The sequence below is a fragment of the Vibrio sp. 1CM23M genome (assembly GCF_023161755.1).
Classification (GTDB): Bacteria; Pseudomonadota; Gammaproteobacteria; order Enterobacterales; family Vibrionaceae; genus Vibrio; species Vibrio coralliirubri.
Genome location: NZ_JALNTR010000012.1, coordinates 1 through 54,576 on the forward strand (window position 1 = coordinate 1; position 54,576 = coordinate 54,576).

Here is a 54,576-nt window from a genome sequence, read left to right on the forward strand (position 1 = left end):
ATGGACGAAGGTCTACGTTTCGCAATCCGCGAAGGTGGCCGTACAGTTGGTGCTGGTGTTGTAGCTAAAATCTTTGCTTAATAGCATTTAGATTTTTGCACACTCTTCATTAGAAGAGCACGCATCTGAAAAGGGGAGCTTCGGCTTCCCTTTTGTTTTCTCGAAAGAAATATTACCTTCCATCTATCTTTTTCCCTCTCGATACAAAACCAATTTCCAATAAATTCCGATTATTTTTCCAACACTACTTGCATACTAAAGTGTGATCTGTATAATGCATCGCACTGGCTAACGCTGGTTGTGAACCAATGAGCACTGAGGAGTAGGTCTTACCTAGTAATGTATACTCAGCTTATGTTCGCGGTTAATAAAAATAGTAAACTTCTTGTTTGCTTCAAAAGTTAACTGACAATGCGTCCTAATTTTGGATGCTACGGTTTCACATAAATCAATCGGCATTCTCTCGTTTTATCGGGTTTGAGTGGCGATATTGTTTGTGTAATTTTTAATAATTGGAGCTCTGTCTCATGCAGAACCAACGTATTCGTATCCGCCTTAAAGCGTTTGATTACAAGCTAATCGATGCTTCAACTGCGGAAATCGTTGAAACAGCAAAACGTACTGGCGCACAGGTTCGTGGTCCTATTCCACTACCTACTCGTAAAGAGCGTTTCACTGTTCTTACCTCTCCACACGTCAACAAAGATGCACGTGACCAGTACGAAATTCGTACTCACAAGCGTTTGATCGACATCGTTGAGCCAACAGATAAAACTGTTGATGCTCTAATGCGTCTTGATCTTGCAGCTGGCGTTGATGTTCAAATCAGCCTAGGTTAAGGGAGATAAGAATAATGATTGGTCTAGTCGGACGTAAAGTGGGTATGACCCGCGTATTTACTGAAGAAGGCGTTTCTATCCCAGTAACTGTTGTTGAGGTTGAAGCGAACCGTATTTCTCAAGTTAAAACTCTTGAGACTGATGGCTACGCAGCAATCCAAGTAACTACTGGTGCTAAGAAAGCTAACCGTGTAACTAAACCTGAAGCTGGTCACTTCGCGAAAGCGGGTGTAGAAGCAGGTCGCGGTCTTTGGGAATTCCGTTTAGAAAACGGCGAAGAGTTTGAAGTTGGCGCTGAGCTAAACGTAGAACTTTTCAACGAAATTAAAAAAGTAGACGTTACTGGTACATCTAAAGGTAAAGGCTTCCAAGGCGCTATCAAGCGTTGGAACTTCTCTACTCAAGATATGACTCACGGTAACTCTTTGTCTCACCGCGCACCGGGTTCAATTGGCCAATGTCAAACTCCAGGCCGCGTGTTTAAAGGCAAGAAAATGGCAGGTCACATGGGTGCTGAGCGTGTAACGACTCAAAACCTAGAGATCGTACGTGTTGACGCTGAGCGCAATCTACTCCTTATTAAAGGTGCAGTACCGGGCTCAACAGGCGGAAACGTGATCGTAAAACCTGCTGTTAAAGCATAACGTCTAGGAGTAAGTAATGGAATTGATGGTTAAAGGTGCTGATGCACTAACTGTTTCCGAGACTACTTTCGGACGTGACTTCAACGAAGCTCTTGTACACCAAGTAGTTGTTGCATATGCAGCAGGTGCTCGTCAAGGTACTCGTGCTCAAAAGACTCGTTCTGAAGTATCTGGCGGTGGCGCTAAGCCATGGCGTCAAAAAGGTACTGGCCGCGCACGTGCTGGTACAATTCGTAGCCCAATCTGGCGTACAGGTGGTGTTACTTTTGCTGCGAAACCACAAGATCACAGCCAAAAAGTAAACAAAAAAATGTACCGCGGTGCTATGAAGAGCATTCTTTCTGAGCTAGTTCGTCAAGAGCGTTTAATCGTTGTTGATAACTTCTCTGTAGAAGCACCAAAAACAAAAGAACTTGTAGCTAAGCTTAAAGAGCTTGAGCTAAGCGACGTTCTGATTGTGACTGGCGAAGTAGATGAAAATCTATTCTTAGCTGCTCGTAACCTATACAAAGTAGATGCACGTGATGTTGCTGGTGTTGATCCAGTATCACTAATCGCTTTCGACAAGGTTCTAATGACTGCTGACGCAGTTAAGCAAGTTGAGGAGATGCTAGCATGATCACTGAAGAGCGTATCTTAAAAGTTCTACGTGCTCCGCACATCTCTGAAAAAGCAACTATGGCAGCTGAGAAAGCGAACACTATCGTTTTCAAAGTAGCTAAAGATGCAACTAAGAAAGAGATCAAAGCAGCTGTAGAAAAGCTATTTGAAGTTGAAGTTAAGTCTGTAAATACTCTTGTATTAAAGGGTAAGACCAAACGTCAAGGTATGCGTGAAGGCCGTCGTTCAGACGTTAAGAAAGCCTACGTTACTTTGAAAGAAGGTCAAGATCTTGACTTCGTTGGCGGCGCGGAATAACAGGAGTAGTAAAAATGGCTATTGTTAAATGTAAGCCGACTTCCCCTGGTCGTCGTCACGTCGTTAAAGTTGTTAACGCTGACCTACACAAGGGTAAGCCATACGCACCACTTCTAGAGAAAAACTCTAAGAACGGTGGTCGTAACAACAACGGTCGTATTACAGTACGTCACATCGGTGGTGGTCATAAGCACCATTACCGTCTGATTGACTTCAAACGTACTAAAGATGGCATCCCAGCGAAAGTTGAGCGTCTAGAATACGATCCAAACCGTAGTGCTAACATCGCTCTAGTTCTGTACGCAGACGGTGAGCGTCGTTACATCATTGCACCTAAAGGTGTTAACGCAGGCGACCAGATTCAATCTGGCGTAGATGCTGCAATCAAAGCAGGTAACACTCTGCCGATGCGCAACATCCCAGTAGGTTCTACTGTACACTGTGTTGAACTTAAGCCTGGTAAAGGTGCTCAACTAGCTCGTTCGGCTGGTGCTTATGCTCAAATCATCGCTCGCGATGGTGCATACGTAACTATCCGTCTACGTTCTGGTGAGATGCGCAAAGTTCTTTCTGAAGGTCGTGCAACGATCGGTGAAGTTGGTAACTCTGAGCATATGCTACGTGAACTTGGTAAAGCTGGTGCTTCACGCTGGCGCGGCGTACGTCCAACCGTACGTGGTGTAGTAATGAACCCGGTGGATCACCCACATGGTGGTGGTGAAGGCCGCACATCTGGTGGTCGTCACCCAGTTTCTCCTTGGGGCGTTCCTACTAAGGGCTTCAAGACTCGTAAGAACAAGCGCACTGACAAGTACATCGTACGTCGTCGCACTAAATAATTTATAAAGAGGAATCGCCATGCCACGTTCTCTCAAGAAAGGTCCTTTTATTGACCTACACTTGCTGAAGAAGGTAGAGAAAGCGGTGGAAAGCGGAGACAAAAAGCCTATTAAGACTTGGTCCCGTCGCTCAATGATCATCCCAACAATGATTGGTTTGACCATCGCTGTCCATAATGGTCGTCAGCACGTTCCAGTTTTCGTTACCGAAGAAATGATCGGTCACAAACTGGGCGAATTTGCACCAACTCGTACTTATCGCGGTCATGCTGCAGATAAGAAAGCTAAGAAGAAATAAGGAGTAGATGATGGAAGCTTTAGCTAAACATAACTTTGCTCGTATTTCTCCACAGAAAGCTCGCTTAGTTGCAGACCAAATTCGCGGTAAGTCGGTAGACCAAGCTCTAGAAATTCTAACTTTCAGCAACAAAAAAGCTGCTGTATTAGTTAAGAAGGTTCTTGAGTCAGCTATCGCTAACGCGGAACATAACGAAGGTGCAGATATCGACGATCTAAATGTCGCTAAAATCTTCGTAGATGAGGGCCCTATCATGAAGCGTATTATGCCTCGTGCTAAAGGTCGTGCGGATCGTATCTTGAAGCGTTCAAGCCACATCACTATTGTTGTAGCAGATCGCTAAAGACTAGGAGAGTAAGCAATGGGTCAGAAAGTACATCCTAATGGTATTCGTCTTGGCATCGTTAAGCCTTGGAATGCTACATGGTTTGCTAATACCAACGAATTCGCTGACAACCTAGACGGCGACTTCAAGGTACGTCAGTTCCTTACAAAGGAACTACAAAAAGCATCATTATCTCGTATCGTTATCGAGCGTCCAGCGAAGAGCATCCGTGTGACTATTCACACTGCTCGTCCTGGCGTTGTTATCGGTAAGAAAGGTGAAGACGTAGAGAAGCTACGCGCAGCTGTAGCTAAAATCGCAGGTGTACCAGCGCAAATTAACATCGCTGAAGTACGTAAGCCTGAGCTAGATGGTCAGCTTGTAGCTGATAGCATCGCGTCTCAACTAGAGCGTCGTGTTATGTTCCGTCGTGCAATGAAGCGTGCGGTACAAAATGCTATGCGTCTAGGCGCTAAAGGCATCAAAGTACAAGTAGGCGGCCGTCTTGGCGGTGCTGAAATCGCACGTTCTGAGTGGTACCGTGAAGGCCGTGTGCCTCTACACACTCTACGTGCAGACATTGATTACGCAACTTCTTCGGCTCACACTCAATACGGTGTGATCGGCATTAAAGTTTGGATCTTCAAAGGTGAGATTCTAGGCGGTATGCCAGCTGCTAACGCAGTAGAGCCAAAAGGCGATAAGCCTAAGAAGCAGCGTAAAGGCCGTAAGTAAGGAGTCGAACGATGCTACAACCAAAACGTACTAAGTTCCGCAAGGTTATGACTGGTCGTAACCGTGGTCTAGCTAAAGGTACTGAAGTAAGCTTCGGCGAATTCGGTCTTAAAGCTGTTGGCCGTGGTCGTCTGACTGCACGTCAAATCGAAGCGGCACGTCGTGCTATGACACGTCACATTAAGCGTCAAGGTCAAATCTGGATCCGTGTATTCCCAGACAAGCCGATTACTGAAAAGCCTCTTGAAGTTCGTCAAGGTAAAGGTAAAGGTTCAGTTGCGTACTGGGTTGCTCAAATCCAACCAGGCAAAGTTATGTACGAGATGAATGGCGTACCTGAAGAGTTGGCACGTGAAGCGTTCCGCCTAGCGGCACGTAAACTGCCTGTTAAAACTACTTTTGTAACTAAGCAGGTGATGTGATGAAAGCACAAGATCTACGCGAAAAGAACGTTGAAGAGCTTAACGCTGAGCTATTGAATTTGCTACGTGAACAGTTCAACTTGCGCATGCAAGCTGCAACTGGTCAACTACAGCAAACTCATACTCTAAAAGCTGTACGCCGTGACATCGCACGTGTGAAAACTGTTTTGACTGAAAAGGCAGGCGCATAATGAGCGAAACTAACCGCATCCAGCAAGGCCGTGTAGTAAGTGACAAGATGGACAAGTCTATCGTTGTTGCTATTGAGCGCACTGTAAAACACCCAATTTACGGTAAGTTCATCAAACGCACGACTAAAGTACACGCACACGACGAAGACAACACTTGTGGCCTAGGCGACAAAGTTGAAATCGCTGAGTGTCGTCCTCTGTCTAAGACTAAGTCTTGGACATTGGTTAAAGTTCTAGAAAAAGCGAAGATTTAATCTTTGTAATTCTATAACTTATAAGCGGCTCCAAATAATTTTTTGGAGCCGCTTGTTTTTTGTCTACCCAATTTAAAAAAAGGGTGGTACAATTCGCGTCCCTTTTAAAGAGGCAGCCCGACCCGAGAGGGTCTAGTTTTAATATTTAGCGGAGCACTAACAATGATCCAGATGCAAAGTACACTTGACGCAGCAGATAACTCTGGCGCGCGCAAGGTAATGTGTATTAAGGTTCTGGGTGGCTCTCACCGCCGTTATGCACATATCGGTGACGTCATCAAGGTTACAGTGAAGGAAGCGATTCCTCGCGGTAAAGTAAAGAAAGGTGATGTTCTGAAGGCGGTAGTAGTGCGCACCCGTAAAGGCGTTCGTCGCCCAGACGGTTCTGTCATTCGCTTCGACAGTAATGCTTGTGTATTGTTAAATGACACTACTGAGCAACCAGTCGGCACACGTATCTTTGGTCCTGTGACTCGTGAACTTCGTAACGCGAAATTCATGAAGATTGTATCACTAGCACCTGAAGTTCTGTAAGGAGCGGCAATATGGCAGCTAAAATCCGTCGTAATGACGAAGTAATCATTCTTGCTGGTAAAGATAAAGGCAAGAAAGGTAAAGTAACTAAGGTTCTGACAACTGGTAAAGTTATCGTTGAAGGCATCAACCTTGTTAAGAAACACCAAAAGCCGGTTCCGGCTCTAGGTCAACAAGGTGGCATCGTTGAACAAGAAGCAGCTATTGATGCTTCTAACGTTGCTGTTTTTAACGCGGCTACTGGTAAAGCAGACCGTATCGGTTTCCGTATCGAAGATGGCAAGAAAGTTCGTTTCTTCAAATCTAACGGCGAAACTGTTTCTAACTAATTAGAAGTAATTTGGAGTTCTACTATGGCGAAACTGCATGATTACTACAAGTCGTCTGTAGTCGCTGAGCTTACCAAAGAGTTCAGCTACACAAGCGTCATGCAAGTCCCTAGGATTGAGAAAATCACCCTAAACATGGGCGTTGGTGAAGCAATCAACGATAAGAAACTGCTAGAAAACGCAGCAGCTGATATGGCAACGATCTCTGGTCAAAAGCCTCTTATCACTAAAGCGCGTAAATCTGTAGCTGGTTTCAAAATTCGTGAAGGCTACCCAATTGGTTGTAAAGTAACCTTGCGTGGTGAGCGCATGTGGGAATTTTTAGAGCGTTTAATCTCTATCGCACTTCCACGTGTACGTGATTTCCGTGGTGTTAGCGCTAAGTCTTTTGACGGTCGCGGTAACTACAGCATGGGCGTTCGCGAGCAAATCATCTTTCCGGAAATCGACTACGATAAAGTCGATCGCGTCCGCGGTCTTGATATCACTATCACGACTTCTGCGGGTTCCGATGAGGAAGGCCGAGCTCTGCTGGCTGCCTTTAACTTCCCATTCCGTAAGTAAGGGTAGGGTTACTGTTATGGCTAAACAATCAATGAAAGCACGTGAAGCTAAACGTGCAAAACTAGTAGCTAAGTTCGCTGAAAAGCGTTCTGCGCTAAAAGTTATCATTAGCGATGTAAACGCATCTGAAGAAGATCGTTGGAATGCGGTTCTTAAACTGCAATCTCTTCCACGTGATTCAAGTGCATCACGTCAGCGCAACCGTTGCAACCAAACTGGTCGTCCACACGGTTACCTACGTAAATTCGGTCTAAGCCGCATTAAGGTTCGTGAAGCTTGCATGAAAGGCGAGATTCCGGGTCTTCGTAAGGCTAGCTGGTAATTGCCACTTAATCATTTGGAGTAAATCTTATGAGCATGCAAGATCCGATTTCGGATATGCTGACCCGAGTTCGTAACGGTCAGGCAGCAAACAAAGTTGCTGTAAAAATGCCTTCTTCAAAGCTTAAAGTTGCAATTGCTGCATTACTTAAAGCTGAAGGTTACATCGTAGACTTCGCTGTTAACAGCGAAGCAAAACCTGAGCTAGAAGTTACTCTTAAGTACTTCCAAGCTAAACCTGTAATCGAGCAAATCAAGCGTGTATCACGTCCTGGTCTAAGAGTTTATAAAAATAAAGACTCTTTACCTACAGTGATGGGTGGTCTTGGTATTGCAGTTGTTTCTACTTCCAAGGGTCTGATGTCTGACCGTGCTGCTCGTAAAGCAGGTCTTGGCGGTGAAATCATCTGTTACGTAGCTTAAGGAGTAGATTATGTCTCGTGTTGCTAAAGCACCTGTCGCTATTCCAGCTGGCGTAGAGGTGAAACTAAACGGCCAAGAAGTTACTGTAAAAGGTAGCAAAGGTGAGCTTACTCGCGTTCTTAACAGCGCCGTAGTTATTGCACAGGAAGAAACCAACCTAACTTTCGGTCCGAAAGAAGGTGTTACTAACGCATGGGCACAAGCTGGTACAGCTCGCGCTCTAGTTAATAACATGGTTGTGGGTGTTACTGAGGGCTTCACTAAGAAGCTAACTCTTAAGGGTGTTGGTTACCGTGCTGCTATGAAAGGCAACTCTGTAGCTCTAACACTTGGTTTTTCTCACCCAGTAGAGCACGCTCTACCTGAAGGTATTAAAGCTGAGTGCCCTAGCCAAACTGAGATCATCATTACTGGTTGCGATAAGCAAGTAGTAGGTCAAGTTGCGGCTGACATTCGTTCTTACCGTGCTCCTGAGCCTTACAAAGGCAAAGGTGTTCGTTACGCAGATGAAAATGTGCGTACTAAAGAAGCTAAGAAGAAGTAAGGTATCACTATGGATAAGAAAGCATCTCGCATCCGTCGTGCTACACGTGCACGTCGTAAGATTGCAGAACTTGGTGCAACTCGCCTGGTAGTACACCGTACTCCTCGCCATGTTTACGCACAAGTTATCGCGGCAAACGGCTCTGAGGTTATCGCAGCTGCTTCTACTGTAGAAAAAGCGATCCGTGAGCAAGTTAAGAACACTGGTAACGTTGATGCAGCTAAAGCAGTTGGTAAAGCTGTTGCTGAGCGCGCTCTTGAAAAAGGCGTAGCTTCAGTTGCATTCGATCGTTCTGGTTTCCAATACCACGGTCGAGTAGCGGCGCTAGCAGATTCTGCTCGCGAAGCTGGTCTGAAATTCTAAGGTAGGGTTGGAAGATGGCTAAAGAACAACAACAAGCTAATGATTTGCAAGAAAAGCTGATCGCAGTTAACCGTGTATCTAAGACGGTTAAAGGTGGTCGAATCATGAGCTTCACTGCACTAACAGTAGTTGGTGACGGTAATGGTCGTGTAGGTTTCGGTTACGGCAAAGCTCGTGAAGTACCTGCTGCGATTCAAAAAGCAATGGAAAAAGCGCGTCGTAACATGGTTACTGTTGCGCTTAACGAAGGCACTCTTCACCACCCGGTGAAAGGTCGTCATTCGGGCTCTAAAGTTTACATGCAGCCAGCTGCTGAAGGTACAGGTGTTATTGCCGGTGGTGCAATGCGTGCCGTACTTGAAGTTGCAGGCGTACATAACGTACTTTCTAAAGCATACGGTTCAACGAACCCTATCAACGTTGTTCGCGCAACGATTGGTGCTCTAGTAGACGTTAAGTCACCAGAAATGGTTGCTGCTAAACGTGGTCTAACTGTTGAATCTATTTCGGAGTAAGCACACGATGGCAACTATTAAAGTAACTCAAACTAAAAGCTCAATTGGTCGCCTACCTAAGCACAAAGCGTGTCTTAAAGGTCTAGGTCTTCGTCGCATCAACCATACAGTAGAACTTGAAGATACACCGTGCGTACGCGGTATGATCAACAAGGTTTACTACATGGTTAAGATTGAGGAGTAATCAGAATGCGTTTGAATACTCTATCACCGGCTGCTGGCTCTAAACCTTCTAAGAAGCGTGTAGGTCGTGGTATCGGTTCTGGCCTTGGTAAAACAGGTGGCCGCGGTCACAAAGGTCAAAAGTCACGTTCTGGCGGCTCTGTTCGTCCAGGTTTTGAAGGCGGTCAAATGCCTCTAAAACAACGTCTACCTAAATTCGGTTTCACTTCTCGTAAGAGCCTAGTGTCTGCTGAAGTTCGTCTAGCTGAGCTAGCGAAAGTAACAGGTGACGTAGTTGATCTTAACAGCCTTAAAGCTGCTAACGTTATCACTAAGAACATCGAGTTTGTTAAGATCGTTCTTTCTGGTGACCTAAGCAAAGCTGTGACTGTTAAAGGTCTACGCGTGACTAAAGGCGCTAAAGCTGCAATCGAAGCTGCAGGCGGTAAAATCGAGGAATAATCTCGAGGAACGAGGTACAGATGGCTAAGAAACCAGGACAAGATTTTCGTAGTGCTCAGAGCGGCTTAAGTGAACTAAAGTCGCGCTTATTATTCGTAATTGGTGCACTTTTAGTATTCCGAGCCGGCTCTTTTGTGCCGATCCCTGGTATTGACGCAGCTGTACTTGCCGATTTGTTCGATCAGCAAAAAGGTACCATCGTAGAAATGTTTAACATGTTCTCCGGTGGTGCTCTTGAGCGTGCATCTATATTAGCATTGGGTATCATGCCGTACATTTCGGCATCGATCGTAGTCCAATTGCTAACTGTAGTTCATCCAGCGTTAGCGGAACTCAAGAAAGAGGGTGAAGCAGGCCGTCGTAAGATAAGCCAATATACACGCTACGGCACGCTTGTACTTGCAACATTCCAAGCTATTGGTATCGCAACAGGCTTACCAAACATGGTCGACAATCTGGTTGTTATCAACCAAACCATGTTTACGCTTATTGCTACCGTGAGTTTAGTAACTGGTACCATGTTCTTAATGTGGTTAGGTGAACAAATCACTGAGCGAGGAATCGGTAATGGTATTTCCATTCTGATTTTTGCAGGTATTGTTGCTGGATTGCCTTCTGCAATCGGTCAAACAATCGAGCAAGCGCGTCAAGGTGAATTGCATGTGCTTCTTCTGCTGTTGATTGCTGTATTGTCTTTTGCTGTTATTTACTTCGTAGTTTTCATGGAACGTGGTCAACGTCGTATCGTCGTTAACTATGCGAAACGTCAACAAGGTCGTAAAGTTTTTGCAGCACAAAGCTCTCACTTGCCTCTTAAGATTAATATGGCAGGTGTTATTCCAGCGATTTTCGCATCAAGTATTATTTTGTTCCCAGGAACATTAGCGCAGTGGTTTGGTCAAAATGGTGAAAGCAGCGCGTTCGGTTGGTTAACTGACGTGTCATTAGCTCTTAGCCCAGGTCAACCTTTGTATGTAATGCTTTATGCAGCAGCTATAATCTTCTTCTGTTTCTTCTATACAGCGTTGGTGTTTAACCCACGTGAAACAGCTGATAACTTGAAGAAGTCTGGTGCATTCGTACCCGGTATCCGCCCAGGTGAGCAGACAGCGAAATATATCGATAAAGTGATGACTAGACTAACCCTTGCGGGCGCTCTATACATTACTTTTATATGTCTGATTCCTGAGTTCATGATGGTCGCGTGGAACGTTCGTTTCTACTTTGGCGGCACATCACTACTAATCGTAGTGGTAGTTATCATGGATTTCATGGCACAGGTACAGACTCATCTGATGTCACAACAGTATGATTCTGTGTTAAAGAAAGCGAATCTGAAGGGTTACGGCCGTTAATTCGGTGGTAACAATTTCGATTCCATTTACGGAGTTTAGCAATGAAAGTTCGTGCTTCCGTTAAAAAAATCTGCCGTAACTGTAAAGTTATCAAGCGTAACGGTGTCGTTCGCGTGATTTGCAGTGAGCCAAAGCATAAGCAACGCCAAGGCTAATTAGCAGAAATTTTTACTTGAAATACAAGGTAGAGTCGAGTATATTCCTCGGCCTACCTTTTGCGTGCAAAAGAAGTAGTATGCCGCAGCGTATCCATAACGGGCTTTGCTGCGGATAATTCTTTTATGAACCCCTTAGGAGTGAATAATGGCCCGTATAGCCGGCATTAACATTCCTGATCATAAGCATTCTGTAATTGCACTTACTGCAATCTACGGTATCGGTAAAACTCGCTCTCAAGCTATTCTAGCTGAAGTGGGTATTGCTGAAGATGCTAAGATCAGTGAACTAACTGAAGAGCAGATCGATCAACTGCGTGATGGTGTAGCTAAGTACACTGTAGAAGGTGATCTACGTCGTGAAGTATCGATGAACATCAAGCGTCTTATGGACCTTGGCTGTTACCGCGGTCTTCGTCATCGTCGCAGTCTACCACTACGTGGACAGCGTACTAAAACCAACGCTCGCACCCGTAAGGGTCCGCGCAAGCCGATCAAGAAATAGTCGGATAAGGTAGAGTACAATGGCAAAACAACCAACTCGCGCGCGTAAGCGCGTACGCAAGCAAGTAGCTGATGGCGTAGCGCACATTCATGCTTCTTTCAACAACACAATCGTAACTATCACTGACCGTCAAGGCAACGCTCTTGCATGGGCTACAGCAGGTGGTTCAGGTTTCCGTGGTTCTCGTAAATCTACTCCGTTCGCAGCACAAGTTGCAGCTGAGCGTTGTGGTGAAATGGCTAAAGAATATGGCCTAAAGAACTTGGAAGTTATGGTTAAGGGTCCAGGTCCAGGTCGCGAATCTACTGTTCGTGCACTGAACGCTGCTGGTTTCCGTATCACTAACATTGTTGATGCGACACCAATCCCTCATAACGGTTGTCGTCCACCTAAGAAACGTCGCGTTTAAGTTTCGTTTCTAGGAATATTGGAGAAAGATCATGGCAAGATATTTGGGTCCTAAGCTGAAGCTTAGCCGTCGCGAAGGTACTGACTTATTCCTTAAGTCTGGTGTCCGTGCGATCGATACCAAGTGTAAAATTGATAACGCACCAGGTGTACACGGCGCTCGTCGCGGTCGTCTATCTGAGTATGGCGTTCAGCTTCGTGAGAAGCAAAAAGTTCGTCGTATCTACGGCGTTCTAGAAAAACAATTCCGCAACTACTACAAAGAAGCTGCACGTCTTAAAGGCAACACAGGTGCAAACCTGCTTCAGCTTCTTGAAGGTCGTCTTGATAACGTAGTTTACCGTATGGGCTTTGGCGCTACTCGTGCTGAATCTCGTCAACTAGTTAGCCACAAGTCTATTCTAGTTAACGGTAAAGTTGTAAACGTTCCTTCTTTCAAAGTAGCGGCAAACGACGTTGTTTCTATCCGCGAGAAAGCTAAACAGCAATCTCGTATTAAAGCGGCTCTAGAAGTTGCTGAACAACGTGAAAAGCCAACTTGGATTGAAGTAGATGCTGGCAAAATGGAAGGTACATTCAAGCGTATGCCTGAGCGTTCTGACCTATCAGCTGACATCAATGAACACTTGATCGTCGAACTTTACTCTAAGTAAGGTTAAAAAAAGAGAGGACACAATGCAGGGTTCTGTAACAGAATTTCTTAAGCCGCGTCTTGTTGACATTGAACAGATCAATACGACACACGCGAAAGTAACTCTTGAGCCATTAGAGCGCGGTTTCGGCCACACTCTAGGTAATGCTCTTCGCCGCATTCTTCTATCTTCTATGCCGGGTTGTGCCGTAACAGAAGTTGAAATTGAAGGTGTGCTACACGAATACAGCACTAAAGAAGGCGTTCAGGAAGATATCCTGGAAATCCTTCTAAACCTTAAAGGTTTGGCTGTACGCGTTGCTGAAGGCAAAGATGAAGTGTTTATTACACTGAACAAATCAGGCTCAGGCCCTGTTGTTGCAGGTGACATCACCCACGATGGTGATGTAGAGATCGCTAACCCTGAGCACGTAATTTGTCACCTAACGGATGACAACGCTGAGATCGCTATGCGTATCAAAGTAGAACGTGGTCGTGGTTACGTTCCAGCTTCAGCTCGTATCCATACTGAAGAAGATGAGCGTCCTATCGGTCGTCTACTAGTTGACGCTACTTACAGCCCGGTTGATAAAATCGCTTACGCTGTAGAAGCGGCACGTGTAGAACAACGTACTGATTTAGACAAGCTTGTTATCGATATGGAAACGAACGGTACTCTAGAACCTGAGGAAGCAATCCGTCGTGCAGCTACTATTTTAGCTGAACAACTGGATGCGTTCGTAGATCTTCGTGATGTACGTGTACCTGAGGAGAAGGAAGAGAAGCCAGAATTCGATCCTATCCTACTACGTCCTGTAGACGATCTTGAACTAACAGTTCGCTCTGCTAACTGTTTGAAAGCAGAAGCGATTCACTACATCGGTGATCTTGTACAGCGCACTGAGGTTGAGCTACTTAAAACGCCAAACCTTGGTAAGAAATCTCTTACAGAGATTAAAGATGTGCTTGCTTCACGTGGTCTTTCTCTAGGCATGCGTCTAGAAAACTGGCCACCAGCGTCAATCGCTGAAGATTAATCGAAAAGTTAGAAGGATTAGGTCATGCGCCATCGTAAAAGTGGTCGTCAACTCAACCGCAACAGCAGTCATCGCAAAGCGATGTTCAGCAACATGGCTAGCTCTCTTGTTCGTCACGAAGTTATTAAAACTACCGTGCCTAAAGCAAAAGAACTACGTCGCGTAATTGAGCCATTGATTACCCTAGCTAAGACAGACAGTGTTGCTAACCGTCGTCTTGCATTTGCTCGCACTCGTGATAACGAAGTTGTGGCAAAACTATTTAATGAACTAGGCCCGCGTTTCGCGGCTCGCCAAGGTGGTTACACTCGCATTCTTAAATGTGGTTTCCGTACTGGTGATAAAGCTCCAATGGCTTACATTGAGCTTGTAGACCGCCCAGCTGCTGAAGAAGCTGCTGAGTAATCTATACTAGATTCTTAATACAAAAGCCGAGCATTAGCTCGGCTTTTTTGTGTCTGTAGAACAAGGAATAGACAATAGAAATTGCACCATGATGTTTGGCATTTTTTGCTTGTCTTGTCTGCGCCATTTTTCAAAAATATCTCGTATCTCGTATCTCGTATCTCGTATCTCGTATCTCGTATCTCGTATCTCGTATCTCGTATCTCGTATCTCGTATCTCAAATATCTTTTCTTCCACGCACAAAAAAGAGCACCGAAGTGCCCTTATCAAATTTTAAGCTAGCTATTAATACTAACGATTATTGCCATATAGCTGAAAGTGAATCCATCAGGCCGCTCGTTGCACCTTGTGACTGCAGTGCTTGAAGAATGATGGGTGCAAATGTTGTAACCATTGATGGATCCATACCTAATCCAGAAAACGCACTTTCAACGGCACCTTGTGAGCTTAGTAGCGATGATAGACCAGTAGACTCAAGGCTCGACATACCCGGAATAAGCGTTGCGAGTTCTTTGTTGTCGGCTGTGCCAAGTGAGTTTTGTGCAAGGGCTAACATTGAACCAATACCGCCAACTGCTTGGTCGCTGGTAACAGAAGCTTGGTCAGCTACCGTATCCACAAGCGGTGTTGTTTCGTTCTGCTGAGACCACATATTCACTGCTGCCATTAGTGCAGTTTGTGATAGTTGGGAATAGTTGGTATCTGATGATGAACTGGTTTGTTCAGAGTCGCTAGTGCTAGCGCAAGAGACAACAGCAAGGCTGCTTAAAACTGTGATTAGTACTTTCTTCATTATTCGTCCTTAAGTAATAAAGTAATTTACTCTTTCACTATAAACGAAAAACGGCGATGTAGTCACATCGCCGTTGGATTATTTCAATTTTATTTGCCAATAGTATTTTGTTTTACTAAAGGTTTTTAATAAAATTAAAGAATAGCTAGAAGTTCTACTTCAAATACTAGAGCAGCAAATGGTGGGATTGCAGCACCTGCGCCACGCTCACCGTATGCTAGATCTTGAGGGATGTATAGCTTCCACTTAGAGCCAACAGGCATCATTTGTAGAGCTTGTACCCAACCTTGAATTACGCCAGTTACAGGGAATTCAGCAGGTTGACCGCGAGATACAGAGCTGTCGAAAACAGTACCGTCAGTTAGTTCGCCGTGGTAGTGAACACGTACTTGCTTGTCTGCAGTTGGGATTTCGCCAGTACCTTCAGTTAGTACTTCGTACTGAAGACCAGACTCAAGAACCGTTACTTCTGAACGAAGAGCGTTGTCAGCTAGGAAAGCTTCGCCGTCAGCAGCAGCAGCTTTAGCTAGTTCTTGACGTGCAGCTTCACCGCGAGTGTGTAGCTCTTGTAGTGCGTTGTTGATTTCGTCAACTTCGATAGCTGGCATGTCGCCAACTAGAGCTGTTGCGATACCAGCAGCGATTGCGTCAACGTTTAGGCCTTCAAGACCAGAACCAGCAAGTTGTTGGCCCATTTGTAGACCGATACCGTAGCTAGCTTTTTGCTCTACAGTTTCAAATTTTACTTCAGACATGAAAAGTCACTCTTTTTGTCAGTACGAAAAGGGTAAGAATACCAGTATTAGCAGCGTGAAGAAACGGCTAGTCCCTGATCACTTGCGCTTTACCGTGCCCAAATCACAGCCATGTCAATTTTCTCGCTTTGGGCCTTGTTGTGACGGAAAGATCTATACTGTTGGTACTTTGGTTTTTATACTGTAGTTATTCAATGTATAGGACGCAGTGGTATGAATCGTCGTCAAAAGAAAAAACAGAAAGTTGACCACTTAGCAGAATTCAAGGATCGACTGAATAAGGTCAAAGAGAAATTGAGTTCGATCGATGTGAAGAAATTGAAAACCTCGACAGCGCAAACTTGGGGCTCATTGCCGAAGTTACACCAAAGACTGTTGATGGTGATTTCTCCGATCGTACTGATATTACTTTTTGTGCCGCTACCAGAACCTAAAGTAGACACAGCTCCAACAACATCGCGCGTTGAGCTTGAAATAAACACCGTCGGCTTAAGCGAACAGCAAAATGCCAAGAGCAGTTCATCAGAACCGAGTAACAAAAATTGGCAGGAGTACCTTGTTAAGCAAGGGGATACGTTAGCGCAGGTTTTTCGAAACAACGATTTGCCATTGTCTGACTTGAATGCGTTAGTGCGTATTGAAGGTGCAGATAAGCCACTCAGTCAGATTCGTAAAGGCCAACTGGTTCGTTTCAAACTTGCTGAAACTGGGCAGTTGGACATTCTTCAGCTAGAGAAAGGCGATACTTCGGTGATGTTCTTCCGCTTATCCGATGGTGGCTTTGGTCGCAGTAAGTAGATGAACAGTAAGCCTGAGTTAAAGCGCCTTGCCAGACACAGATAAACGATAGAAAAGAGCTAAGCATTAGCTCTTTTTTTTGGTCGCTTGAAAGGGGCGAGTGGCAAGATGATAAGCATGATTCCGATAAAGGTTAATGTATCCGGAATCTCATCGAACCATATTGCACCTATTAGCGCGACAAACACCAATCCTGAATACTCAGCCAAGGCAATTTGGCTAGAGTGTGCTTTTTGATAGGCAGCAACCGCAAGGCCGTTGTAGCTTAAGATTAGCGTCGCACTTAATGCTATGTATCCCAAATGCTCCACAGACACCGGCTGCCAGTATAAGAAGCACAGTACTAATGAGGCTGGAATAGAGAATAAGGTTGTCCACCACAGCGTAGTGACCACCGTTTGCTCACTAGGAAGCTTTCTTACGAGTACATTAAAGAGTGCGAGAGTGAGTGCTGTACCCAAAGCAAACAGTGCTGCCCAATGAAATTGTGATGGCCTTAAGACAATCAGTGCACCGATGAAACCTATGGTAGTGGCGATCACCTTCCCAAGTGCAGGCTGCTCTTTGAGTAGAAATATAGAAAGAGGCAACATCAATAGGGGAGCCACGTAAAACACAGCGTTGGCGGTTGCTAAAGATAAATGAGTGATTGCCACAACCATACACCCGCTACCAATTAATATTAGTTGGCCTCGTATGAAGGTGACTTTGGCTTGCTGTAAGCATCGTTGTTCTTTTTTTTGCTGTAGCCACAAAGGGGTGATGATGAGCAGAGATATCAACTGTCGGAAAAAAATATACTGTAAGGGCGGTACTTCGCCATTTAACAGCTTTACCGCTACGTCGGAAAGCGAGGCAAACAAGTTACCTGCAACCAACAATAGAATACCGGCAGTGATATTCGTCATTATTTTTCTAATCTCATGTCTACATGAGGAATATCATCTTCGAGGTACATATCCGAGATGGTCTTGAAGCCGTGGCTCGCATAGAAGTTTTCTAGATGTTGCTGCGCGCCAATATCAATGGCTGTATTAGGCCAAAGAGCCTCACAGCGAGCTAATGCTTCTACCAGCAATTTATGCCCCAAGCCATCACCTCTTGCTGATTGCTTGGTTGCTACTCGGCCGATGCTGGTGTTGTCGTAAGACGTACCTGGTGGTAATAAACGTGCACACGCTACTAACTCTTCATCAGAATAGCCAAGCAGGTGCTCAACATCTGCGAGTGTATCTTTTCCGTCGAGCTCTGGATAAGGACAAGTTTGCTCAACCACAAATACATCGACTCTTAATTTAAGTAGTTGATAAAGCTGTTGTGTTGAGAGTTTAGAAAACGGAATTGAGTGCCAAGTGATCATGTTTACATCCAGAGATTATCGATGCTCTGAATGTACTATGCGCGATGATTGTTGGCATTAACTATTGTTAATTCGACCTTTAATTCTGCTCAGGCTGATTGCGGTTATTCCTAGGTAGGCTGCAATTTGATTGTCGTTCAAGCGCTGCTCAAGGTCGGGATAGTGCTCGCAGAACAGCTGATAACGTTGCTCTGGTGTATAGAGCAGCATGAAGCGTTCTTTGTTTTCCTTATGCATCAGTTGTGTTTCTAACAGCTTTAAATACAAAGGATTATTTGATGCACGCCACTCGATAACCGCATTCATTGGCAGCTCTAACATGGTGATGGGAGTCAGCGTTTCTAATAGGTAAGGGGACGCTTGGTTCTTTATCAGACTCTCAAAGCCGATGATCCAATCTTGTTCCCAGTAGAACTCTTTGCTGTATTGCTTACCATCATCAGTGAGGTAGCAAGCATGACATAAGCCTTCAAGTACAAAGTAGATTGAACTCGCCATCTCACCTTGATTGATCAAAATGTGTCTGGTTGGCAACTCAAGTGGCTTGGCGACAGCTAAGAGAGATTCAATCTGGCTTTCAGAGAAGTCGAAGCTTTGCAGTTGTTCGATAAAAGAGGTGTGCATGAAAATAACCTATCCCAAATAAGTGCCGAAATCATCGCACTTATTTGGAGAGAGGTACAGAGCGGGATAAATCAGCGGCGTGCGTGTTGCTCTAGGTAGTCTTGAGCAAGCTCTCTGCCCATGTATTTACCCAGAGTCTTCAGTGGTACCTTTTTAAGGTTCACCACAATCAAACCATCCAAGGCATCATTAAACGATGGGTCGACATTAAAACACACCAGTTTGCCGTTCATCCCTAGATATTGGCGTAGCAGTACCGGCAGGCCTTTACCTTGCTCCATGCGTGCTAACACTTTAGAGAGTAGAGGCACACTCGCCAGTGAAGAGAGCAGGTGATTCTGCCAGAACACATGACTGCTCGTATTGAGTGGCGACGAAGGTGAAACCAAATTCGCCTTTTCCTCATCGTAGTGATGGATTGATAAGGTGGTCGCGATCAACAGACGCGCATTGTGGCTGTAATCATTACTGATACTGACAGGGCCGAACAGATGGGTGTATTTAGGGTGATGAGACACAAAGGTCGCGATGCCTTTCCACAATAGTAGCAGTGAGTTCAGACTCTTTTGGTAAGGTTTACTTACTACCGATCGCCCAAGCTCAATGCTGTTTTCTAGAGTATCAATGAATTCTTGGTTGTAGTTAAACAGGCTACGAGAGTAGAGCTGATCAAGCCCGTGCTCAGCGATGAGTTTGTCGACCATACCGAGTCGATACGCGCCAACCAGTTCTGCCTTGGTTTTATTCCACACAAATAGTTGATGGTAGTAAAGGTCATACTCATCTAAATCACAGGCCAGCCCGCTGCCTTCTCCGACTTCTCTAAAGCTTTCTTCTCTTACTCGACCAATCTCGCGCATTAAGTTAGGAATAGATTGGCTAGGCGTGCAGTAGACCTCAAAGTCCCCTTGCTCAAGTAACTTCATCTCTTCCGGAAGAGAGTCGACCTCTATTGCCAACACTTCTGGTGGAATAGGTGCAATCACTTGGGTATCAAAAGAGGGGGCGTGGATTGGCGTATTCGGGCTGTCTTGTTGACTCATTAGGTAGGTATTGAGTCGTAGGTAGTTGACGATATCCATTTCTTTTTCAAACGATTTTATCTCTGAATACGGAATCGATGAGCCAATCGAGATAGAGATAGTCGTCGCCTGTTTATTAAGAAGCTCACGCCCGAGCAGAGCGGTTCTTAATAGTGGATGAACACGTCCTGCTTGGTAGAAAAGCTCGCTGTTTTTACCATTGATAAAGATAGGCACTGTGGTGGCTTGGTGACGTTTTACGAATTTAGCAACAGACTTGCTCCACTCGATGTCTGTCAGTGTTTTTGCCCCTTTACGGTAGCTCGACACTTCACCCGCAGGGAATACAATCAAAAGCCCACCATCAGCCAAATGACGATTGGCATCTCGAATCGCTTTGGCATTGGTGCGTTTCGACTCTTTACTGTTAAAGACATCGACACCGATGAAAAGATCATCCAGCTCCGGCAGGCGCTTAAGTAGCTCGTTCGCCAACACCTTAACATCCTTCCTTACTGATCCTACGAGATCGGCAAGGATCACCCCTTCAATGGCGCCAAGCGGATGGTTGGCCACAATCACCACAGGCCCTTCTTCTGGAATATTCTCTGTGGTGCCAGATGAAACCGAGTAGTCGATATTGAGCGCCGACAAGGTGTGATGCATGAATTCAAAACTAGATAACTCGTTTGGTCGATCTTGATAGAGTCGGTCTAGCTTAGATAGCCCAGTTGCCCACTCGACAACAGACTCACCTAAACCAAAAGGCGTGTAACGTGGTAAACGAAAAGGACTATCAATCATAATGAAGCTACCTTATTGACTAAAGTTGTTTAGGAAACCGTCTTGATTCTTGAAATCTTTTACACTTAAAAACGCACCGCATAACCACACTAGGCATGCCATGCCAAACAATAATCCGCCGTCGTAACCGACAATTTCACCCGCTGCATTGAACTCAGGTATCTGAATACCGAGCGGCGTAAACAGGTGAAAAAATATCGCGCCGCTCATGATCCCCACGCTCATGATGGCACCCAGGCCATGCCAACGCGTGAACAGCAAAATGGCTGCAATCAATTCAGCGAATCCAATCAAGTAGCCGCCAAACGAGCCGAACCAACTGAGCCCTGACCATGTCGCGAGTGTGCCAAAGATATGCTCTGTCTCGTATGAGCCAGTGAACTTAAAGAACAGCGACTGAATAAATACAAACGCGATAAATGCCGCAGGGATATGTTTGGCTGGAGTGAATGTCATCGTTATTCCCTTACTTAATCAGTTGCGGCCAAACTTTATCGGCTTGTTGAATATGCTGTGCTTGGTCTTGTTCCCAGCGCTGCTTAATCTCTTGGTCGTAGTTGAGGTAAAGCTTGTTATCAACAATCGTCCATTGATGTGGGTCACCCGGTGCAAAGTCACTCTTCGCTGATACTGCCCAAGCGCAATAGCCACCATATTGAGGGGCATATTTTTCAGGATTATTAACAAATAAAGTCAGATTCTTTTCAGAAGAGAAATACCAATCCGCGCCTTTGTACTCCGTGCTGAATTTTTTACTGCCTTCAACGGGCTTACCGGAAGTGAAATACGCGACGGTATCGTAGCCATCGAGCGCCTTACTGCTAAAGAAGCCAGTGTAGATTTCATCGGCGGCAAATACGTATGGGCTAACAAGTAGCAGAACCATGGTGAATAGTTTTCTCATGATGGACTCCATCTATAGATTGATTGCGGGTGATAAATCAAAGGTAAAGCGCTGCTGATTTATCTGGCATGGTTTAATGGGTTCGCATGGTGAGCCGGGTGCATAAAACATAGAGGCTTGACCATGCAGATTACGTAAGTGTGTAAAGCTCACTGTATGTGCGTCTTCGCGATGCATACAGGTTGCTAAATGAGGTTGTTCGTTGTGATGGTGAGAGTGAAACTTAAGTAAGTTCTGTTGATTCTTACCTGTTGCCAAAAGCTGATCGTATTTTGCTTGTCGGTAAGCTTGCACTCGCTCTAAATCAACACCGGATGAGAAGAGTGGAGAATCAGTGTCGACTATTTTCTGTTGAATACCATCCCACATGTAGGCGATAACCAGACCATTGTGTTGGGTTAGATTGGGCGCGAAAGCTAGCAAGGTAAATGGGGCAAAAGAGTGTAGGTCTAGCTTGTGAAACGCTTCAGATAGCTGACTGATATTACGACTCGATGATAGGTTTTTAAGTAGCAAACCACGGCTGACTAAAGGTCCAACAGGGACTATGCCTTGATAGTTATTGAGTAGGCATAGTGAAAGCCCGAACTCATTGATACTGATCCAGCTACCACCGCCAGTTGGATCGAGTGGCATGATGATATTGACGCCGTTAACTCGATACTGTTTAGGCGGCATTGCTAGTGCTCGCGTCTTTTGTTCGTCACGGTTAAAAAAGACCTGATAACCATTTTCTTCAAGCAGCCAAGATACTGAACACATGACTATTGCTCCCTCAGATAGCTGCTGGTGGTTGGGGCATAACCAAAGGTATTGCATGTTTCGACATCAAGAAAGGTCGTGATCACCTTGATCATCGCATAGTGATGATTGGCATGCAGCGCCGCAAAAGTCACTTCTCTTTCTAACGTAGAAGGCAGGCTGGCGAATACTTGTGTATCCATCGAAACTTCGGTTTGGATCATGATAGGCGCTTCGAGATCTCTACGGTCTAATCGTTCAAGCCAGTTGATCACGTAATGGATCTCTTTCAACGCAATCGACCTATCGAATTCGACGGGGTGACCACGACGACGAGTGTTGTAATCAACGGTCGCATTCTCTTTTAAAATCAGAGCGTGAAAAAGATCGAGCGTGTGACGGGTATGCTCACCAATAGAACTTGTGACGTGCGGCTTTGCTCGTGTCAGATAGTCACTGTCAGATATGGCTAACAAAAACTCTAAACCCTGATTCAATATCTCTACCGCTCCCTTGATACTAGGAGATAAAGAAGTGAGGGCGCTCGGTTGGGCTATGGGGTTCATTCATGATCCTCGTACAAAGTTAATCGGTGGTCGGATATTGTTGAACAAGACGTCGCTCTTCTTGCCACGCGTTAAATAAGCTCTTAAAAGAAGGAGGCTGGTGGCCTCTTTGTTTCTGTTGAGCGCCAATATCAAAAAGAATGCGGTATTGCAGGAGTAGCGTCGAAAATATCTCTCGCAGCGGTGTGTTGCGATCCCAGATGTGCCCGGCTTCGCTGCTTGCGCCATTGACCTCAAGGATGGTGAAGTCCTCGCCGTTCATTAGGCTGTGCATGTCCTTGAATTTGACGTCGAGTCGTCCAAAGTGAAAGCCATCGAAGTCGTCGAATATCTCGTCTAAGCGTTCGGTTAAAGCCTGAGTGATGTATTGATTACCGTCTCGGAAGATACAGCCTCGGCTATGGCTGCCTGCAAACGCGAGTTGGAACTCTTCGCCCTCTGCGAGCACTTGATCCAATTTATCTTCATGCCTTGGCAGATAGAGGTGACTAAGCTGCCCAGCACGCGGGCTATTTTCAATTAACTGTTTGAGTGTGGACTTGCCATCACCCATCACCATCGGTGCGTATTTGAGTGTGATCGAGATGATCTCACCTTGCTTTTTGTTTGGATAACGAACATAGAAAACACCCGCTTCGGCTTGATAAGGCGCCTTTTTCTGCAGTAGAAAGCGAGCATTATTTGGGAAAGATTCGACATATTGCTCAAGTTGATCTTGGTTGTTGATCAGCTTAACGCCAACACCTCGACAACCAAGATCCGGCTTCGCCACGATAGGGAAATCAAGATCCGTTTGTATGAGTGCGCTGCGTGCGTCTTCGGCTTGTTTTTTACTGCTGAGATCCGTTTTGGTTAGGGTTATAAACGGTGAGATCCAACGCTGACTTGAAGATCCGGCAAGGCTCAATATCTCATGTTTTGATTCGCCGACCATGCCGCTTAACTTAATGCTTGGATTGGCGATGAGCGGAAGTGCCCAGTCAAAGTGCCGTAACCCTTGCATCAGGCTTTGAATGACCACTGGCGTGTAGAAAAACCAAGTCGGAAGAAACTCATAAGGAGAGACACTGCGCACGGTATCTTTTTCAAGCAGAGGCATGCCTGCATTAATTTGATGTGCGGGAATGATGCGAATATCTTGCGGTGAACTCATGATAGCCCTCTAGAGTAGGTTTTATTCATTAATCGATTGCCGATAAACAGCAAAACGATGGCACACGGGATGATGATCCATTGATATTCAGAGGCTTGCAGCCACGCTGATGTCCCTAAATAGTAGATGGCAGAGAAGACAATGCCAGTCCAGAGCGCAGTGGCGCTGATGACGGCAAACAAGAAAGTAGGCAGTGGGATGGCGAAAAAGCCACTCAGGGTAAAACCAACGGTGCGTAGCCCAGGAATAAAGCGGATAACAAAAAGGCTGCTGAATGCGTTTTGGCGTAATTTGGTACGAAGCGAACGAAAGTACTTATTAGTGAGGGCTTTATATCGAACGCCTCGGAAGTAACGTCCTGATTTTCCTAGGTAGTAGAGGCCCAAGTCACCTGTGGCAATACCGATGAAAATGGCAAGCAGAGCATATTGAGGAGGAATGAGCCCTTGAGTGGCTAAACCGGCAGCGGTAACAATCGCAAGATCTTCAAGCAGGTAAGAAAGCGCGATAATGCCAAGCATCAGCCATAGCAGCGACTCCTCCCCTGAATGTAACCATGCTTGAATGCTCTCGACCGTGCTCATCAAATGTCCTTTTCTATCCTATAGATGAATGGCTTAATGACCATTCATTGAGTGTAGTAAATTAAATAGACACGAGGAGCAGAGAAAAACTTACAGACAATTAGCGCTTTTTTGTGTTGATTGGATGCAATGAGTGGTTAGAACTATGCGGTTTCGGTGCAGAATTAGAGGATGTTAAAGGGTTAGAAACGTAAGGTTTTGGAGTGAATATTGAGAAGAAAAAAAGGCTGAGTCGTTAAACTCAGCCTTTAGAAGGTTAACTATGGATTACTTAAGTAATCTATTTAGTTAGGTCAATCTGGTAAACAGCGAAACCAACATCGTCAGTCGCAACACGTTTCATCGGGTATTGCCCCTTCTCTTTGATGAACTCTGCTGCTTTCTCGCTTGGCGACGTTTCAAAGCGGATATCTAGTTTGTTATCTGTTTTGATTGGCGCAAATGACCAGTTGTTGTCAGCCGTTGGGCTTACTTGACCTTGCTCTTTGCTTACGCGAGAGATGTAGTTTGCAAGAACAGTACGGTTCTCATCTGGTGCATCAAATGCGATGAAGTCTTCACCTGTGCCTGGGAATTTAGCACTGTATGCACGGTAGTTGTTGGTTGCGATCAGGAAGTCTTGCTTCATGTCGATTGGCTTACCTTGGTAAGTTAGGCCAACAATACGCTGTGAGTCAGGGTTAACGACTTTACAGTTTGCATCGTATTTCGCAGGTTGAGTTACGTCGATTTGGTAATTAACACCGTCGATAACATCGAAGTTGTAAGTACGGAAGTTATCCCACTCGATCAACTGTTGTGGTGCCGTTGAGTTAACATCCACTTGGTTGAACTGACCAGCAGAACACTCAAGCCACTCTTTTACTTCGTGACCTGTTACCTTCATTGCAACTAGCGTGTTCGGGTAAAGGTACAAGTCAGCTGCGTTACGGAATGTCAGTTGGCCAGATTCAACTTCAGTGAAGTTCGCTGGGTCATTCTTACGGCCGCCCGCTTTGAATGGTGCAGCAGCAGAAAGTACTGGTGTACCATCTAGATCTGGGTCACCTTGGATGAACTGTTCAACGTAATCTTTCTGTGCAAGGTTAACAATCTGCACTGTTGGATCGTCTTGTACTAGAGACAGGAAGCTGTACATCACGTCGTCTGCTTTACCAATCGGTTGGTTAACAAACTCACGAGTACCTGCGTGGTCTTTTTCTAGTGCTGTTACGATGCCTTCATCAGCATCTGCAAGTGATTTCTTCTCGATCTTGTCGTAGATAGGGCGTGCTTCTGATTGGCCTTTTACTACTTCCCACTTACCGTCTTTTTGAGCAAGTGTTAGGTCCATAACACCAACGTGGCTACCCCAACGACCTGGCATTACTGCTGCAACGCCGTTCATTGTGCCCGTTTCGTTGTCGATGCCTTGGATGTCATCAAAACCTTTGCCTGGGAAAACTGCGTGAGAGTGACCGAATGCGATTGCATCAATGCCGTCTACTTCAGATAGGTAGAACGTTGAGTTCTCTTCGCCATTTTTGTATGGGTCAGTTGATACGCCTGAGTGAGGGATAGCAACGATAACTTCAGCTCCTTCTGCTTTCATTTGAGGCACTAACTCGTTAGCCGTCTCAATGATATCGCGAGCGATTACTTTACCTTCAAGGTTCTTCTTATCCCACGTCATGATTTGTGGTGGAACGAAACCGATGTAACCCACTTTTACTTCATGCTCTACGCCAGCAGTATCTTCAAACGTGTGCGTCTTAATGATGTATGGCGTGAAGTAGTGTTCTTTGGTTTTTGCGTCGTAAACGTTAGCACTGATGTACGGGAAATCAGCGTCGTTGATTGACTCTTCTAGGAACTCAAGACCGTAGTTGAATTCGTGGTTACCTAGGTTTGCAGCGTCGTAGCTTAGCTGGTTCATAGCTTTATATGCAGGGTGAACTTCACCAGCTTCGATGCCTTTGTCTGCCATGTAGTCACCCATTGGGCTACCTTGCAGCAAGTCACCGTTATCAACTAATACGCTGTTGGTTACTTCGTTTTGAGCTTCTTTTACTAGAGTTGCAGTACGTGCTAAGCCGATTTTTTTCGATGGCTTGTCTTTGTAGTAATCGTAATCCATTAGGTTGGTATGGATGTCCGTTGTCTCTACGACACGTAGTTTAATCACTTCATCGGTATCTGGTGTTGTTGTACAGCCTGCTAGAGTCAAACCAAGACCCGCAAGTACAGCCAATGACAAAGGTTTCATTGCAACTTTCATTTTGTAGCTCCAAAGTGGATAGTAGAAAATTCGTTGCGTAATGTAACAAAATGGAATGAAACAATGATTACAACGAATGTTAATTCGTGACTTAGATCGATTACTTTATGGTGTTCTGCAAGACGCCTCCCAAACCTGCTCAATCGATGCGCAACTGATATCGATAATATTAGCCCATTCATTTCACCTGCTTATCGATGAATTAAATCCCTTATCAGCTTTTCGAATAAAAAATGAAATTTTAGAATTTCCAGTAATATGAGAGGCTCGTCATAATGCCTATATCAAGGACGTATCAGGCAGACGAATAGCAAGGATAGCTCAACACGAAGCTTCTGTTTTCTTCTAGTGCCAATACTCCCATTCACTCTAGTGGATGAGTTAAATCCCATGCTTGGCAAGACCAAGTAATGAATTGCTCGTAACGCGAGCCTTAAAGGAAGCACTGAAATGGACCAAGAACGTTTAACCCACCTAAAACAGCTCGAAGCGGAAAGTATTCATATTATCCGTGAAGTGGCGGCTGAGTTTGATAACCCAGTGATGATGTACTCCATCGGTAAAGATTCTTCTGTGATGCTTCATTTAGCTCGCAAAGCGTTTTACCCAGGCAAGATTCCATTCCCACTATTACACGTTGATACGGATTGGAAATTCCGCGAGATGATTGAGTTTCGTGACCGCACAGCAGAAAAGTACGGTTTTGACCTTTTGGTACATAAGAACCCTGAAGGTATCGAGATGGGTTGTAGCCCATTCGTACATGGTTCTTCGAAACACACAGATATCATGAAAACTCAGGGCCTTAAGCAGGCGTTAAACAAGTATGGGTTCGATGCAGCCTTTGGTGGTGCACGTCGTGATGAAGAAAAATCTCGAGCGAAAGAGCGTGTTTACTCTTTCCGCGATAAGAACCACACGTGGGATCCAAAGAACCAGCGTCCAGAGCTTTGGCACACTTATAACGGTCAGGTTAACAAGGGAGAAAGCATCCGTGTATTCCCTTTATCAAACTGGACTGAGCTAGATATCTGGCAATACATCTATCTAGAGAGCATCGATATTGTTCCACTTTACCTTTCAGACAAGCGCCCGGTTGTTGAGCGTGATGGCATGCTTATCATGGTTGATGATGACCGTATGGAGCTGCAAGAAGGTGAAGTGATTGAAGAGAAAAGCGTTCGTTTTCGTACTTTAGGCTGTTACCCATTAACCGGAGCGGTTGAATCTGAGGCGAATACGCTAACAGGCATTATTGAAGAGATGCTGGTGGCGACGTCTAGTGAGCGTCAAGGTCGAGCGATTGACCATGATCAGTCGGGCTCAATGGAGCTGAAAAAGCGCCAAGGTTATTTCTAAGAATCTAAGGAAAGAAAAATGAACAGTGCAGTAGAAGCCGAATTGGCTGAACTAGGGATTGAAGGTTATCTAAGTCAGCATCAGCATAAATCTATGCTTAGATTTTTAACTTGTGGCTCAGTAGATGACGGTAAAAGTACGTTAATCGGTCGCTTACTCCATGATACAAAACAGATTTATGAAGATCAGCTAGCTGCAGTTCACTCGGATAGCCAACGAGTGGGTACTACAGGTGAGAAGCCTGACTTGGCACTGCTTGTTGATGGCTTGCAGGCTGAACGTGAGCAAGGCATCACGATCGATGTCGCTTACCGATACTTCTCGACACAAAAACGTAAGTTCATTATTGCTGATACCCCAGGGCATGAGCAGTACACGCGTAACATGGCAACAGGCGCTTCAACGTGTGATCTGGCGGTGATCTTGATTGATGCTCGTAAGGGCGTTCTGGATCAAACGCGTCGTCACTCGTTTATTTCTAACCTGCTTGGTTTGAAGCATTTCATCGTTGCAGTTAACAAGATGGATCTCGTGGAATATTCACAAGATCGTTTTGAAGAGATTCGTGATGAGTACCTAGAGTTTGCTGAAAACCTAGAAGGCGAAACTAACATTCAGATTCTGCCAGTTTCGGCACTTGAAGGCATCAACGTTGCTGCACCAAGCAAAGAGCTAGCATGGTTCGAAGGCCCATCTCTACTTGAAGTGTTAGAGAACGTCGACATCGACCAAAAGCGTTCTGCTGGTGAGTTCCGATTCCCAGTGCAGTATGTGAATCGTCCGAACTTAGATTTCCGTGGCTTTGCTGGCACCGTTGCCTCTGGCCGCGTCAGTGTCGGTGATGAAATCAAGGCGCTGCCGTCAGGCAAAACGTCTAAGGTTGCACGCATCGTGACTTTTGATGGTGATTTGGAATCTGCGCAAGCGGGCTTGGCGGTAACACTGACCCTTGAAGATGAGATTGATATCAGCCGTGGTGATTTGATTGTGTTGGAAAACGCGCAGATTGAATCTACTAACCATGTATTGGCCGACATTGTATGGATGACTGAACAACCATTGCAACCGGGCAAAGCTTACGACATCAAGATCGCAGGCAAGAAAACCGTTGGTCAGGTTGAAACAGTTCGTCACCAATACGACATCAACAACCTGTCGACTCACGCTGTCGATGAGTTGCCACTGAATGGCATTGGCTTGTGTGAATGGTCACTGAACGAGACTGTCGCGCTGGATAAATACCGAGAGAGTGCCGATACCGGTGGTTTCATCGTTATCGACCGACTAACCAACGTGACGGTTGGCGCGGGTTTGATTCGAGACCGTTTGGACTCTGTTGAACAGCAAGTCGGTAATTTCTCTGCATTTGAACTTGAGTTCAACGCATTGGTTCGCAAACATTTCCCTCATTGGGATGCCAAAGATCTAAGCCAACTACTGAAGTCATAAACGACCAAGTAACAGCTTATTGAATCAGGCGGAGACCGATCGTTTCCGCCATAAAGGACGGGTATATGTGGCAACAAGGATTTGTATTAGCGATTTTGCTCGGCATCATTACTTGCCTGCTCGTTACCCGTATTAAGCCAAGCTTTATTTTTGCTGGCGCGGCGTTTATTGCTTTCATGGCTGGCATGATCGACTTGTCGAGCCTAGCCAATAACTTCACTAATTCCTCGTTACTGACTTTAATCCTTCTGATCCTCGCATCAAGTGCGTTGGAGAAAACTCGCTTAATCAGCTGGGTTAGCCGCAATATCTCTGAAGGTCGGCTAGGAACCGTGGTTGCGAAGTTGGGTATTTCCACAGCGTTACTTTCATCTTTTACCAACAACACCGCGGTGGTGGTCTCTTTGATCGGGGCGATCAAACGTAATCAACAACATGCGCCCTCTAAACTACTTATCCCTTTGTCATACGCTGCCATCTTAGGTGGAACCTTGACATTGATCGGCACATCAACCAACTTGATCATCAATAGCTTTGTTGAAGATGCCGGATTGCCGAGCTTAAACTTTTTCACACCTACCTTGATCGGTTTAGCGGTTTTGGTCGGTGGCGTATTGATCCTTATTCCTCTTAGCTATTTTCTACCCAGCTACGATGATGGTTCTCAAGATGATCTGCCTTACTTTTTAGAAGCCAGAGTGGAGCCAGGTTCTCCATTAGTTGGCCGTAGTGTTAGCGAGAACAACCTAAGAGCTTTGAGAAAACTGTTCTTAGCGGAAGTGATTCGCGACGGTAAAACCACCGCGTCGATTGACCCTGATTTTATTCTTCAAGCTCGTGACCGATTGCTGTTTTGTGGTGATGTCGAGAGCGTGGCGACACTGCAAGAAATTCAAGGACTGACTCTGTTTGGTCAGCACCACCTAAACGGCCAGAGCTTTGTTGAGGTGGTGGTGAGTTCGTCGGCAAGCTTCTGTAATAAAACCCTGAAAACCAGCCAGTTTAGAGACCGTTTCGATGCGGTTGTGGTTGCAATTCGTCGTGGTCATGAACGCCTTGAAGGCGGCCTTGGAAACATCACATTAACCGCAGGTGATACCTTAATTTTGGTTCCCGGCAAACGCTTTGAAGAACAGCGGCAACAACACAACAAAGAGTTTGTGTTGATGAATGACTTGGATTCGAGTGCCAAGCTTGATGCCGACAAATCGACGTTCGTGTTGCTTGGTTTTGCCAGTGTGATTGGCCTCGCTCTTATCGATGCAGTACCGATTATCAAAGGCTTAGCTGGTTTTCTACTGTTGCTGGTGGCATTTGGCGTGGTGCAACTGGGTGAGCTTCGTCGCCGTTTCCCAGTTGATATTGTGGTGATCGTGGGCTCTGCTCTGTCTATTGCTCAACTGATGATTTCATCGGGTTTGTCTGAGCGGATGGGGTTGATGTTCATGGAGGCGTTTAATGGTTGGGGTGTATTCGGTGCGTTAGTCGCGACCTACTTTATGACTTTGGTTTTGACAGAGCTGGTGACCAATAATGCGGCCGCAGCACTCTCATTTCCGATTGGCTACAGTATGGCTGTAGGCTATGGCGTTGACCCTATGCCGTTCATCATGGCGGTACTGTTTGGTGCCAGTGCCAGTTTTATCTCTCCATACGGCTACCAAACCAACTTACTTGTTTATAGCGTAGGTAATTACCATTTAACGGATTATCTGCGTATCGGCATTCCAATCTCGATTGTTTATTCGGGTTTGGTATTGACCCTAATTCCTTACTTTTTCCCATTTTAATGCTGTTTATTTAAAGGACTAATTATGACCGCAGTACTCAAACCCAAAGATGAGAATGTTGTGTGGCATCAACACTCGATTGATAAAACATTTCGCGCGGATCTGAAATCACAAAAGCCAGCCGTGCTCTGGTTCACGGGGTTGTCTGGTTCTGGTAAATCGACAGTCGCTGGCGCATTAGAAAACCGCTTGGCACAGCTTGGTTACCATACTTATTTATTGGATGGCGACAATGTGCGTCATGGATTATGTAGTGACCTTGGCTTCTCTGAGCAAGATCGTCGAGAGAACATCCGTCGTATTGGTGAGCTTGCTAAATTGATGGCAGATGCAGGCTTGATCGTGCTGTCAGCCTTTATTTCTCCGCACCAAGCTGAAAGGCAACTCGTGAGAGATTTATTGCCGGAAGGTGAGTTTCTTGAGGTGTTCGTCAATACGCCATTAGAGGTTTGCGAACAGCGTGATCCTAAAGGTCTGTATAAGAAAGCACGTGCCGGAGAGATCCCGAACTTTACAGGTATTAGTTCAGTGTACGAAGCGCCTCAGAACCCTGAGATTGATCTACCTGCAGGTGAGAAGACACTCGATGAATTGGTCGAACTGTGTATTGATGCGTTGGAGAAGCGAAATATCTTAGCCAACTGAGATCGTTGGTATGACTAAGGCTACTCAGCTGTTTATCTGTTTATTCACGACCGATAAATAGTGCAGCCTTAGTTTACCGAGACAAGAAACCTATCCTCTAGATTCTCTTTATTCCTCTCAATACTCTTCACTTTTACACCGTCTACTCTTTACACCGTCGAGTGTCTAGACGGTGTAATTTACGCTACTTTTCACTTCGGTCTGAACTGTGAATTTCTGGCTCAGTAGAGCAATCAGTTGGTCGTAGTACTGCGTGTTTGGCTTATTGCCAAGCAAGGTACAAAGCTCATTGCCTGTAGGGCTGAATCGATAGTAAACCAGCTTTACCCCTTTTGATAACGGTGCCAGTGACATGCTCTTACCTTGATAGGTTAGGTGCAGTGCTGGGTCGAAATCAATCTCTCCGGATTCTAGTTCTGTACCCAGAATAATCCCGAGCTCTATCAAGTGGAGTAGGCTGGAGTAGGGTAGGTTGTGCCCACCAAGGTTGATGGTGTTGGTGGTGTCCCTTTTGCCAAAGCTGAATAGCCCAGCATGAGATTTAAAACCGAGTAAGAGCTTTCTGCTGTTATCGCTACCAAAACTGCAGCCTAATGAAGCAGCTCTTTGTAAGGTCAGTGCCTCCTTTGGCGTCATGTCTTTTAAGATTTGCAGTGCCTTCATCGACGTCGAGCCTGGGTTGGTGACTTCTCGTTTCAGTACTTGAGCCCATAGCCTCTGCATGGATGTATTATGGATCTCTTGTGCCATATCGAAGAAACGGTATAGCCAGTCCTGATCTGGGTCTCCAGCCGCTTCATCCTTACACGAAGAGTGTGCCAACTTCAGAATCTGTTCTAGGTTCTTTTGGCGAAGCTCTCTACGTTTTTTCTCTCGTAATAGCGCCCGTTCGATAAGTGTATTCTCAGCTTTATCGTTTGGCTTTGCACTATGACTAATTAAGGAATCGAGGCCGAAGCTTTGTGCGATGTGCAGCATTCTGCTGGCACTGTCGGCAATATGAGGCTTTTTCTCATGCTTTTGCTGTGTATCGCTAGCATGCTCAATGATCACTGGCTGTTTGGTTTCTGACATAAGAGTACCGTTAGGAGACGACTCAATACCAATCGTAGTAAATAATTGCTAAACCTAGCTTGTTAAAACGCTCGATAACTGAGCTACAATTTTTGATTGTAGAATAACTACTTATCAAAAAGTGCCGCCTTGCTCTTAAGCCTTTTTCCTACGCTATTCCTGAACACTTACTTATTGTGATTGGTATAACTGCCTAAAATGTAACTCTTTATCTTATTGGTGGCTAGATTTTGCGTGCAGAGTTGAAGGTTTCAACAAAATTTTACTTTTGCTAATGATAATAAAATGTTAAATTTGTTGTAATTCTCAAGGAGGAGTTATGAATCAAGCCAATGATAACAAGCTTAAGAAACAGCTTAGTATAGGGTTATTACTCGCGACTTATGTCGCTGTTCTAGCTTACTTATCTAATTACATCGCGTAATTCAGAAGAAAATTATCGTTATTAAACTGTTATTGAATGATCGCACTCGTTCAGTGACGGCAGCTCATCCTTGAGCCACCCTTCTAATGACTACATGTCGTCATATTCTTCAATCGCAGTACCTTCAATAAGATAACCGGTTTGCGCTAAGTCATGGCTGATCGACTCAGTTTTCAGCGTTCCGACTAAATAGATTACATCCCATAGTTGTTGTATTGGTGCACCTTTCGGGAACTTCACGTAGATGATTTGGTTCGGTGGCGGCGGTGGCACGTGGATACATGCGCCAAAGTACGGTACCAGCAGAAACTCAGTGATCATATTCTCATCACCTTCCAATGGAATCACAAAGCCAGGAATCTTCACTGTGCTGCCATTCAGCTCTGGGCGAACAGCACCAAGTGTCGATTGTTGAGGTTTGTCCATACTATTGTGGTCAACCATCGGCATACCAAATGAATCTAGCTGAGCGCGCTCTGATTCTGGAATCAAATCAATCCATTCAAGTGTTAATACCGATTCGTCATTCTGAGTGGTTTCAGCGTGAGCTGTACTGATAAATGGGAACAGAAGTAGCCCAAGTATCAGTAGGAATTTGCGTTGCATCGTAGGTTCCTATTTTAGATTCGAATCGTCATGCCATCAGACAATGACTGGCGGTAAGCCCTGAAAGCGGGAATAAAGCCGATAATGATTCCGGCAACTTGTACCAGCATAAGCAGTTTCCACTCATGCGGTGTGATTGCGGATATCGATATGTTGATACCATAGCTTTGTTGCACAATAGGAGCAACCACTGCGATCAGCGCAAACAACACCGCAACGCCTAATGTGATGCCTAAGAAGGTCAGCGCACTGGCTTCACTGATCAGTAAACCAAACACATGACGAGGTCTCGCTCCCATCGCTCGCAGGATTGCCATCTCTCGACGCCTTTCTTGCAAGCTAGTGAGTAGGCTACTGAGCATGCCCAATAAACCGGCGACAACAACAAACCCTGAAACAATCAGTAGTGCTTGTTCTGCTACTGCCATCATTCCCCACAATTCGTGAAGCGCAATGCCTGGCATAATGGCGCTCAAAGGTTCTTGGCGGTAGTTATTGATTTCTCGTTGCAGTGCAAAGGTTTGAATCTTCGAATTCAGCCCAAGCATCATGGCTGTGATTTGCTGAGGTTGGAAATCAAAAGTCTTTAAGGTTTCCGCATCCGGTGTATGTCCTAAATTAGCACCTGATTCCCAGCCAACGTGAATCGCTTCGATTGCCTCGAGCGATACGTGTACGGTTTTGTCTACTGGTGTTCCGGTTGGCGCGAGTATTCCCACAATCTTGAAGGGCAGATTATCGTGACGGCTAAACGCAACATCACTGATACCGTGCGCAAGAATGATTTGGTCACCAATCGTATAGTCCAACTTCTTCGCGACATCGGCACCAATCACGACATCAAATAGCTGTTCAAATTCTTTACCTTGTTGGAAAGTAAGTAATTGCTTACTTCCATAGCGATAGTTTTCAAAGTAACTATGATTTGTACCCATCACACGGAAGCCTTTGTGTGAATCGCCCAATGAGATTGGGATCGCCCACTTGACTGCGTTGTGTTGGCTAAATTCTTGGTAGCTCTTCCAGTCGATGTTGTTGGTCGCATTACCGATTCTGAATACTGAGTAAAGCAGCAGGTTTACCTGACCAGAACGGCCACCAACGATAAGGTCAGTACCTGAAATCGTATTGGCGAAGCTGCTTTTTGCTTCTGTTCTAACGCGTTCCACGCCGAGTAAGAGAATGACGGACACCGCCACCGTGAGAATAGTGAGAATAGCCGTGGCTTTACGGTTGAGTACGCTTTTTAAGGCTAAGTGAGTAATTACTTTCATACGACAACCTTAGCTTGGTTAACGGTTTTTAAATCTATGGTTCGAGTGAATAACTTTTCTAGTGTTGGATCATGGCTAACAAAGATAAGAGTAGAACCTGCCTGGTTAGCTTGTTCTAGCAACAGCTCGATAAAAGCTTCTCGGTTGTCATGATCCAAAGCTGAGGTTGGCTCGTCGGCAATAATGATTTTGGGTTGGCCGATCAAAGCGCGAGCGGCAGCAACACGTTGTTGTTGACCGATGCTCAATTCGGTAACGGGCTTATCCATTAAAGCTTGAGGTAGCTTTAATCGGAGTAACAACTCTCGAGCTGTCTCTTGTAAGCTTTTCTGGCCTTCAGCGACTTGTTGTTTACGAATCTGTGAAAACTGGCAAGGAAGCGTCACGTTATCGATAACTGATAGATAAGGAAGCAGGTTAAATTGTTGGAAAATATAACCAATATGATCGGCTCTGAATTTGTCTCTTTGACGAGGTGTAAGCTGAGTGAGGTCTTGAGCAAGGATAGAAACTTCACCTTGCTCGGCTTGGTTGATTCCAGTCAGCAGCCCTAGCAATGTAGATTTGCCACAACCACTTGGCCCTTTTATGAAAAGGTGCTCTTGAGCTTGGATGTGCAGAGAAGGGATCTCTAGTGTTGGTGGTATTTCTGGCTTCCAACGAAAGCTGATATTTTCGAGTTTGACCACAAGTGATGAACTGTCAGAAGACATGCGAGCTCCAATAATTAAAGCGGTGTATCTACTGGACAGCAATTAGAAGCATAAATTCCCTAGAGCACACCGATTTGAACAGCCAAGTAAGTAGGTACTTACTTGGCTGCTTATTTACGTTTAATCCGATCTAGGAGTGATTAGAATCGGAAACTAATACGCTCTGCGTTAAGCACTTCTTGTACTTGAGCTGTGTCTGTTAGTAGGTTCACCGTCATTTTTTCAGTGTTGCTGAACTTAGAGAACCACTGAGTGCTAACTGTGTCTAGCTTAGCAACGTCTGAACATTCATAGTGGTACTCAACAGTGAACTCACCGTGGCCACCTTCAGAGTGGTCATGACCTTCATGGTCATCATGATCGTGCTCAGCATGGTCATGGTCTTTGTGGTCGTCATGATCGTGTTCAGCGTGGTCATGGCCTTTGTGGTCGTCATGATCGTGTTCAGCGTGGTCATGGTCTTTGTGGTCGTCATGATCGTGCTCAGCGTGGTCATGGTCTTTGTGGTCGTCATGATCGTGCTCAGCGTGGTCATGGCCTTCGTGGTCGTCATGACCGTGTTCCGCATGGTCATGGCCTTCGTGGTCGTCATGACCGTGTTCCGCATGGTCATGGCCTTCATGGTCGTCATGATCGCCTTCTAAGGTGTTTGCCACTGACTTGAACTGCAGAGTACAACTCGCATTGTTAAAACTAAACAGCTCTTCTGGCTTGTTTAATTGTGCGATAGCCTGCTCAAAAACTTTTTTCTGTTCTGCCGTTTCTGGAGCATGTTCAAAGCCAACCACATCTGCGCCAGGAGCTGTTACTTCAACAAGCAGTTCTTGCCCATCTTGCGCGATGTTTACTTCAACTTGACCATGTACATGTGCGCCATGAGAGCGGAATTCTTCGTTAGCTAGAACATTTGTAGAGACAGTCATGCCGATAACAACGGCTAAAATAGTAGGTTTCATGTGTTTTTCCTGAATAAAGGTTAATTAAAAAGTAGTGGTATTTAAGCGATCTTTACAGGAGGTGAGCGAGCTAAATACGCGAAATATAGCCGCTGTAGTGAAGTTACTGACTCAGTGATAGCGACAGTAAACTCTGAATGGAACTCTGGGACCTGTGGTAGTGAATGCGCAGTGATGAACTGATTAAGTGAAAACAGCTCACAGTGATGCGAAGTGTGGTGTTCTGGGTGAATATCCACAATATGTGTTGCGGCTAACAGGCTTAGCATAAGCATCAGCCCTAGCAAAAAGCAGGTTTTGCGTTTCACATTGTTAGGTGTGTTTTGCCACATCAGGATAATTAACCACAGAATTAAAAAAGGATACTGTTACAATATAACAATATCCTTTGGTTAGGTCTCGAAAAAGACGCGAATATCTTATTAAAGACTCGCTTTAATCAACTCAATGACTTGAGTGACTTCTGATTCGTTTAATGCACCTTCTTTTACAAACAAGATTTTACCTTGCTTGTCTTGAACGATAATCGCTGAGCTTTCTTCTTTTAGAGCCCATGATGACGCAACGGCGCCGTCTTCATCTAGGACCATAGAAGACCATGGAAATTCTTCTTTGCTGCTTTCGGCAGACGACTTAACAAAAGACCCAGTACCCCAAATCGCATCATCTTGGTTGATGATAGTGGTGGTTTGGTAGCTGTCTTCTGAGAACTTCGATGCTGTAATGGCTGCCATCAATGGTGCGTTGAGCTCTTTAGAGCTGCTGCGGCCAGCGATAGCTTGAACGACGCGAACTTTACCTAGAAGATCATTGGTTGCCCAAGCTTGATATCCAGTATTTCCGTCGTTTAGAACAATCTCACCATAGTTACTAACATCGACGGCAGGCAAGGTAGCGCCTACTGATAGGTTGTGAGCATTGGCGAAGAGTGGAGAGGCTGCGGCTAAAAAAGCCAGTAGAGTTTTGTTTTTCATTATATTTTTGTTCCGCTTATTGGTTTGCACTGGAAGTATAATATGAAATTTGAAAAATGCCTCTTTAACTTTTTTATCGTACGACGTAGAAAGAAGTTGCAGGCTTGTTACCAAAAGGTATAATGCATCAATATCGAGATGAACAATAGATTATCTTGCTGTTTGCTAAAGGAATTAGCGATTAAATGTGCTTTGAACAACGACGCTGTTCAGGTATGTGACTGTAGTACTCAAATGGAATTGAGGTTGTATTATGTTAAGAAAATTTTCTACTTACCGTCCACATCAGGTGGCGCGTTTCGTTAAAGTCCTGTTCAAAGGCCAATTTGCTATTGAAGGTGTTGGAGAATTTCGCTTCGACCAAGGCAAGGTGCTTCTTCCTGAAGTTTCAGACAAACAAAAGCTCATTATTTTTAAAGAAGTTAACGGCACGATTGCTGCGTTGCCGGTGTAACTGCGCTTTATCGATTTGTTTGCACCGAATAGATTTACAATGAAAAGGGCTTCCTAATGGAAGTCCTTTTTAATGCGTGTACTTTCTCGCTGTTATGTCGAACAGCACTTTATTGTGGAGGGAAGCAGACACCGGTTCCACCCAACCCGCAATACCCATTCGGGTTTTTAGCTAGGTATTGCTGGTGGTAGGTTTCTGCGAAAAAATATTTTCCAGCAGGCAGAACTTCCGTCGTGATCTCGTTGCCTAAAGATTCAGTCATTGCTCGTTGATATTCACGTTTAGAGTGCTCAGCGATAGACTGTTGTTCTTCACTGAAGGTGTAAATCGCAGAACGGTACTGAGTCCCTAAATCGTTGCCTTGGCGCATTCCTTGAGTTGGGTCATGACGCTCCCAAAAGGTCTCAAGTATTCGAGCTAGAGAGGTTTCTTCACTATCAAATATGACACGAACGACTTCGGTATGGCCGGTTTGCCCAGTACATACTTGTTCATAAGTGGGATTAACCGTGTAACCGCCAGCGTAACCAACGGATGTTGAAATAACGCCATCCAATTGCCAAAACAAACGCTCAGCTCCCCAGAAGCATCCCATACCAAACAGGACTTCTTGTTGAGAGTCCGTAGGCGCATCGAGCAGGTCGGTTTGATTGACGAAATGGCGCTCAGTGATTCGAATTGGGTCAGCATTTCCCGGTAGTGCGGTTGCTGCAGAAACCAGTTGTTGTTTGTTTAGCATGTTATATTCCTTTTCGCATACGTTTACCGCGCTGGCTTTTATTTAACGTGGGTTCATATTAACTGTTGGTCAATATTGAATAAGTCTTTAAATTAGACCGTGTTATTCCAGGATTTATTACAGACTCAATGCCTATTTAGCGGTATTATTTCTTTTCACTTATTAACGTATTGATAACTTCTTCACCAATTAAACATGATAAGAAAAACTTTACCAGTTCTGATTGGCACTCTATTGTCATCGACGCTCGCTTTCGCTGACGTTTCCCTTGAAATCAAAGGGCTAGATGGAGCGCTTGAGGATAATGTTGATGCTTATCTGAGTGCGATCCCTGAAGAAGAGTATTCGGTTTCACTAAGATTCCAATCCCGCTTGGAATCTATGATTAAAGAAGCTCTGAATGCGTTAGGCTACTACCACCCTAAAATCACATTTACTCACTCCGAAGATGATACCGAAATGACCGTTACGGTTGAGCCGGGAGAGCCTGTTGTTATTTATACTTCAGATATCGTTCTGACGGGTGAAGCCAAAGATGACCCAGACTTTTTAGCCTTGATAGCGAAGAGTAGCTTGTCTAAAGGTTCGACTCTGAATCATGGTAATTATGACTCTTTGAAATCGTCGATCCGCAACCTTGGCTTAGCGAAAGGCTACTTCGATGGTGCTTATGATCTTAGTAAGCTAGAAGTCGCTCCTGAATTGAATCGCGCTTATGTTCGTCTTCATTATAACAGTGGTATCCGCTATCACTTTGGTACTACTCAGGTTACTGGTAGCCAGATAGAAGAAGATAAGGTGCAGTCACTTAAACCATTTGAGGATGGCGAACCTTACTCAATCACCAAAGTCGGTGAGTACAACCAAAACCTGTCTAATACGGATTGGTTCTCCTCGGTATTTGTTGAACCAGATTTAAGCCAGTTAGGCGAAGGCCGAGAAATCCCGATGAAGGTTAGCCTTGCTCCGCAAGCTCGTAACCAAATCGAAACCGGTATAGGTGTCTCAACCGACCTTGGTGTGAAAGGCACTCTCAAATGGAAAAAACCTTGGGTGAATGATCGAGGCCATAGCTTTAATAGTAGCTTGTCGATCTCGAAGCCTGAGCAGACGATCACGGCTGCTTATAAAATCCCATTGGATGACGTACTTAATGACTACTACCAAGTTAAGTATGGTATGAAGAATTTGGATAATCGTGATACCAAGAGTTTGGAATCAAACTTAGCGCTAGAAAGATATTGGCGTCTGGATAATGGCTGGCAACGCACGGTGTTCATTCGATACTTGGTCGAAAACTATGAGCAAGGTTTGCAGGATGACTTGGCGCAATTTGTGCTGCCGGGTATTGCTTTCTCACGCACTCGAACACGAGGTGGTTCGATGCCGATGTGGGGCGACAAACAAACTATTATGTTTGAAGCTGCTGATGATACCTTGTTATCTGCAACTAAGGTTGTCCGTTTTCAAGGTCAAACCGCTTGGATTCGAAGCATTGGCGACAATCACCGAGGCTTAACTCGACTTCAATTTGGCGGCAACTTTGCTGACGAGTTTGATAAGCTATCTCCCTCCCTAAGATTCTTTGCTGGTGGTGACAATAGCATTCGTGGTTATGGTTATGAGTCGATCTCTCCTCGAGATGAAAGTGGTGCACTAACGGGTGCAAAATTCATGGCAACCAGTTCGTTTGAATACCAATACCGCTTGGTTGGAAACTGGTGGGGAGCGGCATTCTACGACATTGGTGATGCATTTAATGATAAACCTGAATGGAAACACGGCACTGGTGTCGGTGTTCGTTGGGCGTCACCTGTTGGTCCAGTGAGTTTAGATTTTGCTTGGGGTCTAGATGCCGCAAAAGGTGATGAGTTCCAGTTACACTTTAGTTTAGGGCCAGAATTATGATCAAAGTGATGGGCAAATTCATTAAGTGGACGTCGATCTCATTGACGTCTATTTTGCTGTTGTTGGTAGCCCTGCTAGGTTTTGTTTTGTTCACTAACCCAGGGTTGAACACTGTGCTGTGGGGCGCTGAAAAAGCATTGCCACAACTTAAAGTGGGAAGCACCAAAGGGGCACTTTTTCCAAGTTTTACGCTTAATAATGTCCAGTTCAAAGATGATAGCCTTCATATCGACACCAAGGTTCAAAAGTTGAACTTGGCTATTAATCCTCGCTGCCTGCTCGACCCTAAGCTGTGTGTCGATCGTTTAGCGATTCAAGGATTGGACTTCGCATTTACTGAACTGCCTCCTGCCTCTACAGAAGAAACAGAACCGACCCCGCCCGTAACATCGGTAAAAACACCGCTGCCTATCGTAATCAACCGTATCGCTTTGTCTGATATAAAGTTGAATATCTTAGGGCATGAAATTGAATGGAGCCTGTTCTCTACGGCTTTGAGCATGCAGGGCGAGAAGCTAACGGTATCGCCAACCTTATTCAATGATCTTAAGGTTAAACTCGCGGAGTCGACAGAAGAACCGCAAGCAGAAAAGGTTGAGCCAGAGGCTACCGAGAAAACGGCTATCGAATTGCCGGAAGTCTGGATTCCTTTACAGGTTGTGTTGGAGCGTTTTGATCTCAACCGTTTCACCTTAGAACAAGAAACACCAATTGTTGTGAACCACCTTGGGCTAGAAGCTCGCGCGGGCAAACACACGGTTGATGTTTCAACTCTCGAACTCGATATGCCACAAGCCAGCGCAAACCTAACGACTAAGGTTGAGCTCAAGGGCGGTTATCCGCTAGAGCTTTCTTTGGATGCGTTAGTGAAAGAAACCGACCTTGCTGGGCAGAAGTTGTCTCTGAAAGTGCAAGGCAGCGTGGCTAAGCTAAACCTAGATTCCCAATTTTCTGAATTGATTGAGGCAAAGTTGTCTGGGGATATTCAACCCTTAGAGCCGACTTTACCATTTGACCTTCTTTTAGAGGGCGGGCAAGCGCAATGGCCCCTTACCGGAAAAAGCGATTACCAAGCGACAATTGAGCAATTCAAAGCTGATGGCTCACTAGATGGTTTCAATGTTCTTCTTAAAGGCGAAGCCGATGGTAAGGAAATCCCTGAATTAGCCATCGATCTACAGGGTAAAGGCACGACGGAACAAATTGAGCTCGAGCGTCTAAAGCTCAACACGCTAGGCGGTGAGCTTAACGGTGTTGTTAAAGCGAACTGGAAGAGTCTCGTTAACTGGCAAGCTGACGTGACACTCAAAGACATCCAACCAGGTCTACAATGGCCTGAAGCTGAGGGCAACATTAGCGGAAGCATCGTCACCTCAGGTGAGTTGACGGAAGCGGGCGGCTGGGCGATTGAACTGCCTAAATTGGATATTGAAGGGATCTTGCGAGAATACCCTCTGGATATCGAAGGTCAGTTGTCAGCGTCGGATCGCAGCGCGAGCGGTGAACCAAAACTGAAAACCAGTGGTTTGAGCTTAGCTCACGGTGTTAACTCGATTAAGGCTCAGGGTGAGCTTGATAAGAAATGGGACATGGGTGTTGAGATTTACTTCCCTGAGCTTGTAAAAAGCGTCCCTGATTTGAAAGGTAAAGTGATTGGTAATATCCAGCTAAGCGGTCCAACGAAAGAGCCTGAAGTCGATCTCGCTCTAAATGTGGATAAGGTAGATTGGAATAGCGAAGCAACACTAGAATCCTTGTCGCTTAATGGCTCTGTGATTCCTCTGCCATTGCCTGAAGCTCAAGCTGATCTTGAATTAGAAGCTAAGAACTTAACCTATCAAGATCAAAGCGTAGAAAGCATTGCTCTTACGGTAAGTGGTGGTGAGAAGAACCACACCGTGACACTTGATGTGATATCCGACATCGTGTCTACAAGCTTAGCTATTTCAGGAGAGTTGATTCAAAAGCCTTCTCTTATTTGGGATGGCTCGTTAGACAGAGTCAAAATCACCACTCAGCAAGGCCCTTGGGTGTTAGACCAACCTGTCGCGATAAAGGCGGATGTTGATAAACAGTTTGCCGATGTTCAAGCGCACTGTTGGAAACAATCGGGTTCGAGCGTGTGTTTGGATGAAGACGTTCGCGTCGGAAAATCGGGTGAGGCCAAGCTTGCCATCAATCAGTTCGATTTCGAGCAGATTAAAGCCTTTGTGCCTAAAGAGACGCAATTACAGGGCTTAGTCAATGCTACTGCCCATGCTAAGTGGTCTGAACAAGGTGAGCCTGAGGTTACGGTAAGCGTTGATATGCCGAAAGGTCAGGTTGTTCAACAAGTGGGTGAGCCAATCACACTGGGTTGGGAAAGCGTTGCATTGAATGCCCAACTAAAAGACAACAAACTGGATGCCGACTTTAAGTTGGATGTTTCCGATAACGGTGACTTGTCAGGCACGGTGTCGTTACCGGATATTCTTGCCGAAGACAAAATGGTCGATGCTGCAATTAAGTTGACCACGTTCCATCTTGATTTCTTACAACCCATTCTAGGTGAATACAGCTTATTGAAAGCTGACCTTGAGAGTGATCTTCAAGTTAAAGGCTCTCTGATGCACCCTCAAGTATTCGGCCAATTCTCTGTTGATGGTATTCAAGTGAAAGGCGACGTCACGCCTGTTGATGTGAAAGATGGCCGCATCGACCTCGACTTTGATGGTTATAGTGCAAAACTGGATGCGAATGTCGAAACGCCTGATGGTCACCTTGATATTGAGGGAACCGGAGATTGGCAAGATCTTACAGCATGGCACTCGAACGTTAGAGTTTTCGCTGATGAGTTGATGGTTGATATCCCACCGATGGTTAAGGTGAAGGTCGTGCCTGATATGACTATTGATGTCACACCAGAACTGGCGAAAATTACCGGTGATATTGCCTTACCATGGGGACGCATTGTTGTTGAAGACTTACCACCGTCAGCGGTTGGCGTCTCTTCTGATCAGGTTATTTTGAATAAAGATCTAGAGCCAGAAAACGAAGATACGATCCCATTCAATGTGATGACCAACATTAATATCTCCATTGGTGATGATTTTAAATTGTCTGCCTTCGGTCTTGAAGGTGATTTGGTCGGTAAGCTCAACGTGGCTCAAAAAGACCAAGGTCCATTTATTACAGGTGAAGTGAACATCGTCGATGGTACTTACCAATCATTCGGGCAAGACCTCTTAATCGAAGAGGGTAAGATTCTAATGAATGGTCCACCGGATCAGCCATACGTAGCCATCAATGCGATTCGTAATCCTGATAATACTCAGGATGACGTGACCGCAGGTATTCGAGTGACAGGCCCTGCGACAGAGCCGACCATCGAGATTTACTCTGATCCAGCGATGCCACAAGCGAACGCGCTGTCTTATATTTTGCGTGGCCAAGATATCGACGGTGAGTCGAGCGGTTCGATGACAACGACCTTAATCGGTTTGAGTTTAGCGAAGAGTGGTAAGGTTGTTGGCGAAATCGGTGAAGCCTTTGGTGTACAGGACTTGCAACTGGATACCGCAGGCTCTGGTGATGACTCTCAAGTGACGGTAAGTGGTTACATCCTGCCAGGCTTACAGGTGAAGTATGGTGTGGGTATCTTCAACTCGCTCGGTGAGTTTACCGTTCGTTATCGATTGATGCAGGATCTCTATGTTGAAGCTGTGTCAGGTCTCGACAGTGCCGTAGACCTTCTCTATCAATTTGAATTCGAGTAAAGCAGTTTGAGATCGAGTCGCTCTGGTTTTATCCATTGGTTGGAATGCAAGTAGAAAGGCTCATGGAGGGTGTATGCAGCATCTTGTTTTTGTTTATGGAACCTTGAGACAAGGTCAGTCCAATCACCACTATTTGAAGGGCTGCGATTTATTAGGGCAGTTTGATACACATAAGGAATACGCACTTTTTGATTTAGGTGCCTATCCGGCGATGATTTTGGGAAAGAAAAGTGTCGCTGGTGAGGTCTATATCATTAACGACGAAATTTTAGAGTCGCTCGATCGGCTAGAAGATGTTCCTGTTGAGTATCGTCGCGAGCAAATAGAGACTATATTTGGATTAGCATGGGTATATTTGTATCAGCTTGATCTAACAGCTAATAAAGAAATACTTTCGGGTAACTGGTGTAAGCGGAACAACGCTTAGTCGCTATATATTCTGAGTTATCAAACAAAAAGCCAGCATGTGAATGCTGGCTTTTTAATGACGCTATTTTGAGAAATGAATGAGAGGTTTAGTCTCGGTTCAGTTCAAGAAACTCTTCTACTTTGCGAACCATGTCTGTTGAACCAACAAAGAAAGGTACACGTTGGTGCAGCTCAGTTGGTTTGATATCCATGATACGTTGAGCACCGTCTGAAGCGATGCCGCCCGCTTGTTCCATAAGGAAAGCGATTGGGTTGCACTCGTAAAGCAGGCGCAGTTTACCTTGAGGGTGACTTTGCGTGCTTGGGTACAAGTAGATGCCGCCTTTCAGCAGGTTACGGTGGAAATCTGAAACTAGAGAACCGATGTAACGTGATGTGTAAGGGCGGTTGTCACTTGGCTCATTCTCTTGGCAATACTTGATGTACTTCTTAACACCCGTAGGGAAGCGGATGTAGTTACCTTCGTTGATTGAGTAAATCTTACCTTCGTCTGGAATCATCATGTTTTCATGAGATAGGCAGAAGGTACCCAGTGATGGGTCGTAGGTGAAGCCATTTACGCCAGCACCTGTTGTGTATACAAGCATGGTTGAAGAACCGTAAATCACGTAACCCGCGGCTACTTGCTTGTGTCCTGGCTGTAGGAAATCTTCTTGTGTTGGTGGCGTACCGATCGGTGATACTCGACGGTAGATAGAGAAAATTGTACCAACCGATACATTCACATCGATGTTTGAAGAGCCATCAAGTGGATCCATCAGTACAACGTATTTTGCGTTTTTGTTGAGCTCTTTATTGAAGGCGACAGCTTCGTCTTCTTCTTCACTTGCAACACCACAAACTTGGTCACGAGCTTCTAGAGCCGCTTTAAATTTGTCGTTCGCGTAAAGGTCTAGCTTTTGTTGCTCTTCACCTTGCACGTTGTCTGTACCAACAGCGCCAGTGATGTCGACTAGGCCAGCCTTGTTGATCTCACGGTTAACAATTTTTGCAGCAAGTCGAATAGACGACAAAAGGGATGATAGATCACCGCTTGCATGGGGGAAGTCACTCTGTTTCTCAACAATGAACTCACCAAGGGTGCGCATCTCAGACATGTTATTTCCTTAAACTTCTCTCAATATTAGGGGGGATTTGAGCACTGTAGATTCGGCCTCTTGAGTGGGCTTTATTCATCTAGACGCTTACCTAAATTCTAAAGGTTAGATCTTTTTAATGGTAATGAACTAAGCGACACAGATCTCACTTACTATGTCGACTCAATTTGTTTTGCATTGCCGCTCGCTTTTAATCGCCATTTAATGATAATGAGTGCAAGCCGTTTTAATTAGGCATCGTTTATTTAGCCAAGCGTTTGGAAGCAATTTATGCATATTCATATCTTAGGAATTTGTGGCACCTTCATGGGTGGTGCTGCGGTATTGGCTCGTCAATTAGGTCACAAGGTTACGGGTAGTGACGCGAATGTTTACCCACCAATGAGCACCTTATTGGAATCGCAAGGGATTGAAATTATTGAAGGGTTCGACCCTAGCCAATTAGAACCAAGGCCAGATCTCGTGGTTATCGGTAACGCAATGAGCCGCGGTAATCCGTGTGTTGAGTATGTGTTGGATAACAACCTTAGATACACCTCTGGTCCTCAGTGGTTACAAGAGTTCCTGCTGCATGACCGTTGGGTGTTAGCGGTATCGGGAACGCATGGTAAGACCACGACATCAAGCATGTTGGCTTGGATCTTGGAAGACTGTGGCTATGCACCGGGCTTCTTAGTTGGCGGTGTGTTGGGTAACTTTGGTATCTCTGCTCGCCTTGGTGAAAGTATGTTCTTCGTGGTAGAAGCCGACGAATACGACAGTGCTTTTTTCGATAAACGATCTAAGTTCGTTCATTACCACCCAAGAACCTTGGTGATGAATAACCTAGAGTTCGATCATGCGGACATCTTTGACGATCTTGAAGCGATTAAGCGACAATTCCATCATTTGGTGCGTACTGTGCCAAGCAATGGTCGCATTTTCTCACCTAAGCAGGACACCGCTATTCAAGATGTTCTAGCTCGCGGTTGCTGGAGTGAAACTGAATCGAGTGGCGAGCAGGGCGACTGGGATGCCAAGAAACTGGTTAAAGATGGATCGCAATTTGAGGTTTACTTCCAAAATGAATGTGTTGGAACGGTAGATTGGGACTTGGTTGGCGATCACAATGTCAACAATGCCCTAATGGCGATAGCAGCTGCACGTCATGTGGGCGTGACACCAGATCTCGCTTGTGAATCACTAGCTACCTTTATTAATACTAAGCGCCGCTTGGAGTTTAAAGGCGAGGTGGCAGGTGTGTCTGTTTATGACGATTTTGCTCATCATCCAACGGCGATTGAACTTACGCTCGGCGGATTACGTAATAAGGTCGACACTAAGAAAATCATTGCCGTTTTAGAGCCTCGTTCTGCCACCATGAAACGTGGTGTGCACAAAGAAATACTGGCTGATTCGTTGAAGCAGGCGGATTCTACCTACTTATTCCAACCGGATAACATTGATTGGTCAGTTCAAGATGTTGCAGACGCTTGTCACCAACCTGCACACGTGAGTGATGACATGGATGCATTCGTTGCTAAAATTGTCTCAGAGGCACAAGCTGGCGACCAAATCTTGGTAATGAGTAATGGTGGCTTTGGTGGCATTCATCAAAAACTGTTGGATGGATTGGCACTCAAAGGCTAACGGCATCCACGACCTTATAATTTGAAGTAATTGAGAACATGACAAAACACGATAAAGCGATAACTCTTGCTTTCACTGGCGCATCCGGTGCGCCTTATGGCCTGCGTTTACTTGAATGCCTTTTGGCGGCTGATTATCAGGTCTACTTGCTGATTTCATCGGCAGCGCGAGTGGTATTGGCGACCGAGCATGAACTTAAGTTACCTGCTGGGCCAGATGCGGCGAAACAAGCTTTAGTTAAACATCTTGGCTGCGACCCTGAAAAGCTGGTGGTGTGTGGCAAAGATGATTGGTTCTCGCCGGTTGCCTCTGGTTCAGCAGCGCCGAAGCAGATGGTAGTGTGTCCATGTTCAGCGGGATGCTTGGCTTCGATTGCACATGGCTTGTCGGATAACCTGATTGAGCGAGCAGCAGATGTGGTCATGAAAGAGCGAGGCCAATTGTTGTTGGTGGTTCGTGAGACGCCATTTTCGACGTTGCACTTAGAGAACATGCACAAGCTTTCGACCATGGGTGTGACGATCATGCCTGCAGCCCCGGGCTTTTATCATCAACCTAAGTCAATTGAAGATCTGGTCGACTTTATGGTGGCGCGCATTCTGGATCATCTTGGTATCGAGCAAGGTTTAGTGCCACGTTGGGGCTACGATCAACGTAATTGATCCAAACTTGATAGCTTATTGTTAAAAATCAAATTACAATTCTGAACACTCATCGGGGAGCGAACCATTCAAATAATGAATGCGAGCTGAGATCAAGCAGATGCTTGGGACCCGTAAACCTGAACCAGATAATGCTGGCGTAGGAATTGAGTTAGGAACAACCTCTACCGTTCTCCTCCCTCAAACCTGTGCCGCTCAGACCATGGAGAGCGTCCAGTGAAATTCACATTAACTACCCTTGCTGTTACTACAGCTATTTCTTTTTCTGCCTTTGCTACAGACAACACTTTGACTGTATACACCTATGACTCTTTTGCTGCGGATTGGGGGCCTCGTCCTGCCGTTGAAAAAGCATTCGAAGAGAAGTGTGGTTGTGATGTGAATTTTGTCGCTCTAGAAGATGGCGTGTCTATTCTGAACCGTTTACGTCTTGAGGGCGGCAACAGCAAAGCCGATATCTTGCTAGGTCTCGACAACAACCTGATGGCTGAAGCGAAAGCGACGGGCTTATTGGCTGAGCATAATGTTGATACTTCATCAGTAACACTGCCTAATGGTTGGAACGACAGCACTTTTGTTCCCTATGACTTTGGCTACTTTGCTTTTGTTTACAACAAAGAGAAGTTGGCAAACCCGCCTAAGAGCTTGAAAGAACTGGTTGAGCAGAGAGATGATCTTAAGGTTATCTACCAAGACCCACGTACATCAACACCAGGCCAAGGCATGATGCTTTGGATGAAATCAGTATACGGTGATGAAGCGACAGCAGCATGGAAGAAGCTTGCTCAGAAAACAGTGACCGTAACCAAAGGCTGGTCTGAAGCTTACTCTATGTTCCTAGAAGGCGAGTCGGATTTAGTGTTGTCTTACACAACGTCTCCGGCTTACCACATTATTGCTGAGAGCGATTCTAAGTACGCAGCAGCAAGCTTTGAAGAAGGGCATTACACTCAAGTGGAAGTGGCCGCTAAGGTAAAAGGCAGCAAGAACGAAAAGCTTGCTGATGAGTTTATGGCGTTTATCCTAAGTGATGAATTCCAATCGGCGATGCCAACAGGCAACTGGATGTACCCAGTGACCGATATTGAGCTTCCAAAAGGGTTCGAGCAACTTACGGTTCCTCAGAAAGCGCTAAGCTTTACGCCCGAAGAAATTGCAGCTAAGCGTAAGCCATGGATTCGTGAATGGCAGAGTGCACTTACTTTTTAATTTGCTTTTAAAAAATTAGCTTTCTAACTTTCTGTATTTAAAGGTTTGTTCGATGTTAACCGAGCGAACCATTTACGGTAAAAAATCAATCTATGATAAAGAAAACACCTAAGGTTGGGATTTGGGTAGCGATACTCATTACCGCCTTCGTGGTTTCAGCAGTTGGGGCATTGCTTAGCAATGCCCCTTCTCTTGATATCAGCCAAGTATGGTCCGATCCCTACTATTGGCATGTAACGAAATTCAGTTTTTATCAGGCGACACTCTCAACGGTGCTGAGTGTTGGCTTTGCTATACCTATTGCTCATGCGCTGTGTCGTAGACAATTTTTTGGACGCGCTTTGTTGTTAAGGCTGTTCGCGTCGACCTTAGTCCTGCCAGTGTTAGTGGGTGTATTTGGCTTACTTGCGATCTATGGCAATAGTGGTTGGTTAGCTAAGTTTTTGGCGAACTTCGATATTGAATTGCCATTTTCCATATACGGATTGAATGGTATTTTGCTGGCGCACGTTTTCTTCAACTTGCCTTATGCCAGTCGCTTACTTCTGCAAGCGTTAGATACCGTGCCTGCCGAGCAACACAAGCTTTGTGCTCACTTGGGTATGAGTCATTGGAACAAATTCAGATGGGTTGAATGGCCTCGCTTAAGACAGCAATTACCACATGTGTGTGGCTTAGTCTTCATGTTGTGTTTTACCAGCTTTGCTACCGTGATGGCGCTAGGCGGTGGACCTAAATCAACCACTATCGAGCTCGCTATTTATCAGGCGATTAAATTCGACTTTGACCTTCAAGCTGGTGCCTTGCTCGCGATATGGCAAATGCTGCTGTGTGGTGTGCTAGCGGTGAGCATTCAACGCTTATCGAAGCCTATTTCAGTGACGGCCAGTCAGCTGTCGGAAGAGAAATATTTGGTTAAGGACAGCTGGTGGTCAAAAGCTTGGGATAGCTTTTGGATCATCATAGTCTCAATGCTGGTATTGCCGCCATTAGCTATGGTTATCGTCAGTGGAATTAACTCGCAGGCATTAACCGTACTCAGCAGCGAGCCGTTTTGGGCGGCGTTAATGACCTCGGTTAAAGTCGCGTCATTAGCAAGTGTTATCGCAGTTGGTATTGGTATCGCCATACTACTGACTAGCCGAGCATGGCGTTTACAGAACAAGAATTTTCGAGCCGATAAAATCGAGCTGATTGGCACTATTATCTTGGTGACTCCGGGGCTGGTGATCAGTACGGGTATCTTCTTATTACTGCGTTCATTCACCGATGTATTCAGTTTAGCTTTCTTTATCGTGATTGCCGTCAACAGCTTAATGGCGCTGCCTTACGTAATTAAAACCCTAGCTCAACCTATGCTGCATTTGTCTCAGCAGTACCAGTATGTGTGTGCAAGCTTGGGTATGACAGGTTTCACGCGTTTTAGGTTAGTGGAGTGGCGAGCATTGCGTAAGCCGATGGCGCAAGCCTTCTCGATTAGCTTTATGTTGGCGATGGGTGACTTAAGCGCGATTGCTTTGTTTGGTAGCCAAGATTTTAGAACTCTGCCTTTGTACCTATTCCAATTGTTAGGCAGCTATCAAATGGAAGCGGCGGCGGTAGTTTCTGTGAGCTTACTGTTACTGAGTGTCGGCAGTTTTAGCTTAATAGAATTCTTATTTACTCGAAGATCTAAGCTCGATGCTAAAGAATTAAGGAACCGATGATGTTAGTGATGAAAGATGTGGATTACCACTATCACAGAGAGTTGTTTAGCTTTGATTTTCAAGCTGAGCAGGGCGATATTGTTGCGCTTATGGGGCCGAGTGGTGCGGGTAAATCTACACTGTTGGCGCTAGTCGCGGGTTTCATCGAGCCTACATCGGGTGAGATCTCAGTGGCTGGGCAATCGCTTATTGGTAAAGAGGCACATCAGCGCCCATTGGCGATGTTGTTTCAAGAGCACAACCTGTTTGCCCATCTCACGGTACGTGAAAATATTGGTTTAGGTCTGCACCCGGGATTAAAGCTTACGGCAACCCAAAAGCTCAAAGTTGAGCAAGCAGCCGCACAAGTAGGTGTTGCAGAGTATTTGGATAGATTGCCTGAGCACTTATCCGGTGGTCAACGCCAGCGTGTCGCACTAGCGCGTTGTTTTGTTCAGCCACATGACATTTGGCTACTTGATGAACCTTTCTCTGCGCTTGACCCTTTGCTTCGCGAAGAGATGCTTAGCTTAGTGAAGCGATTAGCGGCAGAGCGAAATATTACGGTCTTGATGGTGACTCACCATTTAGGTGACGCACGCAGTATCGCGAATAAGTTTGTGTTTGTGGCGCTAGGTAAGGTGTTGGTTGAAGATTCGATAGAGGCACTGACAGCGGATCATCCACAGGCAGAGTTAAGCTCATTTGTTAAAGCGGGTGAGTGACGATTCATCACTCTTGTTTAATCTCTCTGATATTGAGTACGTAGAAAACAAAAAGACCTAGCATGCGCTAGGTCTTTTATTCACTCTATGAGTAAAGCGAGATAACGATTAGTCTTCTAGCTTTAGCTCTTTTAAGATTTGGAAGATCTCACGAGAAGACTTCGCAGGCTTGTTCGCTGATTTCTCTTTGTTAGCTTGGCGAGCTAGCTGACGAAGACGCTGACGGTCTGCTTCAGGGTACATTTCCATTACTTCTGAAATAGCCGCATCACCTTCAGCAACAACACGATCACGCAGTTGCTCAAGCTTATGGAGCTCAGCTGTTGCTTGTGAGTGTTTGTTACGTACTTTATCCAAAGCCGCTTGAATTGGCTCAGGATCGACATTACGCATTACTTTACCAATGTATTGAAGTTGACGACGCTTCGCTTCATTTTTAAAGCGTTGTGCATCTTTAATCGCTTGTGCCAAATCTTCAGACAGCGGAAATTTGTCTAATACAGAAGGCTTTAGACCAACAAGCTCTTCTCCCAGCTTTTGCAGGGCATCCATGTCCGTTTTCATTTCTGTCTTACTTACCCAGATGATTTCTTCTTCTGGTTCCCATGGGGCTTTTTGGTTTTTGCGAGCCATCTTTTCTGCCTATGTCACTATCTCAAACGAATATATTGCCTATTTTAGCAAGAATCTTGGGGAGAAAGCGAAATTCTTGTTATCCTACGTAATATTGACCTAAAAAATTAGAATAGATATGGATGTAAAACAGCAAGTCGCCCAGCAAAGAGTTGAGCTAGAAGCCGCAGTAGCTAAAGCGTTGGATATGGCATCAGTGAGTGCAGACGCAGCTGAGGTCGCTATTACTAAGTCAACGGGTTTAAGTGTTTCAACACGTATGTGTGAAGTGGAAAACGTTGAATTTAATAGTGATGGTGCGCTAGGTATTACTGTTTATCGCGGCCAGAAAAAAGGCAGCGCATCTACATCTGATCTGAGTGAAAAGGCCATTGCTCAAACAGTCGCGGCTGCGCTTGATATCGCTCAGTACACGTCTGAAGACCCATTTGCAGGTCCTGCAGCAAAAGAATACATGGTAAAAGAAATTCCAGACTTGGATCTTTTTCACCCTGATGAACCAAACCCTGACTATGCCGCTGAGATTGCGATTGCTGCTGAGAAGCAAGCGTTAGCTTATAGCGACAAGATCAAACAGAGTGATGGCGCAAGCTACGACAGTCACTACGGCGTTAAGGTTTATGGTAACAGCCATGGCTTACTAGCAAGCTACGCTTCAAGTCGCCATAGCACGAGCTGCTGTGTGATTGGACAAGGTGCTAACGGTGAAATGGAGCGAGACTACAGCTATACCGTTGCACGTCACCGTGACGAACTGTGGACGCCTGAGCGTGTAGGTCAAGAAGCTGCAGAAAAGACCATTAGCCGTTTGGATGCGAAAAAGCTACCAACAGGCCAATACCCAATTATGTTCGCTAACGATGTTGCTACTGGCTTGATTGGTCACCTTGTGATGGCGATCAGTGGCGGTAACCTTTACCGCAAGTCGTCATTCTTATTGGATCACTTAGGTCAGAAAATCCTACCTGACTGGTTTAACATTTCTGAGCGACCACATATCCTGCGTGGTTTGGCTTCAAGCCCATTCGATAGCGAAGGTGTGTTCACTCAAGATCGCGAAATCATCACTGATGGTGTTCTGGCGACTTATCTACTGACGAGTTACGCAGCACGTAAAATGGACATGACACCAACAGGCCATGCGGGTGGTATTCATAACTGGTTCGTTAAATCGACCGGCCAAAACTTTGAGCAGATGCTAAAAGAGTTGGGTACGGGTTTCCTAGTGACTGAAGTGATGGGCCAAGGCGTTAATACCGTAACGGGTGATTACTCTCGTGGCGCTGCGGGTTTCTGGGTTGAGAACGGAGAGATCCAATACCCAGTATCAGAAGTAACAATCGCCGGTAACCTAAAAGACATGTTTACTCAGATTGTTGCTGTGGGTAACGACGTAGAAACACGTTCGCAAATTCAAACGGGTTCTATCCTGCTTGAGTCGATGAAAGTCGCGGGTGAGTAATTCAATTAAAGCGAATCTGATGAATTAAAAAAGGGAGCCGATGGCTCCCTTTTTGTTTTCTGTATTTCGCCAAAAATTGGCTAACTGCTTATGCTAACTAGATCAGTATGGTCGCTAAGCCTAGGAACACCGATAGGCCAATAACATCGGTTACTGTGGTCAGTGCCATACCGCCAGCAAGGGCTGGATCGATATTCATCTTCTTCAACATCACAGGGATAGTTACACCAGCAATACCAGCGACAATTAAGTTAGTCATCATCGCTGCTGAGATGATGCCTCCCAGTATCCAGTTACCTTTCCAAGCAACCACAATACCACCAATGATAACGGCCCATAACACGCCGTTTAGGAAGCCGATGGCCGCCTCTTTGAGCAGTAGTTC

The 54,576-nt window shown here is 45.3% G+C and carries 67 protein-coding genes, 1 pseudogene and 1 riboswitch (1 of these 69 only partly in view); of the genes and pseudogenes, 44 read left to right on the forward strand and 24 right to left on the reverse strand.

From position 1 onward, the window contains the following. The 29 genes and pseudogenes from MSG35_RS21715 to rplQ all read left to right on the forward strand — a co-directional run. Positions 1-81: pseudogene (locus MSG35_RS21715) on the forward strand (elongation factor Tu); the annotation flags it as partial. Positions 82-527: 446 nt separating this feature from the next. Then, complete coding sequence (gene rpsJ / locus MSG35_RS21720; RefSeq protein ID WP_004736761.1) at positions 528-839, forward strand: 30S ribosomal protein S10; 312 nt, start codon at positions 528-530, stop codon at positions 837-839. Between the two features lie 14 nt (positions 840-853). Further along, positions 854-1,483: a 50S ribosomal protein L3 gene (rplC, locus tag MSG35_RS21725; protein WP_004736763.1), complete on the forward strand. Its 630-nt coding sequence runs from the start codon at positions 854-856 to the stop codon at positions 1,481-1,483. A gap of 16 nt (positions 1,484-1,499) precedes the next feature. Then, the gene (rplD, locus tag MSG35_RS21730; RefSeq protein WP_004738803.1) at positions 1,500-2,102 is read left to right on the forward strand and encodes a 50S ribosomal protein L4; all 603 of its coding nucleotides are present in this window, start codon (positions 1,500-1,502) and stop codon (positions 2,100-2,102) included. After that, the gene (gene rplW / locus MSG35_RS21735) at positions 2,099-2,401 is read left to right on the forward strand and encodes a 50S ribosomal protein L23 (protein ID WP_004736765.1); all 303 of its coding nucleotides are present in this window, start codon (positions 2,099-2,101) and stop codon (positions 2,399-2,401) included. Before rplD ends, rplW begins: the two co-directional genes overlap by 4 nt. Before the next feature lie 14 nt (positions 2,402-2,415). Next, positions 2,416-3,240 (forward strand): 50S ribosomal protein L2, encoded by an 825-nt coding sequence (rplB, locus tag MSG35_RS21740; RefSeq protein WP_017076297.1) that lies wholly within the window; start codon positions 2,416-2,418, stop codon positions 3,238-3,240. Between the two features lie 19 nt (positions 3,241-3,259). Beyond that, positions 3,260-3,538 carry a 30S ribosomal protein S19 gene (gene rpsS / locus MSG35_RS21745; RefSeq protein ID WP_004736729.1) on the forward strand — a complete coding sequence of 93 codons (279 nt, stop codon included), beginning with the start codon at positions 3,260-3,262 and terminating at the stop codon, positions 3,536-3,538. Between the two features lie 10 nt (positions 3,539-3,548). Continuing rightward, positions 3,549-3,881 carry a 50S ribosomal protein L22 gene (gene rplV / locus MSG35_RS21750; protein ID WP_004736732.1) on the forward strand — a complete coding sequence of 111 codons (333 nt, stop codon included), beginning with the start codon at positions 3,549-3,551 and terminating at the stop codon, positions 3,879-3,881. An 18-nt stretch (positions 3,882-3,899) separates the two neighbouring features. Beyond that, a complete protein-coding gene (rpsC, locus tag MSG35_RS21755) occupies positions 3,900-4,598 on the forward strand; it encodes a 30S ribosomal protein S3 (protein ID WP_004736734.1) in 699 nt (232 codons plus the stop codon). A gap of 11 nt (positions 4,599-4,609) precedes the next feature. After that, positions 4,610-5,020 (forward strand): 50S ribosomal protein L16, encoded by a 411-nt coding sequence (gene rplP, locus MSG35_RS21760; protein WP_004736736.1) that lies wholly within the window; start codon positions 4,610-4,612, stop codon positions 5,018-5,020. Further along, positions 5,020-5,211, forward strand: a complete 192-nt coding sequence (rpmC, locus tag MSG35_RS21765) for a 50S ribosomal protein L29 (RefSeq protein WP_004736737.1) — start codon at positions 5,020-5,022, stop codon at positions 5,209-5,211. Before rplP ends, rpmC begins: the two co-directional genes overlap by 1 nt. Next, on the forward strand, positions 5,211-5,465 hold the full coding sequence (rpsQ, locus tag MSG35_RS21770) for a 30S ribosomal protein S17 (protein ID WP_004736739.1): 255 nt from the start codon (positions 5,211-5,213) through the stop codon (positions 5,463-5,465). The genes rpmC and rpsQ overlap by 1 nt, the downstream gene beginning before the upstream one ends. A 162-nt stretch (positions 5,466-5,627) precedes the next feature. After that, complete coding sequence (rplN, locus tag MSG35_RS21775; RefSeq protein WP_004736740.1) at positions 5,628-5,999, forward strand: 50S ribosomal protein L14; 372 nt, start codon at positions 5,628-5,630, stop codon at positions 5,997-5,999. 11 nt (positions 6,000-6,010) lie between these two features. Continuing rightward, the gene (gene rplX, locus MSG35_RS21780) at positions 6,011-6,328 is read left to right on the forward strand and encodes a 50S ribosomal protein L24 (RefSeq protein WP_004738792.1); all 318 of its coding nucleotides are present in this window, start codon (positions 6,011-6,013) and stop codon (positions 6,326-6,328) included. A 24-nt stretch (positions 6,329-6,352) separates the two neighbouring features. Beyond that, positions 6,353-6,892, forward strand: a complete 540-nt coding sequence (rplE, locus tag MSG35_RS21785; protein WP_004738790.1) for a 50S ribosomal protein L5 — start codon at positions 6,353-6,355, stop codon at positions 6,890-6,892. 16 nt (positions 6,893-6,908) lie between these two features. After that, positions 6,909-7,214 (forward strand): 30S ribosomal protein S14, encoded by a 306-nt coding sequence (gene rpsN / locus MSG35_RS21790; protein WP_004738789.1) that lies wholly within the window; start codon positions 6,909-6,911, stop codon positions 7,212-7,214. A 29-nt stretch (positions 7,215-7,243) separates the two neighbouring features. Then, complete coding sequence (gene rpsH, locus MSG35_RS21795; protein WP_017061309.1) at positions 7,244-7,636, forward strand: 30S ribosomal protein S8; 393 nt, start codon at positions 7,244-7,246, stop codon at positions 7,634-7,636. Between the two features lie 10 nt (positions 7,637-7,646). Then, positions 7,647-8,180, forward strand: coding sequence for a 50S ribosomal protein L6 (gene rplF / locus MSG35_RS21800; protein WP_017063712.1), 534 nt, complete (start codon positions 7,647-7,649; stop codon positions 8,178-8,180). 9 nt (positions 8,181-8,189) lie between these two features. Further along, positions 8,190-8,543 carry a 50S ribosomal protein L18 gene (gene rplR, locus MSG35_RS21805; RefSeq protein ID WP_048605977.1) on the forward strand — a complete coding sequence of 118 codons (354 nt, stop codon included), beginning with the start codon at positions 8,190-8,192 and terminating at the stop codon, positions 8,541-8,543. A 14-nt stretch (positions 8,544-8,557) separates the two neighbouring features. Then, complete coding sequence (rpsE, locus tag MSG35_RS21810; protein ID WP_004736754.1) at positions 8,558-9,058, forward strand: 30S ribosomal protein S5; 501 nt, start codon at positions 8,558-8,560, stop codon at positions 9,056-9,058. Between the two features lie 7 nt (positions 9,059-9,065). Next, positions 9,066-9,242, forward strand: a complete 177-nt coding sequence (gene rpmD, locus MSG35_RS21815; protein WP_004736756.1) for a 50S ribosomal protein L30 — start codon at positions 9,066-9,068, stop codon at positions 9,240-9,242. A gap of 5 nt (positions 9,243-9,247) precedes the next feature. Further along, positions 9,248-9,682 carry a 50S ribosomal protein L15 gene (rplO, locus tag MSG35_RS21820; protein WP_004736758.1) on the forward strand — a complete coding sequence of 145 codons (435 nt, stop codon included), beginning with the start codon at positions 9,248-9,250 and terminating at the stop codon, positions 9,680-9,682. Positions 9,683-9,702: 20 nt separating this feature from the next. Beyond that, positions 9,703-11,037 (forward strand): preprotein translocase subunit SecY, encoded by a 1,335-nt coding sequence (secY, locus tag MSG35_RS21825; protein ID WP_004738781.1) that lies wholly within the window; start codon positions 9,703-9,705, stop codon positions 11,035-11,037. A 41-nt stretch (positions 11,038-11,078) separates the two neighbouring features. Beyond that, on the forward strand, positions 11,079-11,192 hold the full coding sequence (gene rpmJ, locus MSG35_RS21830) for a 50S ribosomal protein L36 (protein WP_000868186.1): 114 nt from the start codon (positions 11,079-11,081) through the stop codon (positions 11,190-11,192). A gap of 148 nt (positions 11,193-11,340) precedes the next feature. Further along, positions 11,341-11,697: a 30S ribosomal protein S13 gene (rpsM, locus tag MSG35_RS21835; protein WP_004738779.1), complete on the forward strand. Its 357-nt coding sequence runs from the start codon at positions 11,341-11,343 to the stop codon at positions 11,695-11,697. 19 nt (positions 11,698-11,716) lie between these two features. Then, on the forward strand, positions 11,717-12,106 hold the full coding sequence (gene rpsK / locus MSG35_RS21840; RefSeq protein ID WP_004738778.1) for a 30S ribosomal protein S11: 390 nt from the start codon (positions 11,717-11,719) through the stop codon (positions 12,104-12,106). Positions 12,107-12,137: 31 nt separating this feature from the next. Next, on the forward strand, positions 12,138-12,758 hold the full coding sequence (gene rpsD / locus MSG35_RS21845) for a 30S ribosomal protein S4 (protein WP_004738777.1): 621 nt from the start codon (positions 12,138-12,140) through the stop codon (positions 12,756-12,758). A 22-nt stretch (positions 12,759-12,780) separates the two neighbouring features. Then, positions 12,781-13,773, forward strand: a complete 993-nt coding sequence (rpoA, locus tag MSG35_RS21850) for a DNA-directed RNA polymerase subunit alpha (RefSeq protein ID WP_004729813.1) — start codon at positions 12,781-12,783, stop codon at positions 13,771-13,773. A gap of 24 nt (positions 13,774-13,797) precedes the next feature. Next, positions 13,798-14,178 carry a 50S ribosomal protein L17 gene (rplQ, locus tag MSG35_RS21855; protein WP_004729812.1) on the forward strand — a complete coding sequence of 127 codons (381 nt, stop codon included), beginning with the start codon at positions 13,798-13,800 and terminating at the stop codon, positions 14,176-14,178. Positions 14,179-14,477: 299 nt separating this feature from the next. On the opposite strand, the gene MSG35_RS21860 is transcribed toward rplQ, so the two are convergent. Beyond that, on the reverse strand, positions 14,478-14,972 hold the full coding sequence (locus tag MSG35_RS21860) for a DUF2780 domain-containing protein (protein ID WP_017058875.1): 495 nt from the start codon (positions 14,970-14,972) through the stop codon (positions 14,478-14,480). Positions 14,973-15,106: 134 nt separating this feature from the next. Then, positions 15,107-15,727, reverse strand: coding sequence for an FKBP-type peptidyl-prolyl cis-trans isomerase (locus MSG35_RS21865; RefSeq protein WP_008220519.1), 621 nt, complete (start codon positions 15,725-15,727; stop codon positions 15,107-15,109). A 213-nt stretch (positions 15,728-15,940) separates the two neighbouring features. Here MSG35_RS21865 and MSG35_RS21870 point away from each other — a divergent pair, with 213 nt between their 5' ends. Further along, on the forward strand, positions 15,941-16,525 hold the full coding sequence (locus MSG35_RS21870; RefSeq protein WP_059022215.1) for a LysM-like peptidoglycan-binding domain-containing protein: 585 nt from the start codon (positions 15,941-15,943) through the stop codon (positions 16,523-16,525). Between the two features lie 59 nt (positions 16,526-16,584). On the opposite strand, the gene MSG35_RS21875 is transcribed toward MSG35_RS21870, so the two are convergent. From MSG35_RS21875 to MSG35_RS21925, 11 genes are all read right to left on the reverse strand, one after another. Further along, the gene (locus MSG35_RS21875) at positions 16,585-17,433 is read right to left on the reverse strand and encodes a DMT family transporter (RefSeq protein ID WP_059022213.1); all 849 of its coding nucleotides are present in this window, start codon (positions 17,431-17,433) and stop codon (positions 16,585-16,587) included. Next, positions 17,433-17,885 carry a GNAT family N-acetyltransferase gene (locus MSG35_RS21880; RefSeq protein WP_059022211.1) on the reverse strand — a complete coding sequence of 151 codons (453 nt, stop codon included), beginning with the start codon at positions 17,883-17,885 and terminating at the stop codon, positions 17,433-17,435. Before MSG35_RS21880 ends, MSG35_RS21875 begins: the two co-directional genes overlap by 1 nt. A gap of 57 nt (positions 17,886-17,942) precedes the next feature. After that, on the reverse strand, positions 17,943-18,509 hold the full coding sequence (locus tag MSG35_RS21885) for a Crp/Fnr family transcriptional regulator (protein ID WP_017067547.1): 567 nt from the start codon (positions 18,507-18,509) through the stop codon (positions 17,943-17,945). A gap of 71 nt (positions 18,510-18,580) precedes the next feature. Continuing rightward, a complete protein-coding gene (locus tag MSG35_RS21890) occupies positions 18,581-20,335 on the reverse strand; it encodes a lysophospholipid acyltransferase family protein (RefSeq protein WP_059022209.1) in 1,755 nt (584 codons plus the stop codon). A gap of 12 nt (positions 20,336-20,347) precedes the next feature. Then, positions 20,348-20,791, reverse strand: coding sequence for a hypothetical protein (locus MSG35_RS21895; RefSeq protein ID WP_248384994.1), 444 nt, complete (start codon positions 20,789-20,791; stop codon positions 20,348-20,350). Positions 20,792-20,801: 10 nt separating this feature from the next. Further along, positions 20,802-21,239, reverse strand: coding sequence for a YHS domain-containing (seleno)protein (locus MSG35_RS21900; RefSeq protein ID WP_050634868.1), 438 nt, complete (start codon positions 21,237-21,239; stop codon positions 20,802-20,804). A gap of 12 nt (positions 21,240-21,251) precedes the next feature. Beyond that, on the reverse strand, positions 21,252-22,001 hold the full coding sequence (locus MSG35_RS21905; RefSeq protein ID WP_059022207.1) for an NRDE family protein: 750 nt from the start codon (positions 21,999-22,001) through the stop codon (positions 21,252-21,254). A gap of 2 nt (positions 22,002-22,003) precedes the next feature. Next, positions 22,004-22,546 (reverse strand): DinB family protein, encoded by a 543-nt coding sequence (locus MSG35_RS21910; protein ID WP_059022205.1) that lies wholly within the window; start codon positions 22,544-22,546, stop codon positions 22,004-22,006. A 19-nt stretch (positions 22,547-22,565) separates the two neighbouring features. Continuing rightward, positions 22,566-23,699: an ATP-grasp domain-containing protein gene (locus MSG35_RS21915; protein WP_248384995.1), complete on the reverse strand. Its 1,134-nt coding sequence runs from the start codon at positions 23,697-23,699 to the stop codon at positions 22,566-22,568. Continuing rightward, complete coding sequence (locus tag MSG35_RS21920; protein WP_050652121.1) at positions 23,696-24,283, reverse strand: DedA family protein; 588 nt, start codon at positions 24,281-24,283, stop codon at positions 23,696-23,698. The genes MSG35_RS21915 and MSG35_RS21920 overlap by 4 nt, the downstream gene beginning before the upstream one ends. Before the next feature lie 280 nt (positions 24,284-24,563). Continuing rightward, positions 24,564-26,540, reverse strand: a complete 1,977-nt coding sequence (locus MSG35_RS21925; RefSeq protein ID WP_248384996.1) for a bifunctional 2',3'-cyclic-nucleotide 2'-phosphodiesterase/3'-nucleotidase — start codon at positions 26,538-26,540, stop codon at positions 24,564-24,566. A gap of 414 nt (positions 26,541-26,954) precedes the next feature. On the opposite strand from MSG35_RS21925, the gene cysD reads away from it, so the two are divergent. The 4 genes from cysD to cysC all read left to right on the forward strand — a co-directional run bounded on the left by cysD (position 26,955) and on the right by cysC (position 31,783). Then, positions 26,955-27,899, forward strand: a complete 945-nt coding sequence (cysD, locus tag MSG35_RS21930) for a sulfate adenylyltransferase subunit CysD (RefSeq protein WP_258954156.1) — start codon at positions 26,955-26,957, stop codon at positions 27,897-27,899. A gap of 18 nt (positions 27,900-27,917) precedes the next feature. Then, complete coding sequence (gene cysN, locus MSG35_RS21935) at positions 27,918-29,348, forward strand: sulfate adenylyltransferase subunit CysN (protein WP_048662155.1); 1,431 nt, start codon at positions 27,918-27,920, stop codon at positions 29,346-29,348. Positions 29,349-29,413: 65 nt separating this feature from the next. Then, positions 29,414-31,138 (forward strand): SLC13 family permease, encoded by a 1,725-nt coding sequence (locus tag MSG35_RS21940; protein ID WP_017067554.1) that lies wholly within the window; start codon positions 29,414-29,416, stop codon positions 31,136-31,138. A gap of 24 nt (positions 31,139-31,162) precedes the next feature. After that, positions 31,163-31,783, forward strand: coding sequence for an adenylyl-sulfate kinase (cysC, locus tag MSG35_RS21945; protein WP_017067555.1), 621 nt, complete (start codon positions 31,163-31,165; stop codon positions 31,781-31,783). Between the two features lie 165 nt (positions 31,784-31,948). Here the strand turns inward: cysC and MSG35_RS21950 are convergent, their stop codons facing one another. The 7 genes from MSG35_RS21950 to MSG35_RS21980 form a co-directional block, all read right to left on the reverse strand. Beyond that, on the reverse strand, positions 31,949-32,857 hold the full coding sequence (locus MSG35_RS21950) for a TIGR03899 family protein (RefSeq protein ID WP_248384997.1): 909 nt from the start codon (positions 32,855-32,857) through the stop codon (positions 31,949-31,951). Positions 32,858-33,371: 514 nt separating this feature from the next. Next, complete coding sequence (locus MSG35_RS21955) at positions 33,372-33,887, reverse strand: DUF3299 domain-containing protein (protein ID WP_017058892.1); 516 nt, start codon at positions 33,885-33,887, stop codon at positions 33,372-33,374. A 14-nt stretch (positions 33,888-33,901) separates the two neighbouring features. After that, positions 33,902-35,161: an FtsX-like permease family protein gene (locus tag MSG35_RS21960; protein WP_248384998.1), complete on the reverse strand. Its 1,260-nt coding sequence runs from the start codon at positions 35,159-35,161 to the stop codon at positions 33,902-33,904. Then, the gene (locus tag MSG35_RS21965; protein ID WP_248384999.1) at positions 35,158-35,874 is read right to left on the reverse strand and encodes an ABC transporter ATP-binding protein; all 717 of its coding nucleotides are present in this window, start codon (positions 35,872-35,874) and stop codon (positions 35,158-35,160) included. Before MSG35_RS21965 ends, MSG35_RS21960 begins: the two co-directional genes overlap by 4 nt. 140 nt (positions 35,875-36,014) lie before the next feature. After that, positions 36,015-36,830 (reverse strand): DUF2796 domain-containing protein, encoded by an 816-nt coding sequence (locus MSG35_RS21970; protein ID WP_248385000.1) that lies wholly within the window; start codon positions 36,828-36,830, stop codon positions 36,015-36,017. A 41-nt stretch (positions 36,831-36,871) separates the two neighbouring features. After that, on the reverse strand, positions 36,872-37,162 hold the full coding sequence (locus tag MSG35_RS21975; protein ID WP_248385001.1) for a DUF2607 family protein: 291 nt from the start codon (positions 37,160-37,162) through the stop codon (positions 36,872-36,874). 90 nt (positions 37,163-37,252) lie between these two features. Beyond that, positions 37,253-37,804 (reverse strand): YtfJ family protein, encoded by a 552-nt coding sequence (locus MSG35_RS21980; protein WP_048605931.1) that lies wholly within the window; start codon positions 37,802-37,804, stop codon positions 37,253-37,255. Positions 37,805-38,057: 253 nt separating this feature from the next. Between MSG35_RS21980 and MSG35_RS21985 the strand changes: the two genes are divergently transcribed. Beyond that, on the forward strand, positions 38,058-38,258 hold the full coding sequence (locus MSG35_RS21985) for a DUF1107 family protein (protein WP_048612597.1): 201 nt from the start codon (positions 38,058-38,060) through the stop codon (positions 38,256-38,258). 109 nt (positions 38,259-38,367) lie between these two features. On the opposite strand, the gene msrA is transcribed toward MSG35_RS21985, so the two are convergent. Continuing rightward, positions 38,368-38,997, reverse strand: coding sequence for a peptide-methionine (S)-S-oxide reductase MsrA (msrA, locus tag MSG35_RS21990; RefSeq protein WP_050652127.1), 630 nt, complete (start codon positions 38,995-38,997; stop codon positions 38,368-38,370). Between the two features lie 195 nt (positions 38,998-39,192). Here msrA and MSG35_RS21995 point away from each other — a divergent pair, with 195 nt between their 5' ends. From MSG35_RS21995 to MSG35_RS22005, 3 genes are all read left to right on the forward strand, one after another. Beyond that, positions 39,193-40,905 carry an autotransporter assembly complex family protein gene (locus MSG35_RS21995; RefSeq protein ID WP_048605926.1) on the forward strand — a complete coding sequence of 571 codons (1,713 nt, stop codon included), beginning with the start codon at positions 39,193-39,195 and terminating at the stop codon, positions 40,903-40,905. Further along, a complete protein-coding gene (locus MSG35_RS22000) occupies positions 40,902-44,660 on the forward strand; it encodes a translocation/assembly module TamB domain-containing protein (protein ID WP_248385002.1) in 3,759 nt (1,252 codons plus the stop codon). The genes MSG35_RS21995 and MSG35_RS22000 overlap by 4 nt, the downstream gene beginning before the upstream one ends. Positions 44,661-44,733: 73 nt before the next feature. Beyond that, on the forward strand, positions 44,734-45,087 hold the full coding sequence (locus tag MSG35_RS22005; RefSeq protein WP_248385003.1) for a gamma-glutamylcyclotransferase: 354 nt from the start codon (positions 44,734-44,736) through the stop codon (positions 45,085-45,087). Between the two features lie 88 nt (positions 45,088-45,175). Here the strand turns inward: MSG35_RS22005 and fbp are convergent, their stop codons facing one another. Then, entirely contained in the window at positions 45,176-46,186 is a 1,011-nt protein-coding gene (gene fbp / locus MSG35_RS22010; protein WP_017097551.1) for a class 1 fructose-bisphosphatase, read from the reverse strand. Positions 46,187-46,456: 270 nt separating this feature from the next. Here fbp and mpl point away from each other — a divergent pair, with 270 nt between their 5' ends. From mpl to thiQ, 5 genes are all read left to right on the forward strand, one after another. Beyond that, positions 46,457-47,815 (forward strand): UDP-N-acetylmuramate:L-alanyl-gamma-D-glutamyl-meso-diaminopimelate ligase, encoded by a 1,359-nt coding sequence (gene mpl / locus MSG35_RS22015; RefSeq protein ID WP_248385004.1) that lies wholly within the window; start codon positions 46,457-46,459, stop codon positions 47,813-47,815. 38 nt (positions 47,816-47,853) lie between these two features. Then, entirely contained in the window at positions 47,854-48,477 is a 624-nt protein-coding gene (locus MSG35_RS22020) for a flavin prenyltransferase UbiX (protein WP_248385005.1), read from the forward strand. A gap of 43 nt (positions 48,478-48,520) precedes the next feature. Next, positions 48,521-48,640, forward strand: a riboswitch (TPP riboswitch). 53 nt (positions 48,641-48,693) lie between these two features. Further along, positions 48,694-49,686 (forward strand): thiamine ABC transporter substrate binding subunit, encoded by a 993-nt coding sequence (gene thiB, locus MSG35_RS22025; RefSeq protein WP_248385006.1) that lies wholly within the window; start codon positions 48,694-48,696, stop codon positions 49,684-49,686. 92 nt (positions 49,687-49,778) lie between these two features. After that, positions 49,779-51,392 carry a thiamine/thiamine pyrophosphate ABC transporter permease ThiP gene (thiP, locus tag MSG35_RS22030; protein WP_017058907.1) on the forward strand — a complete coding sequence of 538 codons (1,614 nt, stop codon included), beginning with the start codon at positions 49,779-49,781 and terminating at the stop codon, positions 51,390-51,392. Continuing rightward, positions 51,392-52,096, forward strand: a complete 705-nt coding sequence (gene thiQ, locus MSG35_RS22035) for a thiamine ABC transporter ATP-binding protein (protein ID WP_248385007.1) — start codon at positions 51,392-51,394, stop codon at positions 52,094-52,096. The genes thiP and thiQ overlap by 1 nt, the downstream gene beginning before the upstream one ends. Before the next feature lie 108 nt (positions 52,097-52,204). On the opposite strand, the gene yjgA is transcribed toward thiQ, so the two are convergent. Beyond that, positions 52,205-52,729 carry a ribosome biogenesis factor YjgA gene (yjgA, locus tag MSG35_RS22040; protein ID WP_017058909.1) on the reverse strand — a complete coding sequence of 175 codons (525 nt, stop codon included), beginning with the start codon at positions 52,727-52,729 and terminating at the stop codon, positions 52,205-52,207. A 118-nt stretch (positions 52,730-52,847) separates the two neighbouring features. Here yjgA and pmbA point away from each other — a divergent pair, with 118 nt between their 5' ends. Further along, positions 52,848-54,191, forward strand: a complete 1,344-nt coding sequence (gene pmbA, locus MSG35_RS22045; RefSeq protein WP_017058910.1) for a metalloprotease PmbA — start codon at positions 52,848-52,850, stop codon at positions 54,189-54,191. 97 nt (positions 54,192-54,288) lie between these two features. Here pmbA and mgtE read toward each other — a convergent pair whose 3' ends face one another. Further along, a protein-coding gene (gene mgtE, locus MSG35_RS22050) for a magnesium transporter (RefSeq protein ID WP_048605905.1) crosses the window boundary here: on the reverse strand, positions 54,289-54,576 show its end. The gene runs 1,068 nt beyond the window's last position; only the last 288 of its 1,356 coding nucleotides appear in the window; its start codon lies off the right edge, out of view; it ends in the stop codon at positions 54,289-54,291.

Coding starts and splice junctions, on each gene's coding strand:
- MSG35_RS21940 (WP_017067554.1), top strand. CDS start 29,414: ATGTGGCAACAAGGATTTGTATTAGCGATTTTGCTCGGCATCATTACT.
- MSG35_RS21970 (WP_248385000.1), bottom strand. CDS start 36,830: ATGAAACCTACTATTTTAGCCGTTGTTATCGGCATGACTGTCTCTACA.
- cysC (WP_017067555.1), top strand. CDS start 31,163: ATGACCGCAGTACTCAAACCCAAAGATGAGAATGTTGTGTGGCATCAA.
- MSG35_RS21905 (WP_059022207.1), bottom strand. CDS start 22,001: ATGTGTTCAGTATCTTGGCTGCTTGAAGAAAATGGTTATCAGGTCTTT.
- rplP (WP_004736736.1), top strand. CDS start 4,610: ATGCTACAACCAAAACGTACTAAGTTCCGCAAGGTTATGACTGGTCGT.
- rplN (WP_004736740.1), top strand. CDS start 5,628: ATGATCCAGATGCAAAGTACACTTGACGCAGCAGATAACTCTGGCGCG.
- rplW (WP_004736765.1), top strand. CDS start 2,099: ATGATCACTGAAGAGCGTATCTTAAAAGTTCTACGTGCTCCGCACATC.
- MSG35_RS22020 (WP_248385005.1), top strand. CDS start 47,854: ATGACAAAACACGATAAAGCGATAACTCTTGCTTTCACTGGCGCATCC.
- MSG35_RS21865 (WP_008220519.1), bottom strand. CDS start 15,727: ATGTCTGAAGTAAAATTTGAAACTGTAGAGCAAAAAGCTAGCTACGGT.
- rplB (WP_017076297.1), top strand. CDS start 2,416: ATGGCTATTGTTAAATGTAAGCCGACTTCCCCTGGTCGTCGTCACGTC.
- rplR (WP_048605977.1), top strand. CDS start 8,190: ATGGATAAGAAAGCATCTCGCATCCGTCGTGCTACACGTGCACGTCGT.
- secY (WP_004738781.1), top strand. CDS start 9,703: ATGGCTAAGAAACCAGGACAAGATTTTCGTAGTGCTCAGAGCGGCTTA.
- rplD (WP_004738803.1), top strand. CDS start 1,500: ATGGAATTGATGGTTAAAGGTGCTGATGCACTAACTGTTTCCGAGACT.
- yjgA (WP_017058909.1), bottom strand. CDS start 52,729: ATGGCTCGCAAAAACCAAAAAGCCCCATGGGAACCAGAAGAAGAAATC.
- thiQ (WP_248385007.1), top strand. CDS start 51,392: ATGTTAGTGATGAAAGATGTGGATTACCACTATCACAGAGAGTTGTTT.
- MSG35_RS21870 (WP_059022215.1), top strand. CDS start 15,941: ATGAATCGTCGTCAAAAGAAAAAACAGAAAGTTGACCACTTAGCAGAA.
- rpsJ (WP_004736761.1), top strand. CDS start 528: ATGCAGAACCAACGTATTCGTATCCGCCTTAAAGCGTTTGATTACAAG.
- thiP (WP_017058907.1), top strand. CDS start 49,779: ATGATAAAGAAAACACCTAAGGTTGGGATTTGGGTAGCGATACTCATT.
- rpsM (WP_004738779.1), top strand. CDS start 11,341: ATGGCCCGTATAGCCGGCATTAACATTCCTGATCATAAGCATTCTGTA.
- rplE (WP_004738790.1), top strand. CDS start 6,353: ATGGCGAAACTGCATGATTACTACAAGTCGTCTGTAGTCGCTGAGCTT.
- rpmD (WP_004736756.1), top strand. CDS start 9,066: ATGGCAACTATTAAAGTAACTCAAACTAAAAGCTCAATTGGTCGCCTA.
- MSG35_RS21915 (WP_248384995.1), bottom strand. CDS start 23,699: ATGAGTTCACCGCAAGATATTCGCATCATTCCCGCACATCAAATTAAT.
- MSG35_RS21860 (WP_017058875.1), bottom strand. CDS start 14,972: ATGAAGAAAGTACTAATCACAGTTTTAAGCAGCCTTGCTGTTGTCTCT.
- MSG35_RS21955 (WP_017058892.1), bottom strand. CDS start 33,887: ATGCAACGCAAATTCCTACTGATACTTGGGCTACTTCTGTTCCCATTT.
- MSG35_RS21985 (WP_048612597.1), top strand. CDS start 38,058: ATGTTAAGAAAATTTTCTACTTACCGTCCACATCAGGTGGCGCGTTTC.
- mpl (WP_248385004.1), top strand. CDS start 46,457: ATGCATATTCATATCTTAGGAATTTGTGGCACCTTCATGGGTGGTGCT.
- rpsE (WP_004736754.1), top strand. CDS start 8,558: ATGGCTAAAGAACAACAACAAGCTAATGATTTGCAAGAAAAGCTGATC.
- MSG35_RS21880 (WP_059022211.1), bottom strand. CDS start 17,885: ATGATCACTTGGCACTCAATTCCGTTTTCTAAACTCTCAACACAACAG.
- rpsH (WP_017061309.1), top strand. CDS start 7,244: ATGAGCATGCAAGATCCGATTTCGGATATGCTGACCCGAGTTCGTAAC.
- MSG35_RS22005 (WP_248385003.1), top strand. CDS start 44,734: ATGCAGCATCTTGTTTTTGTTTATGGAACCTTGAGACAAGGTCAGTCC.
- rpsS (WP_004736729.1), top strand. CDS start 3,260: ATGCCACGTTCTCTCAAGAAAGGTCCTTTTATTGACCTACACTTGCTG.
- fbp (WP_017097551.1), bottom strand. CDS start 46,186: ATGTCTGAGATGCGCACCCTTGGTGAGTTCATTGTTGAGAAACAGAGT.
- rpoA (WP_004729813.1), top strand. CDS start 12,781: ATGCAGGGTTCTGTAACAGAATTTCTTAAGCCGCGTCTTGTTGACATT.
- rplC (WP_004736763.1), top strand. CDS start 854: ATGATTGGTCTAGTCGGACGTAAAGTGGGTATGACCCGCGTATTTACT.
- rplQ (WP_004729812.1), top strand. CDS start 13,798: ATGCGCCATCGTAAAAGTGGTCGTCAACTCAACCGCAACAGCAGTCAT.
- MSG35_RS21925 (WP_248384996.1), bottom strand. CDS start 26,540: ATGAAAGTTGCAATGAAACCTTTGTCATTGGCTGTACTTGCGGGTCTT.
- rplV (WP_004736732.1), top strand. CDS start 3,549: ATGGAAGCTTTAGCTAAACATAACTTTGCTCGTATTTCTCCACAGAAA.
- MSG35_RS21960 (WP_248384998.1), bottom strand. CDS start 35,161: ATGAAAGTAATTACTCACTTAGCCTTAAAAAGCGTACTCAACCGTAAA.
- rplF (WP_017063712.1), top strand. CDS start 7,647: ATGTCTCGTGTTGCTAAAGCACCTGTCGCTATTCCAGCTGGCGTAGAG.
- rpsK (WP_004738778.1), top strand. CDS start 11,717: ATGGCAAAACAACCAACTCGCGCGCGTAAGCGCGTACGCAAGCAAGTA.
- rplX (WP_004738792.1), top strand. CDS start 6,011: ATGGCAGCTAAAATCCGTCGTAATGACGAAGTAATCATTCTTGCTGGT.
- MSG35_RS22000 (WP_248385002.1), top strand. CDS start 40,902: ATGATCAAAGTGATGGGCAAATTCATTAAGTGGACGTCGATCTCATTG.
- MSG35_RS21965 (WP_248384999.1), bottom strand. CDS start 35,874: ATGTCTTCTGACAGTTCATCACTTGTGGTCAAACTCGAAAATATCAGC.
- MSG35_RS21900 (WP_050634868.1), bottom strand. CDS start 21,239: ATGAGAAAACTATTCACCATGGTTCTGCTACTTGTTAGCCCATACGTA.
- MSG35_RS21910 (WP_059022205.1), bottom strand. CDS start 22,546: ATGAACCCCATAGCCCAACCGAGCGCCCTCACTTCTTTATCTCCTAGT.
- pmbA (WP_017058910.1), top strand. CDS start 52,848: ATGGATGTAAAACAGCAAGTCGCCCAGCAAAGAGTTGAGCTAGAAGCC.
- rpmJ (WP_000868186.1), top strand. CDS start 11,079: ATGAAAGTTCGTGCTTCCGTTAAAAAAATCTGCCGTAACTGTAAAGTT.
- rpsC (WP_004736734.1), top strand. CDS start 3,900: ATGGGTCAGAAAGTACATCCTAATGGTATTCGTCTTGGCATCGTTAAG.
- rpsD (WP_004738777.1), top strand. CDS start 12,138: ATGGCAAGATATTTGGGTCCTAAGCTGAAGCTTAGCCGTCGCGAAGGT.
- rpmC (WP_004736737.1), top strand. CDS start 5,020: ATGAAAGCACAAGATCTACGCGAAAAGAACGTTGAAGAGCTTAACGCT.
- MSG35_RS21920 (WP_050652121.1), bottom strand. CDS start 24,283: ATGAGCACGGTCGAGAGCATTCAAGCATGGTTACATTCAGGGGAGGAG.
- MSG35_RS21975 (WP_248385001.1), bottom strand. CDS start 37,162: ATGTGGCAAAACACACCTAACAATGTGAAACGCAAAACCTGCTTTTTG.
- MSG35_RS21890 (WP_059022209.1), bottom strand. CDS start 20,335: ATGATTGATAGTCCTTTTCGTTTACCACGTTACACGCCTTTTGGTTTA.
- MSG35_RS21875 (WP_059022213.1), bottom strand. CDS start 17,433: ATGACGAATATCACTGCCGGTATTCTATTGTTGGTTGCAGGTAACTTG.
- MSG35_RS21980 (WP_048605931.1), bottom strand. CDS start 37,804: ATGAAAAACAAAACTCTACTGGCTTTTTTAGCCGCAGCCTCTCCACTC.
- rpsQ (WP_004736739.1), top strand. CDS start 5,211: ATGAGCGAAACTAACCGCATCCAGCAAGGCCGTGTAGTAAGTGACAAG.
- msrA (WP_050652127.1), bottom strand. CDS start 38,997: ATGCTAAACAAACAACAACTGGTTTCTGCAGCAACCGCACTACCGGGA.
- rpsN (WP_004738789.1), top strand. CDS start 6,909: ATGGCTAAACAATCAATGAAAGCACGTGAAGCTAAACGTGCAAAACTA.
- MSG35_RS21885 (WP_017067547.1), bottom strand. CDS start 18,509: ATGCACACCTCTTTTATCGAACAACTGCAAAGCTTCGACTTCTCTGAA.
- MSG35_RS21895 (WP_248384994.1), bottom strand. CDS start 20,791: ATGACATTCACTCCAGCCAAACATATCCCTGCGGCATTTATCGCGTTT.
- cysN (WP_048662155.1), top strand. CDS start 27,918: ATGAACAGTGCAGTAGAAGCCGAATTGGCTGAACTAGGGATTGAAGGT.
- MSG35_RS21950 (WP_248384997.1), bottom strand. CDS start 32,857: ATGTCAGAAACCAAACAGCCAGTGATCATTGAGCATGCTAGCGATACA.
- MSG35_RS21995 (WP_048605926.1), top strand. CDS start 39,193: ATGATAAGAAAAACTTTACCAGTTCTGATTGGCACTCTATTGTCATCG.
- rplO (WP_004736758.1), top strand. CDS start 9,248: ATGCGTTTGAATACTCTATCACCGGCTGCTGGCTCTAAACCTTCTAAG.